We start from the raw sequence: 56,812 nt of genomic DNA, 5'->3' as shown, positions 1-56,812 counted from the left end.
ATCGGCCGCCTATTACAACGTCATCTTCAGCATGGCCGATGCGGTGAAGGCGCGGCACTATCCGATGCCGCTGCCGGTGCTTGTCACTTCGGCGGAAGAGCGGGAGCTGCTGCATGGCCAGCAGCTGGTGCGCTCGACGCTCGACATGAGCGCGCAGGCCGATGTCACCTTCGTCGGCATCGGCGAGCTCGGCATCGACGGGCCGCTCTGCGTCGACGGTTTCCTCGAGAAGGACGAGATGATGGAGCTGATGCGCGGCGGCGCGGTTGGCGAGATCTGCGGCTGGATCTTCGATGTCGACGGCAGGTTGCTCGACAACCCGATCAATGAGCGCGTCGCCTCGGCGCCGATCCCGTCCCGCGAGGCGTCGATGGTCATCGGACTGGCCAAGGGCAAGCGCAAGTTCAAGGCGATCCGGGCCGCCGTTGTCGGCCAGCAAATCAATGGATTGATCACCGACGAAGAGACGGCCGAGTTTTTGCTCAAGAGCTGAGCAAAAAATTCTCCATTTTTATTCAATGGGATAAACATGTCCTTCGGCATCGCAGCAACGATTGCCGATTGACATTCTTTACTGCTTGGTGAGTAATTGCCCATGAGCGAAGCGAATGCTCACACCCATCTTCTGGGAGGAAGATATGACATTGAGAACTTTTCTGCTGGGCGCCTGCTCAGCGCTGGCGTTTGCCGGCATGGCTTCGGCCGAAACGCTGACAATCGCAACCGTGAACAACGGCGACATGATCCGGATGCAGAAGCTGACGGATGATTTCAAGGCGAAGAATCCCGGCATCGACCTTGAATGGGTCACCCTCGAAGAGAACGTGCTGCGCCAGAAGGTCACGACCGACATCGCGACCAAGGGCGGCCAGTACGACGTTCTGACGATCGGCACCTACGAGGTTCCGATCTGGGCAAAGCAGGGCTGGCTATTGCCGCTCGACAATCTCGGCGCCAATTATGACGTCGACGACCTGCTGCCGGCGATCCGCAGCGGCCTGACCGTGGACGGCAAGCTCTATGCGGCGCCGTTCTACGGCGAAAGCTCGATGGTCATGTATCGCAAGGACCTGTTCGACGCCGCCGGCCTGAAGATGCCCGACGCGCCGACCTGGGATTTCGTTGCCGACGCTGCCCGCAAGATCACCAACAAGGACAAGGAAATCTACGGCATCTGCCTGCGTGGCAAGGCCGGCTGGGGCGAGAACATGGCCTTCCTGACGGCCATGTCCAACTCCTTCGGCGCGCGCTGGTTCGACGAAAAATGGAAGCCGCAGTTCGATCAGCCCGAGTGGAAGGAGACGCTCGACTTCTACGTCAAGCTGATGAAGGATGCCGGCCCTCCGGGCGCTTCCTCCAACGGCTTCAACGAGAACCTGGCGCTGTTCCAGACCGGCAAGTGCGGCATGTGGATCGACGCAACGGTTGCGGCTTCCTTCGTCGCTGATCCGAAGCAGTCGCAGGTCGCCGACAAGGTCGGCTTTGCGCTCGCCCCGGACAAGGGCCTCGGCAAGCGCGGCAACTGGCTCTGGGCCTGGAGCCTCGCCGTCCCGGCAGGTACACAGAAGGCGGAAGCTGCCGAGAAGTTTGTCGCCTGGGCGACGAGCAAGGACTACAGCAATCTCGTCGCTGAGAAGGAAGGCTGGCTAAACGCACCTCCGGGCACCCGCAAGTCGCTCTATGCGAACGCGGACTACCAGAAGGCGGCGTCCTTTGCCAAGATGACGCTCGACTCGATCGAGGCGGCCGATCCGACCAAGCCGACCGTCAAGCCGGTCCCCTATGTCGGCGTCCAGTTCGTGGCGATCCCGGAATTCCAGGGTATCGGCACGGCTGTTGGCCAGCAGTTCTCGGCAGCGCTTGCCGGCCAGATTTCGGTCGACCAGGCTCTGCAGAGCGCACAGCAACTGGCAACCCGCGAAATGACCAAGGCCGGCTACATTAAATAACACCTCCTGAGCAAGAGGCGGATCCTTGACAATCCGCCCCTCTGGGCCGCCGATGCCCGAACTGCATCGGCGGCCGCTTTTTCAGACAAAGCTTTCCTGCGGACGCTCCCCGCTTCAGATCAGATCGGTGATTGCCATGGCAACCTTGCATACTCGCTCCGCAGCGCGCCTGATGATTGCGCCCTCCGTGCTGCTCCTCTTTGCATGGATGATCGTCCCGCTCGCGATGACGATCTACTTCTCGACGCTGAACTACAATCTGCTCAATCCCGGCATGGAAAGCTTCGTCGGCTTTCTGAATTACGAATATTTCCTCACGGATCCGGCCTTCTTCGCCGCGCTGATCAATACGCTGCTGCTCGTCGCCGGCGTGCTCTTGATTACCGTCATTGGCGGCATCGCTTTCGCGCTGCTGCTCGACCAGCCGATGTACGGCCAGGGCATTGTGCGCATCCTGGTGATTGCGCCATTTTTCGTCATGCCGACGGTGGCCGCGCTGGTGTGGAAGAACATGTTCATGAACCCGGTCAACGGCCTCTTTGCGCATCTTGCCAAGGCGCTCGGCCTGCAGCCGATCGACTGGCTGGCGAATGCGCCGCTGTTCTCCGTCATTCTCATCGTCGCCTGGCAGTGGCTACCCTTTGCCACCCTCATCCTGTTGACCGCGCTGCAGTCTCTCGACGAGGAGCAGAAGGAGGCCTCCGAAATGGACGGCGCCGGGCCGATCTCGAAATTCATCTATATCATTCTGCCGCATATGGCGCGCGCCATCACCGTGGTGATCCTGATCCAGACGATCTTCCTGCTTTCGGTCTTTGCCGAAATCCTCGTCACCACCAATGGCGGGCCGGGCACCGACAGCACCAACCTCACCTATCTCGTCTATGCCCAGGCGCTCTTGCAGTTCGATATCGGCGGCGCATCGGCCGGCGGCATCGTCGCGGTCGTGCTTGCCAATATCGTCGCGATCTTCCTCGTCCGCCTCGTCGGCAAGAATCTGGAGGCTTGAGATGGCCAGAAAAGTCACAACCCGACGCAAGGTCATCGTCACTGCGATCGCCTGGACGCTCGGCATCCTGATCTTCTTCCCGATCCTCTGGACGTTCCTCACCAGCTTCAAGTCGGAAGCCGATGCCATCGCCTCGCCGCCGCAGTTCCTGTTCTTCCACTGGACGACGGAAAACTATGCGGAGGTGCAGAGCCGGTCGAACTATCTCAGCCACTTCATGAACTCGGTGATCATTTCCTTCGGCTCGACGCTGATCGGCCTGATCATCGCGATCCCGGCCGCCTGGGCGATGGCGTTTTCGCCGACCAAGCGGACCAAGGACGTGCTGATGTGGATGCTGTCGACCAAGATGATGCCGCCTGTGGGCGCGCTGATCCCGATCTATCTGCTGTTCCGCAATTCCGGCCTGCTCGACAGCCGCACCGGACTGGTGATCGTGCTGACGCTGATCAACCTGCCGATCATCGTCTGGATGCTCTACACCTACTTCAAGGAAATCCCCGGCGAGATCCTTGAGGCGGCCCGCATGGACGGCGCATCGCTGATGAAAGAGATCGTCTATGTGCTGACGCCGATGGCCGTGCCCGGCATTGCCTCGACGCTGCTTCTGAACATCATCCTCGCCTGGAACGAGGCTTTCTGGACGCTCAACCTCACCGCCTCGAAGGCGGCGCCGCTGACGGCCTTCATCGCCTCCTATTCCAGCCCGGAGGGCCTGTTCTACGCCAAGCTGTCGGCGGCCTCGACCATGGCAATCGCGCCGATCCTGATCCTCGGCTGGTTCAGTCAGAAACAACTCGTCCGCGGCCTGACCTTCGGCGCTGTGAAATAAGATAAAGGGAGACAAACATGGGCAGCATTACCCTTCAGAAGGTTTCCAAGGTCTTCGGCGAAGCCAAGGTCATCCCTTCGATCGATCTCGACATCAGGGACGGCGAGTTCGTCGTCTTCGTCGGCCCGTCGGGCTGCGGCAAGTCCACGCTGCTCAGGCTGATAGCCGGGCTCGAGGATGTCTCCGGCGGCAAGATCGTCATCGACGGCCGGGACGCCACCGAAAAGGCGCCGTCGGAACGCGGCCTTGCCATGGTGTTCCAGTCCTACGCGCTCTATCCGCATATGAGCGTGCGCAACAACATCGCCTTTCCACTGAAGATGGCGGGCGTCGACAAAGCGGAGATCGACCGCAAGGTGACGGATGCGGCGCGGGTGCTGAACCTCACCGACTATCTGGAGCGCAAGCCGCGCCAGCTTTCCGGCGGCCAGCGCCAGCGCGTCGCGATCGGCCGCGCCATTGTCCGTCAGCCTTCGGCCTTCCTGTTCGATGAACCGCTGTCGAACCTCGATGCGGCGTTGCGCGTCAACATGCGCCTCGAAATCAGCGAGTTGCATCAGCAGCTGAAGACGACGATGGTCTACGTCACCCACGACCAGGTCGAGGCGATGACCATGGCCGACAAGATCGTCGTCTTGAACAGGGGCAATATCGAGCAGGTCGGCTCGCCGCTCGAACTTTACAGCCGCCCGCGCAACCTTTTCGTCGCCGGTTTCATCGGCTCGCCGAAGATGAATTTCATCAAGGGCCAGAACGCTGCCCAGCTCGGCGCCCATACGATCGGCATCCGCCCCGAACATATGCTGTTGTCGATGGAGAGCGGCGACTGGAAGGGCAGGGTGGTGGTCGCCGAGCATCTCGGCTCCGACACCTTCCTGCATATCGATGCCGAGGGCATCGGCATGGTGACGGCGCGCGGCAGCGGCGACTTCGCCGCCAAGGCCGGCGATACGGTCTACCTGACGCCGGACCGTTCGCGTATTCACAAATTCAACGAGGGCGGTCTTGCCATTTGAGGCGGGCGGCCGGCTGGGGGCAGGCATGCGAGCCGGGCGATGGCGCCCGGACGTCTCGGCAAGACCTTCAAGAGGACTGAAACATGACGTGCAAATTATCGCTTGCAACGCTTTCGGACGCGGCGCGCACTGCCGCCATCCCTGGATATGACAGGGCGTCGCTGAAAGCCGGCATCGTGCACTTCGGCGTCGGCAATTTCCATCGCGCCCACCAGGCGATCTATCTCGACGATCTCTTCAACACTGGCGCGGATCACGACTGGGCGATCGTCGGCGCCGGTGTGCTGCCGTCGGATGCCGCCATGCGCGAAAAGCTTGTGGCGCAGGATTTCCTGACGACGGTGGTCGAACAGGACAACAACAAGACGGCGGCGCGCGTCACCGCGCCGATGATCGACATCCTGCCGGTCGGCGATCCCGCTGCAATCATCGCCAGGCTTGTCGACCCTGAGATCCGCATCGTCTCGCTGACGATCACCGAGGGCGGTTATTTCATCGATGCATCGGGCACCTTCAATCCGGCTCATCCTGATATCGCTGCCGACGGGCACAGCCCCGACGCGCCGAAGACGGTCTTCGGCCTGATCGTCGCCGGCCTGAAGGCACGCAAGGCGAAGGGCATCGGTCCCTTCACCGTCATGTCCTGCGACAACATTCCCCATAACGGCACCGTCACCGCCAATGCCGTGGTCGGCACGGCGGCCCTTTCGGACCCTGGCTTTGCCGAGTGGATCCGGGAAAATGTCGCCTTCCCGAATGCGATGGTCGACCGCATCACGCCGGCGACCGGTCAGCGGGAGATCGATTTCCTCCGGGACAATTTCGAGATCGAGGACAATTGGCCGGTCTATTGCGAGGAATTCAAGCAATGGGTGCTCGAGGACAAGTTCACCGCCGGCCGGCCGGCGCTGGAAAAGGTCGGCGTCACCTTCGTGCCCGATGTCACGCCCTACGAGCATATGAAGATCCGAATCCTCAATGGCGGTCATGCGGCAATCGCCTATCCGGCGGCATTGATGGACATTCATTTCGTGCATGATTCCATGGAAGATCCGCTGATTCGCGCCTTCCTCGCCAAGCTCGAGAAAGACGAGATCATCCCGATCGTGCCGCCGGTGCCGAACACGTCGCTGACGGATTATTTCGCGCTGATCGAACATCGCCTGCTCAATCCGAAGATTGCCGACACTATTCCGCGGCTGGCGCAGGACGGATCGAACCGCCAGCCGAAATTCATCCTGCCGTCGACGCTCGACAATCTCAGCCAGGGCCGGGATATCGTCGGCCTGGCGCTGGTTTCGGCGCTCTGGTGCCGTTATTTCGCCGGCAAGACCGACAGCGGCAAGGATATCGTCTTCAACGACGCCAGCGCCGATCGCCTGCATGCGGCGGCTGTGAAGGCCAAGGACGATCCGTCGGCCTTCCTCGTCTTCGACGATATCTTCGGCGAGGTGGCGAAATCCGATCTTTTCCGCAAGCGTTTCGCCCATGCTCTCAAAACCCTGTGGGAAAAGGGCACGCGGGAGACGCTGCAGCTCTATCTCGACGGCAAGCTCGCAGTGTAGGAAATCCGGATGGCGGCATTCGTTGCCGCCATCCGTCCCGTCTTGCGGGTAAAGCGGGACGGTCGCGCGTGCGAAATTGAACTCAGGTTGGGTTTTCCATGGCTGATGCTGAACCACGGCTGATCATCTTCGATTGCGACGGCGTGCTCGTCGACAGCGAGCCGATTTCGATCAGCGTGCTGGTCGCGGCGATGAACGATCTCGGCGTCTCGATCACCGAGGACCAGGCCTATGAGCGCTTTCTCGGCCGCAGCCTGGCGACGCTCGTCGACAGGCTGGAAACCGAATTCAACGTCCATGCCGGCGAGGCATTCCTCGAACGCATCCGCACCGATCTCTACGCCCGTTTCCGCACCGAGCTGAAGCCGATCGACGGGATCGCCGCGACGATCGACGGGCTCGGCGTTCGCTGCTGCGTCGCCTCCTCAAGCCAGATGGAGCGAATCCGGCTGTCGCTGTCCGTCACCGGACTTCTCGACCGGCTGCCCGACATCTTCAGTGCGACGATGGTCAAGCGCGGCAAACCGGCGCCCGATCTTTTCCTGCATGCGGCGCGCGAAATGCAGGTGGAGCCTGCTCATTGCATTGTCGTCGAGGACAGCCCGGCCGGCATTGCCGCTGCCAAGGCGGCAGGTATGACGGTGTTCGCCTTCACCGGCGGATCGCATGCCAACTTCGCCGGTTATCGCGCCGAACTCGACCGGCTTTCGCCGGAAGTGGTGTTTGACGCCATGCCTGAATTGATACACCTTGTCCGCAACCATAGACTGGACGGGATCAAGATTTGATGCGGGATCATGTGGTTGCGGTGGATGTCGGCACCGGCAGTGCGCGCGCCGGCGTCTTCGATGCCCGCGGCCACCTGCTCGCAAAGGCCGAACATCCGATCGTGATGAACCGGCCGCGCGAAAACCATGCCGAACACGATTCCGAGGACATCTGGTCCGCCGCCTGCACGGCGGTGCGTCGTGCCATGGAGCAATCCGGCATCGCTGCGGCGTCGGTCGGCGCGATCGGCTTCGACGCCACCTGCTCGCTTGTCGTGCGCGACGTCGAGGGCCGGCAGCTCAGCGTTTCCACCGGCGGCGAGAGGCGTTTCGACACGATCGTCTGGCTCGATCACCGGGCGCTGAAGGAAGCCGATTTCTGCACGGCGACGGAGCACGCCGTGCTCGAACATTCCGGGCACGTCATGTCGCCCGAGATGGAGATGCCGAAGCTGATGTGGCTGAAGAAGAAGCTGCCCTCCACATGGGAAAAGGCCGGCTACTTCTTCGATCTCGCCGATTTCATGACATGGAAATCGACCGGGTCGGCTGCCCGATCGCGCTGCACGCTGACGGCGAAATGGAATTATCTCGCCCATCTCGAAAGGGGCTGGCAGCAGGACTTCCTGGAGCGGATCGGTCTCGAGGATCTTCAGGCGCGTGGCCAGCTGCCGGATGAGACGGTGCCGGTCGGCGGCAGCGTCGGCCGGCTGACGGCTGGTGCGGCAGAGGCGCTGGGGCTGACCACGGACTGCCATGTCTCGGCCGGGATGATCGACGCCTATGCCGGCGCGCTCGGCGCACTCGGCGGTTATGCCGCCGATCCGGTGAAACGCGAGCACCAGCTGGCGCTGATCGCCGGCACGTCGAGCTGTATCGTCACCTTCTCCAGACAACGCAAGCCGAGCCATGGCATGTGGGGTCCCTATTACGAAGCGGTCTTCCCGCAATCTTGGCTGGTGGAGGCTGGGCAATCGGCGACCGGTGCACTGCTCGACCACATCGTCCGCATGCATGCTGCCGGCGGCGAGCCGACGACGGCGCTGCATCAGAGGATCGTCGCACGCATTGCCGAATTGCGGGCCGAGGAGGGCGATGCCTTCGGGGCACGCATTTTCGTGCTGCCGGATTTTCATGGCAATCGTTCGCCGCTCGCCGATCCGCACGCCGTCGGCGTCGTCAGCGGGCTGAGCCTCGATACGTCCTTCGATGGTCTCTGCACGCTTTACTGGCGCACCGCCGTGGCGATTGCGCTCGGCATCCGCCATATCCTTGAGATGATGAAAGAATACGGCTACGTGCCCGATACGCTGCATATTGCCGGCGGGCATGTGAAGAACCCGGTGCTGATGGAACTCTACAGCGATGCCACCGGCTGCAAAGTCGTGGTGCCGAAGATGTACGAGGCGGTGCTGCTCGGCACGGCGATCGCCGCCTCCGTCGCCTGCGGCTTGCACGGAGATCTGGCAGCGGCCGGTGAGGCGATGTATCCGGGCGGCGACGAACGGCTTCCCGACAAGACGAAGCAGGCGCTCTACGACCGCGACTACCGTCGTCTTCTCGCCATGTACCGGCACAGGGCCGAACTGGAAACAATGCAGTAGCAGTTCAGTGGTTTGCCGCCTCGCCGAGCACGGTCGCGAATTCCATCATGCGGCGGCGACGCAGACCGGCCTCTTCTCCGACTTCCAGGATGACCGATTCCGACAGGCAATCGAGCAGCGCGATCAGCGGCGGAAGATTGTCGAGATCCGGCGCGCGGGCGGGCGGCAAGGGCAGCATGACATTCGACTGGTCCGCCATCCAGTCCGCCTGCTGCGGTGAAATGAGCACGACCTTATAGCCGTAACGCCGCGCAGTTCGGGCGAGCAGCCGGGCCTTGGCGAAACGGCGACAATCGATGATGACGAGCAGCGCGTCGTCGACCGCCAGCCGGGCGAAGAGTTCGGCAAAACGGTTGTCGGCGCCATCGAGCGTGCGTACGCCGTCACGGGCCTGCGTCAGCCGCTGACAGAAATGATGGGCAAGGCTCGCGAGCCGGGCATGCGTGGCGATCGACACTTCGCGGGCGGTGCTGATCAGGCTGACGGCTTCGGACCAGTGCGGCTGCGCGGTCAGATGATAGATATGGTGGAGCGCCTGGATCTGTTCGGCAACCAGCACGGCGAGCGGTTTTCCCTCGGCGGCGTCCTGATGCAGCTCGCTCATGGCGCTTTGCAATTGCGCCGGCGATGTCGTCACGGTCTCGCGAATCTCCACTTTGACACTGTCCAATCCCTGATAGCCGAGCGCGCGCAGGAAGCGCCCGACTGTCATCGGCGAGAGATCCAGCCTGTCGGCGACTGAGGCAGCCGTCTCGAACGGCAGGTCGTTCAGGTGTTCGGTGAAATATTTCGCGATACGGCGTTCGGCCGGTGTGCCGGTTTTTGCGTATTGCCTGAGTTTTTGGACAAAGTCTTCCACATCAGCCTCCCCCGTTTTACCTTAGAGGCGTTCCGCGGATGCGCTGTTGCGACCCCTTGTCTTTGCAACTATTTCGGAAGCTGCTTCTCAGGCCCATGCATATTGATACGCGACAATACTATATTAGCATTTAATTTTCGACAAGTTTTCTATTACCGCCTGCAATTTTATTCTCTCTTGTCGGTGGCATCAATCTTTCCTACATCTTCCGCGCAACCGGAGACGCCTGAGACATGATCCTTGACGCCGCTCGACTATCGCTGGCCAATTTGTTCGCGCCGGAAACCCGCTCGGTCTTCTGGAAAGTGCTCGGCCTGACGATTCTCGTGCTGGCCGGCCTCTGGTTCGCGCTGCGCGGGGCCTTCATGGCTTTCCTCTTTCCCTGGCTCACCAGCTTCTTTCCCGATGTGCCGGATTGGGCGGGATGGCTTGCCCTGGTTTTCGCAATCCTTGCCGGTATCGGCCTTGCGCTGATGCTGGCGTTGCTGCTTTCGCCGGTCACGGCGCTGATCGCCGGCCTGTTCCTCGACGATGTCGCCGACGTCATTGAAAAACGCGACTACCCCAAGGACGCGGCGGGCACGGCCATGCCGCTCGGCCCGGCGATGGCAAGCTCGATCAAGTTCCTCGGCGTGGTGATCCTCGGCAATATCGTCGCGCTGCTGCTGCTGTTCATCCCCGGCGTCAATCTGGTCGCCTTCTTTCTGGTGAACGGCTATCTGCTCGGACGGGAGTTTTTCGAATTCGCCGCCATGCGCTTCCGTTCGCCTGGAGAGGCGCGGCTCTTCCGCGCCAAGCACGCCTCCACCGTCTTTCTTGGCGGGCTGGTGATCGCGCTGTTTCTGGCGATCCCCTTCGTCAATCTTCTGACGCCGCTCTTTGCCGCCGGCATGATGGTGCATCTGCACAAGATGGTTTCCGCACGCGACGCCGGTTTTCGGGTGTGAGGTTCAGCCGGGCAGGGCCGCGGCGTCATACATCGCCGCGAATTCGGCGCTCGGCGCAATCGGCGTGATGATATCGATCAGCACGCCGTTCGGATCGGCGGTGATGAAGTGCCGCTGGCCAAAATCCTCATCGCGGATCTCGCGGAGAATTGGCAGGCCGGCGCTCCGGCAGGTTTCGTAGATACGATCGACATCCTCGACCTCGAAATTGAGCAGCAGGCCGCGAACGCCGGCGCGAGCGACGGCAGGAATGGTCTCGTGGCTGCTGTCGAGGATGGCGAGCGCGACATGCTCCGTCTCGGTCGATTGCAGGTGGATGTACCAGCCGTTTTCGAACAGCGCCCGAAAGCCGAAGTGGCTGCTGTAGAAGGCGGCGGTGCCCGCAACATCGTCCGTCATGATCACCGGGTAGTAGCTGGTCGATTTCATGTCTCGCTCCTTTCCATTTTTACATACAGTCTGTATGTTTTTAGCTATTAACATACACGCAGTTTGTATGTAAATAGATGCCATGAGCCGGAGCAATCGCGAGAGAACGGAACAGACAAGGCAGGCGCTGATCGACGCCGGACGGCGCATCTTTGTCGAGAAAGGTTATGCCGAAACGGCGACACCGGAGATCGTGACTGCGGCAGGGGTGACGCGTGGGGCGCTTTACCATCATTTCGAAGACAAGAAGGCGCTCTTCCGCGCGGTGATCGCGTGCGAAATGCAGGAGGTGGCCAGGACAATCGAGGCGTCTTCAGCGCCGGAGTATGGGCCACGCGATGCGCTGATTGCCGGCGCTTCGGCCTATTTCACCGCAATGGCGCAGCCCGGGCGAACACGGCTGCTGCTGATGGAGGCGCCCGCCGTTCTCGGCTTGCCGGCGACTGCGGCGCTGGAGGCCGAGAATGCGGAGGCGAGTTTGCGTGGAGGACTTGCAGCGCTGATGCCCGCGGCAGGAAGCCTGCTCGACCCGCTGACATCGCTGCTGTCGGCCGCCTTCGACCGTGCGGCGATCGCGATCGAAGCGGGCGGGGAGAGGCGGGATTACGAGCAGGCGATTGCAGCCCTACTCGACGGCCTCGCCGATCACCTGCGGCGGTAGCTCGACGAGCGGGGCCGGCACATCCCAACTCTTTTCCGGCGACTTGCAGAGATCGGCGATGACGCAGCGCTCGCATTCGGGACGGCGTGCCTTGCAGGTGTAGCGGCCGTGCAGGATCAGCCAGTGATGGGCGTGATAGAGGTAATGTTGCGGGATCACCTTCATCAGCCGCGCTTCGACCTCGTCAGGTGTCTTGCCGGGGGCAAGCCGGATGCGATTGGCGATGCGGAAGATGTGGGTATCGACGGCCATCGTCGCCTGGCCGAAGGCCATTGAGAGTACGACATTGGCGGTCTTGCAGCCGACGCCCGGCAATTTCACCAGTTCGTCGCGCGTTTCCGGCACCTTGCCGGCGAAATCATCGACCAGCATCTGCGAGAGGGCGATGACGTTTTTCGCCTTGTTGCGATAGAGGCCGATCGTCCTGATGTAATCGCGCAGCCGCTCCTCGCCGAGATCGAGCATCTTTTCCGGCGTATCGGCAACCTTGAAGAGGGCGCGGGTCGCCTTGTTGACGCCGACATCGGTCGCCTGCGCCGACAGCGCGACTGCGACGACGAGCGTAAAGGGGTTGGTGTGCTCGAGCTCGCCCCTCGGTTCCGGCCGCTGCACCGAGAAGCGGCGGAAGATCTCCTCGCGCTCGGCCGGCGAATAGGCGGTCTTCACCGCCGCAGCCGCCGGCTTGCGGCGGGCGATCACACTCGAATTTTGCGACGGTCCGGTCACGGATTTAAGTTTCGGATTTGCCATGGAAACTCTATACTCAGCAGCCATGATGGAAAGCAACGCCGACAGCTCCAACGAGCAGCCTGTTTTCGCCGCCGAGCTCTTTCCCCACCGGTCGCTCGGCCGCCGGGGCTTCAAGGTGCTGCTGATCCTGTCCGGCTCCGTCTGCTTCTTCTACGGCATGTTCTTCATCGCCACCGGTGCCTGGCCGATCGGCTTCTTCTTCGGGCTGGATTTCCTGCTTCTCTACGGCGCCTTCTGGCTGAGTTACCGCTCCGGAAGGGCGCGTGAGGAGGTGACGGTGTCGCGCACCGACGTTTCGGTGCGCAAGTTCGCGCCATCGGGACGGATGGTGGAGCATCACTTCAATCCGTTCTGGGCGCGCTTTCTTATTCGCCGGCATCACGAGATCGGCATCCTTTCCATGCAGATCTTCGGAGAGGGCCGGCGCACCGATATCGGCTCCTTCCTCAATCCTGACGATCGTGAAAGCTTCGCCAAAGCCTTCAAGGGCGCGCTCGCCACGGTCAAGCAGCGTATCTGAGCTTATCTGGCGGGTGCGCAAGAAACGGGTGGTTTGCGAACACCCTATTGATTATCTCCTTGTGACAAGGAGAAAGACGATGAATATGATTGCGAACCTGCAAACAGACATCACGCCTGACGGCCCTGATTATGACATTGTCCGCCGGGTGATCGAACTCATCACCGAGGATTATCGCGACCAGCCTTCGCTGGAGGTGATCGCGGCACGGCTCAACCAGTCGCCGACCCAGTTGCAGAAGACCTTCACCCGCTGGGCCGGCCTGTCGCCCAAGGGTTTCCTGCAGGCGGTGACGCTCGATCACGCCAAGCGGCTGCTGCGCCAGGAAGACATGCCGCTGCTCGAGACCTCGATCGAGGTCGGCCTTTCCGGGCCGAGCCGGCTGCACGATCTCTTCGTCACCCATGAGGCGATGTCACCAGGCGAATGGAAGGCGAAGGGCGGTGGTCTCACGATCCGTTACGGCTTCCACATCTGCCCCTTCGGCATCGCGCTGATCATGGTGACCGACCGCGGCCTTGCCGGCCTTGCCTTCAGCGATTCCGGCGACGAGAAGGCCTGCCTCGAGGATATGACCTGCCGCTGGCCGAACGCCCAATATGTCGAAGACCTGCAGGCGACGGTTCCCTACGCCGCCCGCATCTTCGAGCCCGGCAAATGGTCTTCGGAACAGCCTTTGCGGGTCGTGCTGATCGGCACGGATTTCCAGGTGAGCGTCTGGCAAAGCCTGATGAAAATCCCGTTCGGCAAGGCCGTCACCTATTCCGATATCGCCAAGGATATCGGCCGGCCGACGGCGCAGCGCGCCGTGGGTGCGGCGGTCGGGGCCAACCCGATCTCCTTCGTGGTGCCATGCCACCGGGCGGTCGGCAAGAACGGCGCGCTGACCGGCTACCATTGGGGGCTCACCCGCAAGCGGGCGATGCTCGGCTGGGAATCGGCGCACGCCTGAGGGACCTGCGGCGTTAGTCGAAATCGAAATTGTTGATTCGGGCGATGATATCGTCGTCCAGATTCAATAAGGCCTCGGCGATATCAATATGCCCTTTGGCGACTGCCTGGGCGGCGCTTGCCGACAGGAATGTCGATCGGTTCCATGCTTCGTGACGATGTAAGCTGACGCATTCGGTCAGGGATGCAATCGCTTGCTGGTAGGCTTCGTGCAGATCAGGTGGTATTTCTGGTCCCTGCCCGCCCTTTCGAGACACTTCGATGCACGCCGGCAATTGATAAAATGAGAAGTCGATCGGGGTGGCCGTGGTAAGCGCGATCCTGACGATATGAGGAACAGCGGCATATGAAGCCGTATAGATATCGCCCTGAGGCTTGACCATAGACTAACCCAGGGTTCCGCATCACGCGCCGCCCTTGGCCCTGCAGATCGTTCCAGGGCCTTAAGAAGCTCAGGCGTATTTGCTGCTGGACCATAGCAATGTCGTAACTCGCTCCAACGCCGGCTATCGAGTGAAAGCATAATTTCATTCCGCCAGTCGCAAGAGTTCTCGGGCCGCGCCCTCGTCGGTGATCAGCGTGTTGCAGCCGATGCGCTTGATCGTGGCGCGGATGGCGACGGCGCGGTGGGCGCCGCCGGAGGAGAGCACGATGTGCTTGGCCTCCTTCAGCGTGTCGAGATCGACGGACATGACGCGCTGATTGATCGAGTGGTCGACCGAATTGCCATCCTTGTCGAGGAAGTTGAACATGGTGTCGCAGACGCAGCCGGCATCGATCAGTTCCTGCAGCTCCGCCTTCGAGATCCAGCCCTCCGACAGCGAGGTCGAATGCGGGCCGATATCGCCGCAGCTGACGATCGCCAGATCGAGGCTCTCGGCCAGACGGTAGATCGTGTCCAGCCCGCATTTCTCGATCAGATTGCGCTTGGTCTCGATGGAATCGACGAGAAGCGGCGCCAGGAACATATAACATTCGGCGCCGAGCTGATTGGCCAGCCGCCAGGTGTAATCGATCGGGTTCGTCTGATGCACGGCGACGATGCCGCCGAGCAGCGAGACGACCTTGCAATTGGCGCGGCGCGGCGGCCGGAAGCTCGACAGCGAGGCGGTCATGGTCCGGCCCCAGCCGACTCCGATCGTATAGTCGTCGGGGATGGCTTCGGACAGGAACTGGCCGAGCGCCAAGCCGACATTCTTTGCCAGCGCATTGACGTCGCCATTGACCGGCGCGGGGACGACGATCGCTTCGTCGAGGCCATAGGCGCGCTCCAGCCTCACCGAAAGCTCGACGCAGTCGCCGATCGAATCGTTGATCCAGATCTGCACTTCGCTGCGCTTCATCGCTTCGTCGAGCAGGCGGATGACGGTGGTGCGGCTGATGCCGAGCTGTTCGGCGACGTCCTTCTGGGTCAAGCCCTCATTGTAATAGAGCCATGCTGCCCTCAGCCGCAGCGAGGATGCTTCGGAATAGGCGGTATGCGTGCCGCGTTTGAGTTTGACCACATCTCCTCCAGCCGAAGTTCCGCCCTAAATCCCGCTGGGGATGAACGGCTGTCACGGCGCGTTTGTTGGGGGATAATGACGGGTGTGACACTTATGTCAATTGAAATGCACAAATGTCCTTGACTTTCCCTCAGGCGAACGGCGATAGTCCTGGCGACACGAAATCGTTCTGTCCGTCCGAGGAGGACATAGTGCGGGCATGCCGAAAGTCACGACCGGCCTTCCAGCCGCAGGCGGCATCGCCGGTGTTCGGCGTGCGGTTTGCCCGCGGGAACACGGCCACTGTCCTTCACGTTTATGAATCATCCGTGACGGGTGCGCGCCTTTTCGCCTGCAGCATGCAGATAGCCTGTCGGTAGATCACCTTTTGCCGGGCGGAACTCGCGCCGGTCGCAGCCCAAGTTCAACAAGGATTATTGACCATGACATCCAAGCTTGACCAACTCCGCGAGATTACCACCGTCGTCGCCGACACCGGCGACATCGAGGCCGTCGCCCGCCTGAAGCCTGTGGATTGCACGACGAACCCGAGCATCGTGCTGAAGGCGCTCGGCACGCCGATGTTCGCCGACGCTATCAAGGAAGCCGTCGCCTGGGGCAAGAAGCAGGGCGGCAATTCCGAAGCCGTGTCTTCGGCCGTCGCCGACCGCCTCGCCATCTCCGTCGGCGCCGCGCTGGTGAAGCTCGTTCCGGGCCGCGTCTCGACCGAGGTCGACGCCGATCTGTCCTTCGATACCGAGGCTTCGCTTGCCAAGGCGCGGGCGATCATCGCCGCCTACAAGGATCGCGGCATCGATCAGGACCGCATCCTCATCAAGCTCGCTTCTACCTGGGAAGGCATCCGCGCCGCCGAAGTGCTGCAGAAGGAAGGCATCGACTGCAACCTGACGCTTCTCTTCAGCAAGGCGCAGGCGATCGCCTGCGCCGACGCCAAGGTGTTTCTGATTTCGCCCTTCGTCGGCCGTATCCTCGACTGGTACAAGAAATCGACAGGCAAGGACTACACAGCCGAGGAAGATCCGGGCGTTATCTCCGTCCGTGAAATCTACAACTACTACAAGGCGAACGATATCAAGACGATCGTCATGGGCGCCTCCTTCCGCAGCGCCGGCGAAATCGAAGCCCTTGCCGGCTGCGACCGCCTGACCATCAGCCCGAACCTGCTCGACGAGCTCGCCAAGGATGAAGGCAAGCTGGAGCGCAAGCTCTCGCCGGAAAGCCGCAAGCCGGATCCGAAGGTTTCTGTCGACGAGAAGACCTTCCGCTGGATGATGAACGAAGACGCGATGGCGACGGAAAAACTCGCCGAAGGCATTCGCGCTTTCGCCAAGGATCTGGGAACGTTGCGTACCATGGTGCAGAAGGAACTGCAGCTCGCCGCCGCCTGATAGAGCACGGCATGCAATCGGAGGCGCGGCTGCCGCTGGCAGGCGCGCCTTTTTCGTGCTGTTATCAACGACATATGCTGTCGGAGACTGGTATGGCGGATGAGGAACGGGCAAATTCGCTTGCGGCATTTGCCTATAAGCATGCGAGCTTCGTCATATCAGTCCTTGCCGGGCTGGTGGTCTTCTTGGCTGTGACCTCGCGCGACGTCAGCGCCGGCAACATACTGTTCGGCTGGAATGTCAGCGCCGGCGTTTTTGTCGCGCTCAGCTGGCGCAAGATGCTGCGGGCGACGGTTGAAAGCATCCGGAAACGCTCCGCGGATCTCGATTTCTCCGACACCGTCCTTTTGGCTCTTTCGATCGGTACAGCACTTGCCAGCATCGCCGGCATCGGCCTCGAGCTTCATTCGATCAAGGAAGCAACACCTGACGTCGCGCTGGCGCGCGCAGGGGCCGCTGTGCTGACGATCCTGATTTCCTGGGTCTTTCTGCACACGCTCTTCACCATCCACTACGCCCATTATTTTTATGGCGGTGCGGACGAGGAGGGTGGCCTCAAGTTTCCTGACGGAATCGAAGAGCCCGGCTACTGGGATTTCCTCTATTTCTCCTTCACCATCGGCGTTGCCGCGCAGACGGCGGATGTCGCGGTCAGCTCGACCAGCATGCGCAAGCTGACGCTGTTGCATGCCGTGCTGTCGTTCCTGTTCAATACGACGATCCTGGCGCTGGCGATCAATGTCGGGGCGAGCCTGCTATAATGCGCCCTATCGCCGCAGCCGTGAGGATCCGAGCCAGAGAGCCATCACATGCGAAGGCGGCAAGGTCGAATAGCTGAGAGCAGGAGGGTATGATGGAAAGCGCCTCAAGCCGGCCCGGGCCGGCCGATGTCATTCTTCTCCTGGGCAGGCTTCTGCTGTCGCTGATCTTCCTGCATGAGGGTTGGTCGCTTGCGATGAATATCACCGCGACCATCGACACTTTCGCAGAACTGGGGCTTTCGGCGCCGGTTGCCTTTGCCACCATTGCCCTTCAGATTGGCGCCGGCCTTTCCATTGCGGCAGGCTTTCTCTGTCGGCTTGGTGCCGTGGCGCTGGCCTTCTTCTGTCTGGCGACCGCCTTGCTCTTTCACACAAATCTTGCGAGCCAGAACGAGCTGCTGCATTTCGAGAAGGACCTGGCGATTGCCGGCGGCATGTTCGTGCTGGCGGCGTCCGGCGCCGGATCGATGTCGATCGACAAGCTGCTGCGAGAGCGAACAAACAGATTGCATCCCTGGCTTCGGGCGGTGCTCTCCTGAAAAAGCGAGGATGTCCGGCCGATTGCGGAACCATCGCGGCTAGCGCTCCCCGCCGATCTCACCCTCTGGCAGAAGCAACTGCTCACAAGATCGCTTGTCCTGCCATCAGCGCAAGGACGAGGAAGATCAGGAAGATCACCAGCGCAATGCCGAAGAGAACGCGGGCGATGGTCGCAGTGGCTGCAGAGACGCCGGAAAAGCCGAAGAAGCCGGCGATGATTGCAATCACGAAAAATATCAGAGCCCATTTCAGCATGGCATCATCCTTTGCGTTTGCTGGAAGACGCGGCAGCCGCGAAATTGTTCCCGATCGCATGCGATGAGATCGCCACCGCCGCCGCCCAAGCGAATATGAAGGCGCTGAAACTTGGCCTGAACCGCTCCGGATTCGATCTTTCTCGCCGCTCAGCCGTGATTGATCATCACGTGGCGCACGGCGGTGTAATCTTCGAGCGCATAGACCGACATGTCCTTGCCGTAGCCCGATTGTTTGACACCGCCATGCGGCATTTCGTTGGCCAGCATGAAATGCGTGTTGATCCAGGTGCAGCCATATTGCAGCTGGGCGGCCGTCTTCATGCCGCGGCCGATATCCTTGGTCCAGACCGAAGAGGCCAGGCCGTAATCGCTGTCATTTGCCCAGGCAATGGCATCGTCAGCTTGGGAAAAGCGGGTGACCGAGACGACCGGGCCGAAGACCTCGCGGCGGACGATCTCGTCGTCCTGCAGGGCGCCAGCAATCACGGTCGGCGTGAAGAAGAAGCCCTTTTCGCCGGCGACCTTGCCGCCGGTGGTGATTTCCATGTGCTTGTGTTCGGAAGCGCGGGCGACGAAGCTTTCGACGCGGTCGCGCTGGCGCCTGGAGATCAGCGGGCCGATCTCGTTTTCTGTGTCGTCGGCCTGGTTGAAGCGGATGCTTGCCACGGCCGAGGAGAGATCGGCGACGAAATTGTCGTAGACCCTGGCGTCTGCATAGATGCGGCAGGCGGCGGTGCAGTCCTGGCCGGCATTGTAATAGCCGAAAGTGCGGATGCCCGACACGACGGCATCGATATCGGCGTCGTCGAAGACGATGACCGGGGCCTTGCCGCCGAGTTCCAGGTGGGTGCGCTTGACCGTCTTGGCGGCGGCCTGCAGCACCTTCTTGCCGGTGGCGATATCGCCGGTGATCGAGACCATACCGATCTTGGCATGGTTGATCAACGCGTTGCCGACGCTTTCGCCGCGGCCGAGAATGACGTTGACGACGCCTTCGGGCAGGATTTCGGAGAGCAGCCTCGCCATCTTCAACGACGTCAGCGGCGTCTGCTCCGAGGGCTTGAAGACGACGGTATTGCCGCCGGCGATCGCCGGCGCCAGCTTCCAGGCCATCATCATCAGCGGATAGTTCCACGGCGCAATCGAGCCGACGATGCCGATCGGATCGCGGCGGATCATCGAGGTGTGGCCGGGCAGATATTCGCCGGCGGCCGGTGCGTGCAGGTTGCGCACGGCGCCAGCGAAGAAGCGATAACAATCGACAATCGCCGGGATTTCGTCGTTCAGCACTGCATTGATCGGCTTGCCGCAATTCAAAGCCTCGAGCGTGGCGAAGCCGGCGGCATCCTTCTCGATGGCGTCAGCGATCTTCAGCAGGTAACCGGAGCGCTCGCCCGGCGTCGTCTGCGACCAGTTCTTGAAAGCTTTTTCGGCGGCATCCACGGCGGCGTCGACCTGGGACAGCGAGGCTTCGGGAAGGTCTATCACCGTCTCGCCGGTCTTCGGGTTCAGGATGTGCTCTTCCGTCTCCGTGCCCTTTTCGAAGCGCGAACCGATCAGCATCTGGGTATCCATGATGTTCTCCCTGTTATTTGCCGGCGCCGGCAATCTGGTCGCCGTCGCGGGTGAGGTAGTAGGCTGCCAGGATCGGCAGGAAAGTGACGAGCACCACCACCATGGCGACCACATTGGTGACCGGGCGCTGGCGCGGGCGGATGAGTTCTTCGAGCATCCAGATCGGCAAGGTTGATTGCTGACCGCCGGTGAAGGTGGTGACGATGACCTCGTCAAAGGAAAGCGCGAAAGCCAGCATGCCGCCGGCGAGAAGGGCGGTGCCGATGTTCGGCAGGATGATATGGCGGAAGGTCTGGAAGCCATCGGCGCCGAGGTCCATCGACGCCTCGATCAGCGAGCCGGAGGTGCGGCGGAAGCGGGCGACCGCATTGTTGTAGACGACGACTACGCAGAAGGTGGCGTGGCCGAGCACGATGGTCCAGACTGAGAACGGGACGTCGAACAGACTGAAGGCGGAGCGCAGCGCAATGCCGGTGATGATGCCGGGAAGCGCGATCGGCAGGATGACCAGCAGCGAGATCGCCTCGCGGCCGAAGAACTTCGTCTGGCTGACGGCCGCCGCGCAGAGTGTGCCGAGGACGAGCGCGATCGCCGTGGCAATGACGGCGACCTGGACGGAAAGACCGAGCGCCGACCAGACATCCGGCCGGTTCCAGGCGACGGTGAACCATTGCAGCGTCAGGCCCGGCGGCGGCCATTGATAGCTCTTTTCCTCCGTCGTGAAGGCATAGACGAAGATCAGCAGGATCGGCAGGTGCAGGAAGAGCAACCCGCCGGCGGCGGCGATCTTCAAGGGCAGCGGCGATCTCTTGAGGTCAGAGCGCATCGAAGGCCCCCAGCTTTTTGGCGAGCGACAGATAAAGCGCCATGATGACGATCGGCACGACGGAGAAGGCGGCGGCGAGCGGCACGTTGCCGGCGGTTCCCTGCTGGGCATAGACGGCCTGGCCGATGAAGAGCCTCGACGAACCGATGATCTGCGGGATGATGTAATCGCCCAAGGTCAGCGAGAAGGTGAAGATCGAACCGGCGACGATGCCGGGCAGCGCCAAAGGCAACAGCACGCTGCGGAAGGTCTGGCGCGGCGTCGCGCCGAGATCGGCCGAGGCCTCGATCAAATTGCCGGGCACCCGCTCGAGGGCCGCCTGGGTCGGCAGGATCATATAGGGCAGCCAGATATAGACGAAGACGATGAAGGTGCCGAGATAGCTCACCGACAGCGAATTGCCGCCGACGACGGGCAGATTGAGGATGCCGTCGAGCAGCCAGGCGAGATGGAGCTTTGCGAAAATCCAGGTGAGAATGCCTTCCTTGGCGAGGATCAGCTTCCAGGCGTAGATCTTGACGAGATAGCTCGACCAGAGCGGCAGCATGACGCCGAGGTAGAAGAGCGCCTTCCATTTGCCCTGCGCATAACGCGCCGCGTAATAGGCGATCGGAAAGGCGATCAGCGCGGAAGCCACCGTGACCAGCGCGGCCATGACGACGGTGCGGATGATGATGTCGAAATTCGTCGGGCTCAGCAGCTGGGCGTAGGTCGCAAGGGTGAATTCGTAATTCACCAGGCCGGAAAAATCGTCGATCGAGAAGAAGCTCTGCAGCAAGAGGGCGATCAGCGAGCCGATATAGATGATGCCGAGCCAGAGCAGCGGCGGCGTCAGCATCAGAAAGAGCAAGAGCTTCGGGTGCCGCCAGAACGTATCCGACAGCCGGCCGAAGAACCCGCCGCGCCCCGGACGGATCGATGTCTTGCCGCTGGACAGGGTGAGCGTCGTCATGCCGCATCGTCCATGTAGTGGATATCAGCCGGCTGCCAGGCGAGGCGGATACCGGCACCGAGGTCAGGCACCGGCGCGCCCGCCGGCAGCATGACATGCAGCCGGCTGCCCCGGAGATCGACGCTGAGACGGGTGGCAGCACCGAGGAAGCTTGCATTTTCGATTGTTGCTTCGACGCCGTCGCCTGCCAGGCGGATCGCTTCGGGGCGCAGGCTCGCCCAGCGTTTCTCGCCGCCGAGCGCGGCCATCAGTTCAGGCGCGATCACATTCGAGGAGCCGACGAAATCGGCGACGAAACGGGTCTTCGGGCGGCGGTAAATATCCTGCGGCGTGCCCTCCTGGACGATGTTGCCATTGTTGAAGACGGCAACACGATCGGCCATCGACAACGCCTCGCCCTGATCGTGGGTGACGAAGACGAAGGTGATGCCGAGCGCGCGCTGCAGGCTCTTCAATTCCTCCTGCATCTGCTCGCGCAGCTTCAGGTCGAGGGCGCCGAGCGGCTCGTCGAGCAGCAATACCTTCGGCTTGTTGACGAGGGCGCGGGCGAGCGCCACGCGCTGCCGCTGGCCGCCGGACAACTGACCGGGACGGCGGGCGCCGTAACCCGGCAGCTTGACGAGTTCGAGCGCATCGCCCGCAGCCTTCATCCGCTCCGCCTTGCCGACGCCCTTGACCATCAGCCCGTAGGCGACATTGTCGAGGATGTTCAAATGCGGGAAGAGCGCGTAGTCCTGGAACACGGTGTTGACGTTGCGCCGATAAGGCGGAACGCCGTCTGCCGTCTCGCCGAAGATCTGGATATGGCCGGCGCTCGGCTGCTCGAAGCCGGCGATCAGCCTCAGGCACGTCGTCTTGCCGGAGCCGGACGGACCGAGCATGGCGAAGAATTCGCCAGGCGCGATCTCGAGGTCGACGCCGTCGACGGCGCGAACCTGGCCGAAATGGCGCGATACCTGCTGGAAACGGACGGCTGACGTCATTGGAGCTCCGGGTCTTTCATGTTCTGAGAGGGCTTCAGTGCGGTCTTAAAAAAGACCCCGCCCCAAACCCCTCTCCACAAGGGGGAGGGGCTTACCCTGCCGCACCCTCGCGAAGAATTCGGCGTTCAGTGAGGAGTGAGGCGGTGCCACCTATAGCCCCTCCCCCTTGTGGGGAGGGGTTGGGGAGGGGATTTTTACCCTACGAAGCGAGTCGGCTCACCGCCCGCCGATCACGCCGATATAATCCGACACCCAGCGATGATAGGGCACGCATTCGCTCTGCGTCGTGCATTTGGCGACTGGGGTCTTCCAGAACTTGATCTTGTCGAAGTGATCGAAGCCGTTGGTGGCGCAGCCGGCATCGCCCATCAGTTCGTTGCCCTTGCAGGCGGCGGGAACGGAGGGCACGGCGCCGAACCAGGCGGCGGCGTCGCCCTGGACCTTGGCCTGCAGCGAATGTTCCATCCACATATAGGCGCAGCTCGGATGTTCGCTGTCGGCGTGCAGCATGGTGGTGTCGGCCCAGCCGGTGACGCCTTCCTCCGGGAAGGTGGAGGCGATCTTCTGCTTGTCGGCCTGCAGCAGGTTGACCTGGAACGGCCAGGAGCCGGAGGCCACGACGCCTTCGTTCTTGAAGTCGTCGATCTGGATCATCGCGTCGTGCCAGTAGCGGGAGACGAGCTTGCGCTGGCCGCGCAACAGGTCGAGGGCGGCCTTGTACTGGTCCTCGGTCAGTTCGTAGGGGTCCTTGATGCCGAGATCCGGCTTGTGGGCCATTAGATACAGGGCGGCGTCGGCGATATAGATCGCGCCGTCATAGGCCTGGACGCGGCCCTTGTTCGACTTGCCGTCCGGCAGGGTCTCCTCCTCGAAGACGACCCTCCAGCTGGTCGGCGCCTTGTCCTTGAAGGCGTCGGTATTGTACATCAGCACATTCGGGCCCCAGAGATAGGGCACGCCGTAGTGCACGTCGCCGACCGTATACCATGGGCCTTTCTGCAGGCGTTCGTCGACGGTCTTGAAGCTCGGGATCAGATCGGTGTTGATCGGCTGGACACGCTTGCCGGCGATGAGTCGGAGCGAGGCGTCGCCCGACGCCGTGACGAGATCGAAGCCGCCCTCGTTCATCAGCGAGACCATTTCATCCGAGGTGGCGGCGGTCTTGACGGAAACCTTGCAGCCGGTCTCCTTTTCGAAATCGGTGACCCAGTCGTAGTTCTTGTCGGTTTCGCCGCGTTCGATATAGCCGGCCCAGGCGACGATGCTGACCGCTCCTTCGCCCTTGCCGAGCGCCTTCAGCGGTTCGGCGGCAATCACCTGCGTCGCGAAGCTCAGGCAGGCGAGCGCTGCCGTGCAGGATTTCAAGAGATGCGTCATCATCCGTCTCCCGGTCTGATGCCACTTTCCGTGGCGGTTTGTTCCCGAAGGAAAAGGTGATCCGAAAAGGTCGCTTTCGCAAATTCATTTATCAGAAAGGCGTTATCGGAAATTCCGATATCATCTGACGCGGCCGGAGCGCAGGCTTTCGGCGATACCGACGAAATCGCGGGCCGCCTGCGGCAGGCTGGAGCCCTTGCGCCAGACCATGCCGACCTGGACGACCGGCAACGATCCGGAGACGTCGCGGCTTTCGATCCGGTCGCCTTCGAGCGACCACGGGCGGTAGACGAGATCGGGCAGCAGCGCCACGCCGGCGCCTGTGGCCACCAGGCTGCGCACCGCTTCCACCGAGCGGGTGCGGAAGGCGACATGCGGGCGGGCGCCGAGGGCCGAGAGCAGTTTGCCGGTATTCTCCTCGATTTCGTCGACCGTCAGCATGATCAGCGGTTCGCGGGCGATGTCGGCGACCGAGATGATGTCGGCCGACACCAGCGGATGGCCCATCGGCAGCCAGAGGCGATAGGGTGAGGTTTCGAGGATCTCGGCTTGCAGCGCCATGCGGTCGCGCAGGTTCGAGATCACCATGACGGCGACGTCGAGTTCGCCGCCGACCAGGAGATGTTCGAGATAACCGCCATTGTCCTCAATGGCGCTGACCTCGATGCCCGGGCAGGCGCGCCGGTATCGCGCCAGGAGGTCGGAGAGCACGTAGCCGGCGACGAGCGAGGTGACGCCGATGTTCAGCGTGCCGGAAAGCGCGCTTTGCTGGCCGGAGAAGCTGGTGCGCGCATCGGAGACGGAGGCCAGGATCTTCGTCGCGTGACGCAGGAACTGGTGGCCGTTATGGGTGATGGTCAGGCCGCGCGGATGGCGCTCGAAGAGCGCAACGCCGAGGTCGGTTTCAAGCTCTTTCAGCGCCTCCGTCACCGAGGATTGGGAGATCGACAGGTTCTGTGCGGCGCGCGTTACCGACCCCTGTTCGGCGACGGCGACAAAATATTGAACCTGGCGAAGCGTGAAGGCCATCAGCGTTTAGAGCATGGCGCAACAGGCCATGGCAAGCGGCTGGAAAATGCGGACCTTTTTTGGTCTTTTCTCAAAATGGCGCGGGCTTCGCGCGCCCACTTAAACTTTCGGAAACGTCATTTCCCTAACATTATCAGCACTTGTCCTGCGTTGGAGTTTCAGATGGCGGAGCAGTTGGCGTGAAGGCCTTACTGCGCATGTTCCGGCCTTCCCGGAAATTGGCAATCATCATCGGTGGAGTCGCTCTTCTGGCGGGCGTTTCCGGCGGCGCGGCCGTTTATGTCGGCAAGGACAGGCTGATGAGTGCCGCTGGTGGTGGCTCCGGGCTCGAATGCAGCGACGTCAATCTGGTGACGATCCGCAAGCAGAACCACATCTGGGTGCGCAAATACATCAAGACCGAACCGACCGACGGGATGACGCGCGTCAGGACCGCGCTTCGTGTCGCCCAGGCCGTTTATGCGGCGCAGAAGCCGGATCTGGTCCAGGTGGTGGTGCTCGACGAGAACGGCCCGACATTGCGCGCCGACATTCGCGGCCGGGCGATCGGCGCCGATGTCGTCTATATCCCGCATCCCGACAAAACCGTTCCCGGCCTCGACGACAAGTCCTATACGGCGCGCTACTATGACGGCAGGGCCAGCGAAAACGGGCTGTTCTTCGGCGAGCGGATCGATCTGCCGGTGGATGAGATCGCCATGATCAGCGCCGGTTTCAAGGATCCCGAGGATTGCGTCGATCCGGTCGCGGTCGGCTCGACGACCAACGCGGCAAAGGGCAAGGAAAAGAAGTCCGCAGGCGGCACCCATGGCGCAGCGCCGGCTGCCGAGCCCGAAAGCGAAGCGGCGCCTGCCGCCGAGGGCGCCGGCGCCGATGCGGTGGCCGAGGCACCGGCCGAAGAGCCGCCGGCGGAAGCGCCAAAGACCCACTGAACAAACGGCATACAAAACGGAGCGCCGGCCGGCCCAGCCCCTAACCGAAATGTGGCATCCAAGCAGATACTGGTGCCCAATCCCCTTGTCGCATAGGTGTTTGGGGCGGTTTACTTGCTGAAGAATTTTGCGCACTCACCTGCCGCAAAACTGTCGCTTCAATTGAGCTTTTTGCGACAAGAGGGGGACCGCAATATGGAATCGATTATTGAGATTGCGACCATAAAAGATGTTGAGCCATGGGCGCAGCTTCGCGTTGAGCTGTGGCCGCATCGCTCGCTTGAATATCATCGCGCTGAGTTGGGCCGGGCGTTTCTTTCACAAAGTGGAGAAGCCATCGCGTTCATCGCCCGAAATGCTGCGAATGAAGCTGTCGGGTTTGCTGAGGCCACTTTGCGACATGATTATGTGAATGGATGCAGCAGCTCGCCCGTTCTATTCCTCGAAGGTATTTATGTTCGGCCCGCTGACAGGCGAAAGGGTATCGCACGATTGCTTTGCAATGCCGTTGCCGATTGGGGGAAGTCGCTTGGCTGTGTTGAGTTTGGCTCTGACGCGCGGCTTGAGAATTCAGCCAGCCATGCGCTCCATGCCGCTTTAGGATTTGAGGAGACACAGCGCGTCGTCTTCTTCCGAAAGCCACTGTAGGCCGGTGCCACCGTCCCCCGAGGATGGCTTGTCGCGAAACTCAGTTGGAGTCTCGCGACAGCTATTTGCTGCAGAAAGTATTCCACATCTGGGGCAGGACCGGCCGGCATTCCGCTTATGTTGGTGACGTTTTATTCCCGTCAATCGGCCTTGTTGCGGCGGGCCGGGAAGAGGATGACGTCGCGGATCGACGGGGCGTTGGTCAGCAGCATGATGAGGCGGTCGACGCCGATGCCGAGGCCGCCGGCGGGCGGCATGCCCTGGTCGATCGCGTCGAGGAATTCCTCGTCCAGCTGCTTTTCCTTTTCGCCGCGGGCATGCGCCTGTTCGAGCTGCTCGACCATGCGGCGACGCTGCTCTTCGGGATCGTTGAGCTCCGAGAAGGCGTTGCCGAGTTCCCAGGCGTTGCAATAGGTCTCGAAACGCTCGACGAGCCGCGGTTCGCCCGGCACTTCCTTGGCGAAGGGCGAGATGTCCTTCGGAAAATGCGTGACGTGAGATGGCTGGATCAGCGTCGATTCGACCTTCTCCTCGAAGATGAAGGCAAGGCATTCGCCCCAGGTCCAGTCCTTCTCGACCGCGAAGCCGGCAGCCTTGGCAGCAGTGCGTGCTTCCTCGTCGGTCTTGATGGCGAGGAAGTCGATGCCGGTCACTTCCTTGACGGCATCGGGCATCGGCACGCGCTTGAACGGCCCCTTGAAGGACAGGCGCTTGTCGCCGAAATCGAATTCGGTGGTGCCATGAATGGAGAGCGCCAGGGTCTCGAACAGCCGCTCGACGAGATCCATCATGTCCTCGTAATCGGCATAGGCCCAATAACACTCCATCATCGTAAATTCGGGATTGTGCCGGGTGGAGACGCCTTCGTTGCGGAAGTTCCGGTTGATCTCGAAGACCTTGTCGGTGAGGCCGGAGACCAGCGTGCGCTTCAGGAACAGTTCCGGCGCGATGCGCAGATACATGTCGAGCTTCAGCGTATTGTGATGCGTCTTGAACGGCTCGGCGGTGGCGCCGCCATAGATCGATTGCAGCATCGGCGTCTCGACTTCCATGAAGCCGTCATTTTCCATGAAGCGGCGGATGCCGGAAACGATCTTCGAGCGCTGCTGGAAACGAAGCTTCGAATCCTCATTGGTCAAGATGTCGAGATGGCGCTTGCGATAGCGCAGCTCGATGTCGGAGAGGCCGTGCCACTTCTCGGGCATCGGCAGCAGTGACTTGGTCAGCATCTCGATCTTCTGCGCGTTGATCGTCAGCTCGCCGCGCTTGGTGCGGCGCACGATGCCGGTGATGCCGATGATGTCGCCGATGTCGATCATCGGCAGCAGGGCGCGGGCCTCTTCCGGCGTCGTATCCTTATGGCTGAAGATCTGGATCTTGCCGCCGGCGTCGTGGATGTCCATGAACATGCCGGAGTTGCGCGAGGAATAAACGCGGCCGGCGACGGTGACGATGTCCTGCGTCTCGACGTCCGGTTCCAGAGATTCGTACCTGGCGCTAAGTTCGGTATTGGTCATCGTCCGGTGGAAATGCGCCGGGTAGACGTCGCCGATCTGCTCGCGCAGCAGCTTCAGCTTCTGGGCGCGCACCTCAGTCGCGTCGGAGGAAAGTGTGTTTTCGGTCTTGTTGTCAGCCACTGTCGAAATCCTCTGACTGTTCTTACTTCGAGCCGACGAGGGCGGCGACGGCTTGGGCTGCGAGCTTCAGGCGCTGGCGCACGACGGAGCGGCCGAGGATCGCCATGGAATCGAAGAGCGGCAGCGAACGCGACGAGCCTGATACGGCGACGAAGAGCGGCGAGACCACGACCTTCAGCTTCTTGCCCATGCGGTCGGCGATCGCGCGCAGCTCCGCCTCGATCGTCTCGACATTCCATTCCAGGATCTTTTCCAGATCCGGCTGCACCGTGTTGAGGATCTCGAGGATCTCCTCCGGCGGCGACTTGATCTTGGCGAAGTCGGAAGGCTGCAGGCCGAGATCGGACTTCAGCAGGAAGCCGGCGAGATCGGGCAGTTCGCCGAGCTTTGAAATGCGCGTCTGCGACAGGCGCAGACCGGCCTTCAGGCGGTCGTTTTCCATGGCCCAGCTCAGCACCCGCGCCTGGAACTCCTCTTCCGACAGTTTCTCGCGGATCCAGCGGCCGTTCAGCCAGTCGAGCTTCTGGATATCGAAGATCGCGCCGGCCTTGGAGAGGTTCTCGGGGTCGAACTTCTCGGAGAGCGCGTCGATATCGAGCAGCTCTTCACCCTCGGCGATCTGGATGAAGAACAGGCCGAGGAAGTTCATCAGCGCTTCCGGGATATAGCCGAGCGCGGAATAATAGGAGATCGAGGTCGGGTTCTTGCGCTTCGACAGCTTCGACTTATCGGCATTGCGCATCAGCGACAGATGCATGAAGACCGGCTGGTCCCAGCCGAAATAGCGATAGAGCAGGATGTGCTTCGGCACCGAAGCCAGCCATTCCTCGCCGCGCGCCACATGGGTGATCTTCATCAGATGGTCGTCGATGACGTTGGCCATGTGATAGGTCGGCATGCCGTCGGCCTTGATCAGCACCTGCATGTCGACGGAATCCCAGGGGATGGAGACGTCGCCGTAGACGCCGTCGGTGAAGTCGCAGGAGCCCTCAGCCGGGATCTTCATGCGGATGACGGTCGTCTCGCCGGCTGCCATACGCGAGGTTACTTCCTCGGCCGTCAGGCTGAGGCAGAGGCCGTCATATTTCGGCGGCTTGCCGGCGGCGCGCTGCGCCTCGCGCATCTGTTCGAGGCGCGCGGGCGTGCAGAAACAGCGGAAGGCATGGCCCTTGTCCAGCAACTCCTCAGCGTAAGGCTGGTACATCGGCTTGCGGTCGGACTGGCGATAGGGGCCGTAAGGACCGCCGATATCGGGGCCTTCCTTCCATTCCAGCCCGCACCATTTCAGGGCGTCCAACACCTTGGTCTCGAATTCCGGGGTCGAGCGCGTCGCGTCGGTATCCTCGATGCGCAGGATGAACTCGCCGCCGTGCTTCTTGGCGAAAAGGTAGTTGAAGAGAGCGATGTAAGCGGTGCCGACATGCGGCTCGCCGGTCGGCGAGGGAGCGATGCGGACGCGGACGCCGGAAGTTGTCATTGGTATGGCCCGTCAATGAACGCCGGACGGCTTTCCAGGGAAAGCGACGTTCGGCCGGAGGATGCAGATATCTTCATCGGCAAACCGGCCGAAAAAGGGCATGCGCCCGCACTATCCGCCGATCGTCCGTTCGGCTGGCCTTAGGCCATATTCAACCGGGCGCGTCAAGAAAAACCACGTCTGCAAAGGCCCGAGGGCGGTGAGCGGGACGGCGCGCCGGTTGCGACGCGCTGTCCCGCTTCAGTCTCAGTGGGCGCCGTCGCGTTTCCGGTTGCGGGCGTTGCGCGCGATCATGTTCAGCACTTCGACCGCTGCCGAGAAGGCCATGGCGGCGTAGATGTAGCCCTTCGGCACATGGAAGCCCATGCCTTCGGCGATCAGCGTCGTGCCGATCATCAGCAGGAAGGCGAGCGCCAGCATGACGATCGTCGGGTTCTTCTCGATGAAGTTGGCAAGCGGGTTGGCGGCAACCAGCATGACGGTGACGGCGGCGATGACGGCAATCACCATGATCGGCAGATGCGGCGTCATGCCGACGGCGGTGATGATGCTGTCGACCGAGAAGACGAGGTCGAGCAGCAGGATCTGGCCGATCGCCGATGCAAAACCCGTCGTGACGGATGTCGCGATGAAATCCTCCTGATGGTCTACAGGATCGACGGTGTGGTGAATTTCCTTGGTGGCTTTCCAGACGAGGAACAAGCCGCCGGCGATCAGGATCAGGTCCTTCCAGGAAAAGCCGTGGCCGAAGGCCTCAAACAGCGGCTCGGTCAACTGCACGATCCAGGCGACGGTGCCGAGAAGAGCCAGGCGCATGACCAGCGCCAGACCGATACCGATCTTGCGGGCCTTCTCCCGGTGCTCGGGCGGCAATTTGTTGGTGAGAATGGAAATGAAGATCAGGTTGTCGATCCCGAGAACGACTTCCATCACCACCAGCGTGATGAGCGCCACCCAGGCGGCCGGATCCTGAATGAGCGTCATGATTTCCTGCATCAGCGTATATCCCTCTTGCGTCACATGATTGGATGACGCGCGCAATGTAGTGTCGGCGGCCTGCCACGCAAGCGCCGCAAGGGGGTATACGAAATTGGTGTGACTTTTATTCCTTGATCGGCAACCAGATTTCGGTGACGCCCATGCCGGTATGGGGATCGAAGCGTTCGTCGTAACGCTCGAACATGTCGGGCAAGGCGCCGTGTTCCAGGCCGGAGGTCGGCCACCATGTGCCGAAAATCCGGTTCATGGTCACGGAAATGCCGGAGACATGGCCGCGATGGGTGAAGACGACGTAGCGCTGCCCTGGAAGCTTGAGCGTTGCAAAATCCGCCGGCAGATCACCGGCGTCGGAGATCTCGACCGCGGCCATATAGCGGAATTTCTCCGCTTCGCCGTCGATATGCGTGCAGATGCCGTAGGCGACGTTGCCTTTCTGGCCTGATATATGGCCGAAATGGGCATTGAACTTCTGCCAGAGAGAGGGAATGGCGGCATTGCCGCCATAGGGATAGATCTCCTGCAGGCCGGCTAAGAGCATCGGCGGCAGGGTTTCGAAGCGGGGCGGTTCGAGGTCGTTGAGGTGGGCGGGGTCCATTCTGATCGGCTCCAGCAAGGCAAGGTTACGGGCGTGCCCCTGTTTGCGCACAGCATCCGGCGTCATGCCGAACTGGTCGCGGAAGGCACGGGTGAAGGCTTCGTGTGAGCCGTAGCCCGCACAAAGCGCAACCTCGAGAATGGTGGATGAACCGCCGACAAGCGCGGGCACGGCGCGGCTGAGGCGCCGCCCTCTGATATAGCCGCTGATCGAGTGGCCGGTGACCAGCCCGAAGACGCGCGACAGATGGTAGCGCGACAATCCGGCTGCTTCCGATATCTCTTCCAGCGACAGATCGCTTTCGAAATGGCTCTCTATGAACCATATCGCCCGTGCGATGGCGCTCATTCCTACTCCCCTGGTTGCGGCTTCTTCCTTAGAAAAAAGTCGGCAGCCGGGTTTGATCGTTGTTGCGGAGTTTCGGCCGAAGGGAAGCGACCGTCAAGGATGCAGTCAGCCGGCGCCGTGCCGGCGCGCGCCGTAGGCGGCCATGAAGACGTGGATCGCGCCGCGGATGACGCGGTCGATTTCCTCGCGGGACGGGGGCTCTTCCATGCTTCCGAACAGGCGGAGCTTGAAGAAGCTGCCGCTGGCGAGATCGAGGAACTGGCCGGCGGCCAGATCGATCTCGTCGATCTTGAGCGTGCCTTCGGCGACGTGCCGTTCGAGGAAGTCGCGCATGATGGTGCGCAGGTTTACCGGGCCCTTGAAGAAGCGTTGACAGAGCACCGGCATGCGGTCGCGCACGCCGAGAACGGTGCGCATCGCATTGATGACCTTTTCGTCGGTCATGTGGGTGACGAAGCTTATCCCGAATTCGTACAGGCCGGCTTCAGGATCGTCATGTTCGGCTAGGGCGGTGCGCACGGCGGCCACGAAGGCGGCGCGCTCGTCCTCGATCATCGCCGAAAACAATTCTTCCTTATTGGTGAAATAGACGTAGAGCGTGCCCTTGGAAACGCCGGCCTCGCGCGTCACGTCGTTCATGCTGGCGGCGTCGAAGCCCAACTTCATGAAGACGCGCTTGGCGCCGGCGAGAATCTGCTGGCGCTTGGCCGGATCTTCGCCCGCGGCAAATCGGCCTCCTCCGACGGGGGGACTGAAGACGGCGGCGTGGTCGGGTTTCAGCGTCATGTCTCTTTAACCGTGTTCACGGTTTCGTATTTTCTTTAAAGAAATCGAACCGATTGGTTCTATACATCTTGATATGACGGTAAAACAGGTTTAAGTCAACTGAACCGAACCGTTCAGTTCGATTATTTACTCCAAGATCGGTAAAGTGGTCATGTCGAGCAACCAGAAAAGCAACGTCGCGCGGATCGTCAGCGAAAATGCCGGAGCCGAAGAGGTAAAGGCCGAAGTCGCAAGCGTTGCCGAGGCGCCGACGGCGGAAGCCCGCGAGAAGCCGTCTGCGCCTGCGCAGTCAGCGCCGGCTTCAGCTCCGGTCGCTGCACCTGCAGCTCCGAAGAAGCGCCGCAGCCCGGTGCTGCCGATCGTCGTGCTCGCCATTCTCGCGGGCGGCGGCTGGTATGGTTACGAATGGTGGACGAACGGCCGCTTCATGGTGTCGACCGACGACGCCTATATCGAGGGCGATATCGCAACGATTTCGCCGAAGGTCACGGGCTACGTCGCTAGGGTGAATGTGGTCGCCAATCAGGAAATCAAAGCCGGCGACGTGCTCGCCACGCTTGATAACGGCGACTATCAGAACGCCCTCGATCAGGCGCAGGCCCAGATCGCCACCGAACTGCTTTCGCTGCAGCGCATCGACGCGCAGATCGAAGGCGCCGATGCCAGCCTTGCGCAGGCGCAGGCGCAGAAGGTGGCACTCGAAGCGGCCGTTCGCGGTGCCGAGATTACCCAGAAGCGCCAGAGCGAGTTGCAGGCGAAGTCGGTCGGCACCGCCGCCGATCTCGACAATGCCAATATCGCGCTCGACCAGGCCAAGGCCAATCTTGCCGGCGGCGACGCCAACATCACCGCCGCGCAGGCCAACATCACCATTCTCCAGGCCCAGCGCAAGGAGGCCGAAGGCTCGGTCCGGTCGCTGGAAATCTCGCGCGACAAGGCCGCCCGCGACCTCTCTTTCACCGTGCTCAAGGCGCCTTATGACGGCATCGTCGGCAATCGCTCGGTCCAGGAAGGCGATCTCGTTTCGCCCGGCCAGCGGCTGATGGCGCTCGTTCCGGTGCATGAGCTCTATATCGACGCCAACTTCAAGGAAACGCAGATCCAGCATCTGGTTCCCGGCTCGAAGGTCAACGTCCATGTCGACGCCTATAGCGACCATCCTGTCGTCGGCACCGTCGAATCGATCTCGCCGGCATCCGGCTCGGTCTTCTCGCTGCTGCCGCCGGAAAATGCCACGGGCAACTTCACCAAGGTGATCCAGCGCGTGCCGGTGCGCATCGCGCTGCCGCAGGACGCGCTCGACAGCGGGCGCCTGCGGGCGGGCCTCAGCGTCGTCGTCGACGTCGATACCCGCACGGCGCCGAGCAAGTAAGCCTTTAGACAAGACCGAGGTTCTCCGATGGCCGGAAGCGCGACAGCAACAGCGGGGACGATTCCGGCAGCGCCCGCCCACGCCGACGAGCGCATGGATCCGAGGAAGCTCATCGCCTTCTTTGCGATGGTGCTCGGCATGTTCATGTCGATCCTCGACATCCAGATCGTCTCGGCCTCGCTTGCCGAAATCCAGGCCGGCCTTTCGGCGGGCAGCGACGAAGTCGGCTGGGTCCAGACGGCCTATCTGATCGCCGAAGTGATCATGATCCCGCTTTCGGGCACGCTGGCGCGCATCATCTCGACGCGGTATCTCTTTGCGATCTCGGCCGCCGGTTTCACCATGGCGAGCGCGCTCGCCGCCACGGCGACGAATATCGACCAGATGATCGTCTACCGCGCCATTCAGGGTTTTATCGGCGGCGGCATGATCCCGTCGGTGTTCGCGGCCGCCTTCACCATCTTCCCGGCGTCGAAGCGCAGCATCGTTTCGCCGATCATCGGCCTGATCGCGACGCTCGCGCCGACCATTGGCCCGACCGTCGGCGGCTATCTCAGCCACGCCTTCTCCTGGCACTGGCTGTTCCTCGTCAATATCGTTCCCGGCATCGTCGTTACGATCGTCACCTGGAACTTCATCGATTTCGACAAGCCGGAACTGTCGCTCTTCAAGAAGTTCGACTGGTGGGGACTGATTTCGATGGGCATCTTCCTCGGTACGATGGAATATGTGCTCGAAGAGGGCAATTCGAACGACTGGTTCAACGACAGTTCCATCGCGATTGCCGCCGTAGCCTCCTGCGTTGGAGCAATCGTCTTCTTCTATCGCGCCTTCACGGTGGAGTTCCCCGTCGTCGATCTCAAGGCCTTTGCGAACCGGAATTTCTCCTTCGGCTCGATCTTCTCCTTTGTCATGGGCATCGGCCTCTACGGCCTCACCTACATCTACCCCGTCTATCTCGGTCGCATCCGCGGCTATGATTCGCTGATGATCGGCGAGACGATGTTCGTCTCCGGGCTTGCGATGTTCTTCACCGCGCCGATCGCCGGCAAGCTGTCGACCAAGATGGACCTGCGCCTGATGATGGTGATCGGTTTCGCCAGCTTCGCCGCCGGCACATACATCATGATCCACCTGACGGCGGATTGGGATTTCTACGAGCTCTTCATTCCGCAGATCCTGCGCGGTTTCGGGCTGATGATGTGCATGGTGCCGATCAACAATATCGCGCTCGGCACGATGCCGCCCTCGCGCATCCGCGGCGCGTCCGGCCTGTTCAACCTGACCAGAAACCTCGGCGGCGCCGTCGGCCTCGCCGTCATCAACACCGTGCTCACCAACCGCCAGGACGTGCATTACGAGCGGCTGCGGGAGAATATGGACTGGGGCAATCCGGCGGCCATCGATCAGATGAACAACATGGCCGCCAATTTCAACAGATACGGCATGGATGGCGCCTCGGTCGCGATCAAGCAGATGGTCGGCCTTGCCACCAAGCAGGCGGTGATCCTCTCCTTCAGCGATATCTTCCTGATCCTGACCGCGCTTTTCGTTGCGATGATCTTCGGTGTCGCCATGATCAAGAAACCCGCGCCGCAAGGCGGGGGAGGCGGTGGCGGCCACTGACCTCCGGCCTGCCGCCCCTTGAAAAGGCCCTCTCCGGAGGGCCTTTTTGCTTGCCGCTTTCCGGCCGCTATGTCATCAGCATCTAATCCTCTGTGGGACGGTCCGAAGCGGACCGGTGTCAGAAAAACAGTGCGCCAATCGGCCCGTTCGATTTTTTGATTTACGTACATCAAATTTGGCGCTAATGGTCTCGTCAGGAGGAATGATGAGGCCAACAGTTCACGATATCGCCGCCGCTGCCGGGGTCAGTCTTGCGACAGTAGACCGGGTTCTCAACCAGCGCCCAGGCGTACGCCATGTCACGCGGGCGAAGGTCGAGACCGCTATCCGCGAGCTCGGTTATATCAGAGACGTGGCTGCCGCCAATCTTGCCAAGGGGCGCACCTATCCGCTGGTCTTCATCCTGCCGGCGAGCGACAATTCCTTCATGCATGGGCTGAATGCCGAGATCCGGCAGGCGGTCCTGCGCTCGCCGGCCGAGCGCACCGATATCCGCATTATCGAGGTGCCGGCCTTCGATCCGGCCGCCCTCGTCGCCGTGCTCGAGGGGCTTTCCCGGGAAAGACCTTGCGGCATTGCGATGGTGGCGACCGATGCGCCTGAAGTGCGCGCCGTCGTCGACAAGCTGGTGCGCGAGCGCTTTCCCATCGTCACCCTAGTTTCCGATCTCACCGGGTCGCTGCGTCATCATTATGCCGGTGTCGACAATATCGCGGCCGGCCGCACGGCGGCGCGTCTGCTCGGCCGCTTTCTCGGGCCGCGAAAGGGCGAGATCGCCGTGCTCGCTGGTTCCATGCTGGTGCGCGACCATCGCGAGCGGCTGGAAGGCTTTGCCTCCGTCATGGCCGCGGAATTTCCCGATCTTGCCGTCCTGCCGGTTCTCGAAGGCCGCGACGATCCCGAAGTCGCCCATAGGCTCGTTGCCGATGCGCTCGGGAATGCCGGCATCGTCGGCGTCTACAGCCTCGGCGCCGGCAATCGCGGCCTCATCCGGGCACTGAAGGAGAAGGCCGTCGACCGGACATTGACCGTGATTGCCCACGAACTGACCGCCTACACCCGCGCGGCGCTCATCGACAACACGATCGATGCGATCCTCAATCAGGACGCTGGCCATGAGGTGCGCAGCGCCATCCGCATATTGAAAGCCAAGGCGGACGGGCTTGCCGTCATCGACGCGCAGGAGCGCATCCGCCTCGACATATTCGTGAAAGACAATCTGCCGTAACGGCAAAGGAGAAGACCTCATGTATCTCGGTCTCGATCTCGGAACCTCCGGTGTCAAGGCGATGCTGATCGACGGCGATCAGAAGATCGTCGGCTCGGCCAATGGTTCGCTCGACGTCTCGCGTCCGCATTCCGGCTGGTCGGAGCAGGAGCCGTCCCATTGGGTGCGTGCCACCGAAGAGGCCGTCGCCGGACTAAAGGCGAAACACCCGAAGGAGCTTGCCGCGGTCAAGGGCATCGGCCTTTCCGGCCAGATGCATGGCGCGACGCTCATCGATGCCGCCGACAAGGTGCTGCGCCCCTGCATCCTCTGGAACGACACGCGCAGCCATGTCGAGGCTGCGGCCCTCGATGCGGATCCGCGCTTTCGCGCCCTCACCGGCAATATCGTCTTCCCCGGCTTTACGGCGCCGAAGCTCGCTTGGGTCGAGAAGCATGAGCCCGACATTTTCTCCAGGATCGCCAAGGTGCTCCTGCCGAAGGACTATCTGCGTCTTTGGCTGACCGGCGATTATATTTCCGAAATGTCGGATTCGGCCGGCACCTCCTGGCTCGACACCGGCAAACGCGCCTGGTCGGCCGATCTGCTCGCCGCCACCCATCTTTCCAAGGAGCAGATGCCGGCGCTTGTCGAAGGCACCGAGCAGGCCGGTACGCTGCGGCCCGAACTGGCGGCGCAATGGGGCATATCAGGTGATGTCGTCGTTGCGGGCGGCGCCGGCGACAATGCCGCATCGGCCTGCGGCATGGGGACCGTCAGCGATGGCGCCGCCTTCGTCTCGCTCGGCACGTCGGGCGTGCTTTTTGCCGCCAACGGCACCTATCTGCCGAAGCCGGAAAGCGCTGTGCATGCTTTCTGCCACGCACTGCCGAACACCTGGCACCAGATGGGCGTCATCCTGTCGGCCACCGATGCGCTCAACTGGCATTCCGGGGTCACCGGCAAGTCGGCTGCCGATCTCACCGGTGAGCTCGGCGAGACGCTGAAGGCGCCGACCGGCGTCACCTTCCTGCCTTATCTGTCCGGCGAGCGTACGCCGCACAATGATGCCGTCATCCGCGGCGCCTTCATCGGCCTCGAACATGAAAGCAGCCGTGTCGTTCTCACCCAGGCGGTGCTCGAAGGTGTGGCCTTTGCCATCCGCGACAATCTCGAAGCGCTGCGCTCGGCCGGCACCGGCATCTCCCGTGTCACCGCAATCGGCGGCGGCTCGCGCTCGCATTACTGGCTGGCGTCGATCGCCACGGCGCTCGGCGTTCCGGTCGACCTGCCGGCCGATGGCGATTTCGGCGCGGCCTTCGGTGCCGCCCGCCTCGGCCTGATCGCGGCAACGGGGGGCGATCCGATCGCCGTCTGCACGCCGCCGGTCACCTCAGGCACGATCGAGCCGGTGTCGGCGCTGAGCGGCGCTTACGAGGATGCCTATACGCGTTACCGCGCGCTTTATCCGGCGATCAAGTCGCTGGCGCATTGAAAGTTTCAGCCAGCGGCCCCCTCATCCGACCCTTCGGGCCACCTTCTCCCCGAGGGGAGAAGGGAAAAGAGGCGCCGCGGCGAACCTCTTCTCCCCTCGGGGAGAAGGTGCCGGCAGGCGGATGAGGGGCCTCTGGCGTAGACCATCAATTCAGAACTTCGAAAAGACACGAACCCAAGGAGACCCAATATGAGCACCGGATTTTTCGGCGATATCCAAAAAGTGAAATATGAAGGCCCCGACAGCACCAATCCGCTGGCCTTCCGCCACTACCAGCCTGATGAAATCGTCATGGGCAAGCGCATGGAAGACCATCTGCGCTTTGCGGTGGCCTATTGGCACACCTTCACCTGGCCGGGCGGCGATCCCTTCGGCGGCCAGACCTTCCTGCGTCCCTGGTTCGAAGACACGATGAAGGCTGCCAAGCTCAAGGCCGACGTCGCCTTCGAATTCTTCTCGCTGCTCGGCGCGCCCTATTACTGCTTCCACGACGCCGACGTGCGTCCTGAAGGCAAAAACTTTGCCGAGAACACCAAAAACCTCAACGAGATCGTCGACTATTTCGCCGAGAAGCAGGCCGCAACCGGCACCAAGCTGCTCTGGGGCACGGCCAACCTCTTCTCTAACCGGCGCTATATGTCGGGTGCTGCGACCAACCCCGATCCTGATGTCTTCGCTTTCGCTGCCGCGACGGTAAAGACCTGCATCGACGCGACGCAGAAGCTCGGCGGCGAGAACTATGTGCTCTGGGGCGGCCGCGAAGGCTACGAAACGCTGCTCAACACCGATCTCAAGCGTGAGCTCGACCAGCTCGGCTGCTTCCTCAACCTCGTCGTCGAATACAAGCATAAGATCGGCTACAAGGGCACGATCCTGATCGAGCCGAAGCCGCAGGAGCCGACCAAGCACCAGTATGATTATGACGTCGCAACCGTCTACGGTTTCCTCAAGAAGCACGGACTTGAAAACGAGGTGAAGCTCAATATCGAGCAGGGCCACGCGATCCTTGCCGGTCACTCCTTCGAGCATGAGCTGGCGCTTGCCAATGCGCTTGGCATCTTCGGCTCGATCGACATGAACCGCAACGACTACCAGTCCGGCTGGGATACCGACCAGTTCCCCAACAACGTTCCCGAAATGGCGCTCGCCTATTATCACGTTCTGGCAGGCGGCGGCTTCAAGACCGGCGGCACCAATTTCGACTCGAAGCTGCGCCGCCAGTCGCTCGATCCGGCGGATCTGCTGATCGGTCATATCGGTGGCATGGATTGCTGCGCCCGCGGCCTGAAGGCCGCTGCCAGGATGATCGAGGACAAGGCTCTGTCGCAGCCGCTCGCCGATCGATATGCAGGCTGGGAATCCGCCGAGGCGCAGAAGCTGTTCCGCGGCGAATATTCGCTGGATGAGATCACCAGCTGGGTCGAGACCAAGGACGTCAACCCGCAGCCGAGATCCGGCAAGCAGGAACTGCTCGAGAACGTCGTCAACCGTTACGTCTGATAAAGCGCGCCGGCGGCCAGCGGTCGCCGGCGCAATTTTTGTAGCCGGCTATGTCTCTGTTCAGCGCTTCAACCAGTTGCGCGACGGTGCGGAGACGGAGTTTCGGACCACCAGGTCCGGCCTCAGCAGGATTTCCGTTTCGGTCGGCCGGCCATCCGATAGGAGCTCCAGCAGCAGCGCCATCGCCTGTTTGCCGATCGCCGTTCGCGGCTGGCGGATTGTCGTCAGCGGCGGGGATATGAAGACGGCCTGCGGCACGTCGTCGAAACCGGTCACCGAAAAATCCCTTGGAATGTCATAACCTCGGGCGCCGAGGCCGACCATGACGCCGATCGCCGTCTGATCGTTGACGCACATGAAGGCTGTGGGAAGCGTGTCGCGCATGAAAAGCTGTTCGACCGCATGCCGGCCGCTTTCGATCGTGCCGTCGCCTTCGAGCACGATCCTCATGTCGGGCGGGACGCCGGCGGCGTCGAGGCCAGCATCGTAACCCATGCGGCGTCTGCTATAGGCAAGCCGGGTGCGCGAATCGCCGATGAAGGCGATCTTGCGATGGCCTTCGGCCAGCAGCAGATCCACTGCCTTCCGGGCGCCCTCGGTATCGTCGACGCCGACATAGGGAATGCCGCCGTTGAAGACGGGCTCGAAAACGCCGACACTCGGCGGCAGCCGCGCCGTCATCGTCTGGTGCCCGAAGGGTAGAATGCCGGTGAACAGGATCAGCCCGGCAGCCTGGTTGGAATTCAGGAATTTCAAATATTCGAGCCCGCGCTGGGCGTCGTTCTGGGTATGGCCGATGAGGATGCCGTAGCCATGCGCGCGCGCCTCGTTTTCCAGCCCGACGAGAATGTTGGAAAAATTGGGGTCGCCGATGTCGGGCGCCACGACGAGGATCATATTGGAGCGGCCGAGCCTCAGGCTGCGGGCCATGGCATTGGTGGTGTAGCCGGTGACGGCGATTGCCTGGTTGACCTTGAGACGGGTGGAGTTGGCGACCTTCTCCGGCATGTGGATCGCCCGGGACACCGTCGCGATGGAGACCTCGGCGATCCGGGCGACGTCTTCGATTGTTGCGGGCGTGGAATTCGACACTGAGCTCTGCCTTGGGCTGTCTTCGCCGCGACACTACACAGACTTGTCGACAGGTCAAAGGCAGGCTTCAACGGATCTGCGTAAATCCACCATGTAAACCTTTACATGCCTGATGTAAAGGTTTACATAAACTCCAAAGCGGACGGGAGCCGCAGCGCACAGCACCCGAAAACAGCAAGCGGTTTTCAGAATGGGAATGTGCGCTAGTTCAAGGTGATGGAGCGGCTCCGGCAGGTTCTGCCGGATGCAAGGCGCTCTTGGGGGAGGGCATGATGACCGTGGAGATCGCCGACACCGCACCCGTGGTGCTGTCCGCCAGGCGTATATGCAAATCCTTCAGCGGCGTTCAGGTGCTTTTCAGCGTCAATTTCGATCTCCGCGCCGGCGAAATCCATGCGTTGATGGGTGAAAACGGCGCCGGCAAATCCACGCTCGTCAAGGTATTGTCTGGTTTCGAACAGCCGAGTTCCGGCGAGATCCTGCTTGACGGCAAGCCTGTCGTCCTGCCGCCCAACGGCGCTGCCGAGGCGCTCGGCATCGTCATCATTCACCAGGAATTCAATCTCGCCGAGCATCTGACCGTGACGGAGAGCCTCTTCCTCGGGCGCGAAGTCACCCGCTTCGGCGTGCTCGACCGCAAATATATGCGCTCGGAGACACGCAAGATTCTCGATGTGCTCGGTTCGCATGTCGATGAGAATGCGCTGATCAGCACGCTGTCCATCGCCGACAAGCAGATGGTCGAGATCGCCAAGGCAATCAGCCGCGATGCGCGGGTTGTCTTCATGGATGAGCCGACCGCCGTCTTGTCGCGGGAAGAGACCAACATGCTGTTCAGGCAGGTCCGCAAACTGCGCGATCAGGGCACCAGCTTCGTCTTCGTTTCGCATAAGCTCGACGAAGTGATGGAATTGACCGATCGCGTCACGGTGCTGCGCGACGGCCAATGGATCAAGACGTCGCCGACATCCATTCTGGATGGAGAATCGATCGCGCAGCTGATGGTCGGCCGCGAACTTTCCAGTCTCTATCCGGCCAAGGTCGAGCCCGATGTCGACGAGGAGGTCGTCTTGAGCGTCGCCTCGGTGTCGACGGGCTATGTCAGGGATGCCAGCTTCGAGGTGCGCAAGGGCGAGATCATCGGTTTTTCCGGCATGATCGGCTCCGGCCGCACCGAGCTGATGGAAGCGATCGCCGGATTGCGGACCCGCCTCGAGGGTGAGGTGATCATCAAGGGCGAAACGGTTCCTTCCGGCGACGTGCACGCCGCCAATCGCTGCGGGCTGGCCTATATGACCAAGGACCGCAAGTCGAAGGGCCTGCTGCTGCGCTCCGGCATGGTCACCAATCTGACGCTGCAATCGCTCGGAAGGCATTCCCGCCGAGGTTATCTCAGCCCCGGCAGTGAAGCGGCCGCGATGGCAAAGGCGAAGCGCCGTTTCGACATCAGGGTTCGCGACGGCAATATCGTCGTCGGCCGGATGTCGGGCGGAAACCAGCAGAAGCTGCTGCTCGCCAAGGTGATGGAGACCGAGCCCGACATCATCATCATCGACGAGCCGACGCGCGGCATCGATGTCGGCACCAAGCAGCAGATCTATCATTTCATCTCGGCGCTCGCCCGGGACGGCCGCTCGATCATCATCGTCTCGTCGGAGATGCCGGAGGTTATCGGCCTCTGCACGCGGGTGGTGGTGATGCGCGAAGGGCACATCGTCGGCGTGCTCGAAGGAGATGAGATCTCCGAGCAGGAGATCATGCGTTACGCCGCCGGGCTGAAGAAGAAGGCGGCGGCCTGAGGGCCGAAGCGGACAGACAAGATGCCCAAAAAAGATGGGACGGGAGGTTGGTTTTGGAAATGAGTGTCAACGAGGAGACCAGGGAGATCCGGCGCCGATCCTGGCGGGATGTCGATCTGCGTGCGGTCGCACCTTTCGTCGCTCTGGCGCTGCTTCTGATCGTCGGAGCCTTGGTCAATCCCAATTTCATCGGCATCACCAACCTTGCCAATGTCGCGACGCGCAGCGCCTTTATCGCCATCATCGCCGTCGGCGCGACCTTCGTGATCTCGGCCGGTGACCTCGATCTGTCGGTGGGCTCTATGGTGGCCTTCGTCGCCAGCCTGATGATCCTGCTGATGAATTCGGGCGCCATTGAAAACCCGGCGCTGATGCTGACGGTCGCTGTGGTTTTCACCATGGTTGCCGGCTCGCTTTGCGGCCTGGCGAATGGCCTGATCACCACGGTGGGCAAGATCGAGCCGTTCATCGCCACGCTCGGCACGATGGGCATCTACCGCGGCCTGACGACATGGCTGTCGCAGGGCGGTGCGATCACCCTGCGTTCCGCCGATATCCAGACGCTCTATCGTCCGGCTTATTTCGGTACGATCGCCGGCGTGCCGGTGCCGATTGCGGTGATTCTGGCGGTGACGGCGGTTGCGGCCTTCATTCTCTACCGCACCCGCTACGGGCGCCATGTCGTCGCAGTCGGGTCGAACAGCGATGTCGCCCGCTATTCCGGTATCGCGGTCAACCGAGTCAGGACGATCGCCTTCGTCATCCAGGGCCTGTGCGTCGCCATTGCCGTGCTGCTCTATGTTCCGCGTCTCGGCTCGACATCGGCGACGACAGGCATCCTGTGGGAGTTGCAGGCGATCACGGCGGTCGTTGTCGGCGGCACGGCGCTGAAAGGCGGTGCCGGCAGGGTCTGGGGCACGATCTGCGGCGCCTTCATTCTCGAACTCGTCGGCAACATCATGCTGCTTTCGAATTTCATCAGCGAGTATCTGATCGGCGCCATCCAGGGTGCGATCATCATCATCGCTATGTTCGTCCAGCGCTCGCTGGTGCGCAAATCATGAATTGACCGGCCGCTTTTGGCCGGGAAATTGATCGGGCTTACAGGGCGTCCGGTCCCGATATGGAAAAGTCCCTGATTATTGGGAGGAAACAGCATGCGTAAATTGATGTTGGGCCTGGCGGTTGCGGCGGTGACATTCGCCGGCGCCGCTCACGCCCAGGATAAAAAATTCACCATCGGCGTCTCCATTCCGGCTGCCGATCACGGCTGGACCTCTGGCGTCGTGTTCCATGCCGAGCGTATTGCCAAGAAGTTGATGGCCGAACATCCTGGTCTCAACGTCATCGTCAAGACCTCGCCGGATGCCGCCAGCCAGGCAAACGCCGTGCAGGATCTCGACACGCAGGGCATCGATGCGCTGGTCATCCTGCCGTCGGATCCCGATCCGCTCGTCAACGCCATCAAGGAAGTCAAGGGCAAGGGCAAGTTCGTCGCGCTCGTCGACCGTGCGCCGTCGAGCAACGACAATTCCGTGCGCGACCTCTATGTCGCCGGCAACAACCCGGCTCTCGGCGAAGTCGCCGGCAAGTACATCAAGGACACCACGCCGGATGCCGAAGTTGTCATCATCCGGGGTCTGCCGATCCCGATCGACCAACAGCGCCAGGACGGTTTCGACAAGGGCATTGCCGGCTCGAACGTCAAGGTTCTCGACCGCCAATACGGCAACTGGAACCGCGACGATGCCTTCAAGGTCATGCAGGATTATCTGACCAAGTACCAGAAGATCGACGTCGTCTGGTGCCAGGACGACGACATGGCCGTCGGCGTTCTGCAGGCGATCGAGCAGGCCAAGCGCACCGACATCAAATATGTCGTCGCCGGCGCCGGTTCCAAGGACATGGTCAAGAAGGTCATGGACGGCGACAAGCTGATCCCGGTCGATGTTCTCTATCCGCCGGCAATGGTCGGCACGGCGATGGAACTGACGGCTGCGGCACTTTACGATCAGGTTCCGGTCCACGGCAATTACATCCTCGACGCGACGCTCGTCACCAAGGACAATGCCAAGGACTTCTACTTCCCGGATTCGCCGTTCTGATCCACCGATTGCAGAGCGCGCCCATTCGAGAGGATGGGCGCGTTTTCATGTTTCCATTCGGCGCGCAGCCGAAAATGCTGCACGTACCTCTTGCCCGCCAAAGTCCGCCATGATTAGCTCGCAGCCATTCGCATCTGGCCTCGCGCCAAATCGGCAGATAAAGGGCGAGGAGGCGCCTTGCGCCCGCCAGATTGCGTGCTACAACATTTCAGAAACGTTTACGGTCGATATTCAGGGAGGAATCTGACATGAAGACGATCAAGGGCCCCGGCCTTTTCCTTGGCCAGTTCGCGGGCGATGCCGCGCCTTTCAATTCCTGGGACGCGATCACCAAATGGGCGGCCGATATCGGCTACAAGGGCGTCCAGGTGCCGACCTGGGCGAGCCAGCTGATCGATCTGAAGAAGGCCGCGACCTCCAAGGATTATTGCGACGAGTTCGCCGGCAAGGCCCGCGAAAACGGCATCGAGATCACGGAACTCTCCACCCATCTGCAGGGTCAGCTCGTCGCCGTTCACCCGGCCTATGACGAAGCCTTCGACGGGTTCGCAGCCCCCGAAGTGCGCGGCAATCCCAAGGCTCGTCAGGAATGGGCGGTCGAGCAGGTCAAGATGGCGCTGACGGCATCGAAGAACCTCGGGCTGAAGGCGCATGCGACCTTCTCCGGCGCGCTCGCCTGGCCCTTCATCTATCCCTGGCCGCAGCGCCCCGCCGGCCTGGTCGAAACAGCCTTCGACGAGCTTGCCCGCCGCTGGACGCCGATCCTCAACCATGCGGATGAGAACGGGATCGACGTCTGCTACGAGATCCACCCGGGTGAGGACCTGCATGACGGCATCACGTTCGAGATGTTCCTGGAGCGGGTGAAGAACCATCCGCGCGCCAACATGCTCTACGATCCCTCACACTATGTCCTGCAGTGCCTCGACTATCTCGACAATATCGACATCTACAAGGACCGCATCAAGATGTTCCACGTCAAGGATGCGGAGTTCAATCCGACCGGGCGCCAGGGCGTCTATGGCGGCTATCAGGGCTGGGTGGAACGGGCCGGCCGCTTCCGCTCGCTCGGCGACGGCCAGGTCGATTTCGGTGCGGTGTTCTCGAAGATGACGGCGAATAATTTCGACGGCTGGGCCGTGGTCGAATGGGAATGCGCGCTGAAGCATCCTGAGGACGGCGCCCGCGAAGGGGCCGAATTCGTCGCCGCCCATATCATCCGCGTCGCTGAGAAAGCCTTCGACGATTTCGCCGGCAGCGGCACGGACCAGGCGGCGAACCGGCGGATGCTGGGGCTTTCCTAAACAGGGCATCTGGTGGGTGCCCCTCACCCTAACCCTCTCCCCGTAAACGGGGAGAGGGGACTTGCCCGACCAAACGTTGAGAGCGGAAAAGACGCTGCGGCATATCCCCTTCGCCCCGCTTGCGGGGAGAAGGTGGCGGCAGCCGGATGAGGGGCGCGCATCCGCACCAGGCTAAATTTCAGGAGGAATCAATGGCAATAGAAGCATCAACGGAACAGACCCGCGAACCGCGCATCCGGCTCGGCATGGTGGGCGGCGGCGCCGGCGCGTTCATCGGGGCGGTGCACCGGATCGCGGCGCGCATCGACGATCAGTACGATCTCATCGCCGGCGCGCTGTCGTCGACGCCTGAGAAGGCCGTTCAGTCCGGCCGCGACCTCGGCCTCGATCCATCGCGGACCTATTCCAGCTACCGCGAAATGGCGATCCGCGAGGCGAAGCTGAAGAACGGCATCGAGGCGGTGGCGATCGTCACGCCGAACCATGTGCATTACGACGCGGCCAAAGAATTCCTGAAGCGCGGCATCCATGTCATCTGCGACAAGCCGCTGACATCCAACCTTGCCGATGCGAAAAAGCTGAAGAAAATTGCCGACGAAAGCGGCGCGCTCTTCGTGCTGACGCATAATTACACCGGTTATCCGATGGTCCGCCATGCGCGCGAGATGATCGCCAACGGCGAACTCGGCGATATAAGAGTCGTCCAGGCCGAATATCCGCAGGATTGGCTGACCGAGGCGGTCGAGCAGACCGGCCAGAAACAGGCCGCCTGGCGCACCGATCCGGCGCAATCCGGCGTCGGCGGCTCCACAGGCGATATCGGCACCCATGCCTATAATCTCGCCGCCTTCATATCGGGCCTGGAACTCGACAGCCTGGCGGCCGATCTCGACAGCTTCGTCCCCGGCCGGCGGCTGGATGACAATGCCCATGTCATGCTGCGCTTCAAGGCGAAGGGTTCGGAGAAGCCGGCTAAGGGCATGCTCTGGTGCAGCCAGGTGGCGCCCGGTCATGAAAACGGCCTGATGGTGCGCGTCTACGGCAGCAAGGGCGGGCTGGAATGGACCCAGAAGGACCCGAACTATCTGTGGTACACGCCGTTCGGCGAGCCGAAGCGGCTGATCACCCGGGGCGGCGCCGGTTCGGGCGCGGCTGCCGGCCGTGTCACCCGCGTGCCGTCAGGACATCCGGAGGGTTATCTCGAGGCCTTTGCGACGATTTACACGGAAGCTGCACATGCGATCAATGCCCGCAAGCAGGGCAAGGCCGTCGACAAGGCGGTGGTCTACCCCACCGTCGATGACGGCGTGAAGGGTGTGGCCTTCGTCGAGGCTTGCGTCGCGTCGTCGAAAAAGAACGGCGCCTGGGTCAAGGTCTGACTTTACCGATCTGCGTCGCCCAATGAAAAACGCCGAGGCGGCTCAAAGCCGCCTCGGCGTTTTCACGTATGCTGATCAGGCCGCAGCAGTGCGGCCACGCTTCAGCAGATTATCGACGCTGAGCGGTCCCGCACCCGCCGCCACCAGATACAGAAACACGAAGCAGAACAGGATCGCCGCGACGCCGCCATTCTGCGCGGGGTAGATGCCCTTCGAGGCATGCCCGATGAAATAGGCGAAAGCCATCAGGCCGGAGAGCACGAAGGCTGCGATCCGGGTCTGGAAACCGACCAGAACCAGGAAACCGAGGGTGAGTTCGATAAGTCCGGCGATCCAGGAAAGCGAGCCCATAGGCGGCACGCTGGCGGCGGCCGGGAAATGCAAGATCTTCTGTGTTCCGTAGCTGAACAGCACAAGTGACGAGACGATGCGCAGCAGGCTCAGCAGATGCGGCTGCAGCAGATGGATCGAAGACAGCATCGGATTCCTTTCATGTTTGCGATATCCTGGCTGTGTCCGCGATCACAGGCGCGACGGCAAGTCACGACTGCTGACATTCGCGTTATGAGGGCAGTCAGAGCGAAAAGCGCCACGGGCCGGGGTGAGGCAGCGCTGCAGTCAGTGCCGATCAATGCTCCGACTGTAACGTTACAGTTTTTCTCCTTCCGGGCCTGTACTTTGCTTTCCGGCTTGGCTAAATCCGAGCGTAAACGGTCCATTCACACGCTGAGACGGGATTTACAGATGATCGATGCGAAGACGCTTGCAGGCCGCCTTCCCGGCGATTTCACCTTCGGCGTCGCCACCGCCGCCTTCCAGATCGAAGGCGCCGGCAAGGCAGACGGGCGCAAGCCCTCCATCTGGGATGCCTTCTGCAATATGCCCGGCCGCGTCTATAATCGCGACAATGGCGACGTCGCCTGCGATCACTACAACCGGCTGGAGCAGGATCTCGATCTCATCAAGGATATGGGTGTCGAAGCCTACCGCTTCTCCATCGCCTGGCCGCGCATCATCCCCGACGGCACGGGTCCGGTGAACGAGGCCGGCCTCGATTTCTACGACCGGCTGGTCGACGGCTGCAAGGCGCGCGGGATCAAGACCTTCGCGACACTCTATCATTGGGACCTGCCGCTGCTGCTTGCCGGCGACGGCGGCTGGACGGCGCGCTCGACCGCCTACGCCTATCAGCGTTATGCCAAGACGGTGATGAACCGTCTCGGCGATCGTCTCGACGCTGTCGCCACCTTCAACGAGCCGTGGTGTATCGTCTGGCTCAGCCATCTCTACGGCATCCACGCCCCGGGCGAGCGCAATATGCAGGCCGCCCTTCACGCCATGCATTATATGAACCTTGCCCACGGTCTCGGCGTCGAGGCGATCCGCTCGGAAGCCCCTGCTGTGCCCGTCGGGCTGGTGCTCAACGCCGCCTCGATCATCCCCGGTTCCGGCAGCCCGGCCGATCTTTCTGCCGCCGAACGTGCGCATCAGTTCCACAACGGCGCCTTCTTCGATCCCGTCTTCAAAGGCGAATATCCGAAGGAATTCGTCGACGCATTCGGTGACCGCATGCCTGTCATCGAAGACGGCGACATGAAGCTCATCAGCCAGAAGCTCGACTGGTGGGGTCTGAATTACTACACGCCCGAGCGGGTTACCGACGATGCCGAGCGTAAGGGCGATTTCCCCTGGACGGTGAAAGCGCTGCCGGCAAGCGACGTCAAGACCGACATCGGCTGGGAAATCTATGCGCCGGGATTGAAGCTCCTGGTCGAGGGCCTTTACCGCCGCTACGAACTGCCGGAATGCTATATCACCGAGAACGGCGCCTGCGACAACACCGGTATCGTCGATGGCGAGGTCGACGATACGATGCGTCTCGACTATCTCGGCGACCATCTCGATGTCGTGGCCGGCCTCATCAAGGACGGCTATCCGATGCGCGGCTATTTCGCCTGGAGCCTAATGGACAATTTCGAATGGGCGGAAGGCTACCGCATGCGCTTCGGTCTCGTCCATGTCGACTATCAGACCCAGCTGCGCACGGTGAAGAAGAGCGGCAAGTGGTATCGCGACGTCGCTACGCAATTCCCGAAGGGCAATCACAAGGCGGGTTAGCTGGGGCTCCCTGAATTTTCCACAAAGAAATAGGCCTTCGCAAATCTTCAACAGGTGGTTGCTTAAACGTTTTTGAACCCTTGACTGGCAAAGTCGGACGGTCAGGGAGTTGTAATGCAGACAGTCGGAAAGTCGCAGAGCAAGGGATTGGGAATAGGCCGCCACATCGCCGTGACCGGCGTGCTTTTTTCCTTTGCCGTTATCGTCGCAGTCGCTACCATCATGGTGCTGACAGCGCTCGAACGCGTGGCCGAAAATTCCAATCTCCTCGATGACGAGCGCTCGCGCGAAACGACGATCGGGGCGTTGAAGACTTTCGAGGACCAACTCGGCGCGACGCTCGACGATTACGCCGCCTGGGACGATGCCGCTGCCAACGTCTATGCGCCCGATGGCATGGCCTGGACGGTGAGCAATTACGGCGAGATGTCGGTCAACAGCGCGCTTTTCGACATGGCGATCGTCATCGATGACGAGAAGAAGCCGATCATGGCTTATCGCGACGGCAAGCCGATGGAGGAACCGCTCGCGGATTTCTTCGCGCCGTCGATCTGGACGCTGTTCGAGACGGCGAAGGCGGCAGGCCCGGCCGCATCGCCCCAAGCGGTCGGTTTCGTCACCACCAAACGCGGTGTTGCCGCTGTCGGTGTCGCCCTGGTGCGGAAAAAATCCGGCGCGCTGGATATGCCCGCCGGGAAGCATCGTTATCTCGTTTTTGCCCGCCATCTCGACAATGACCGGGTGGCCGCGCTTGGCCAGACCTATGTCATCGGCGGGCTGCGGCTGGCGCCGGCAAGCTTCGAGGCCGATTACTTCGTGCCGATCGTCGATCCGGCGGGGACAACGCTCAAAAAACTCGTCTGGACCTCGCGTTCACCCGGTGATGTCGGCTACGCACAGGTGCGGCCGATGGTCATTCAGGCGCTCGGCCTGGTCGGGCTGTTCTTCGTGGTGCTGCTGGTCATCGGCTGGCTTGCCGGCCGCCGGTTGAAGGCCGAGGAAAACAGCGCCCGCGAGGAGGCGCTGCGTGACCGGCTGAGCGGACTTTCCAATCGCGACGGTCTCGGGCTTGCCGTCGACCGCTTCGTCGTCGAGGCGCGCCAGACCAAGCGCAACGTGCTGCTCCTCTATCTCGACCTCGACGGCTTCAAGGAAGTCAATGACAGTTATGGCCACGGCACCGGCGACCAGTTGATCCGCGCGGTTGCGGCCGGGCTCGACGTGCTCATTCCGCAGGGCGCGGTCCTCGCCCGCATCGGCGGCGACGAATTTGCGATCGCCTTTCTCTCGGATGGCGAGAATGCCGCGGCCTTGCAACTTTCCGAGCAGATCCTCGATTTTCTCGTCGAGCCGCTGGAGATCGGCCGTCGTGTCGTCGTCGTCGGGGCCAGCATCGGCATCGCCATGTCGCCTGCCGGCACGATAGGACGCGAGGAACTGGTGCGCCGCTCCGACCTTGCCATGTACAAGGCGAAGGAAGCCGGCCGCGCGCGCATGACACTCTACGATCCGTCGATGGATGCCGATCGGGAGCAGCGCAATGCGCTGGAACTCGATCTCAGGATGGCCATCGAAAGCGGAGACCTGACGCTCGCCTATCAGCCGCTGATCGATGCGGCCTCCTATGCGCCGACCGGCGTCGAGGCGCTGGTCCGCTGGAACCGTCCAGGTCACGGGCCTGTTTCACCCGAGGTGTTCATCCCGATCGCCGAGACCAGCGGCCTCATCGAATCGCTCGGCCTGTTTGTGCTGCGCAAGGCCTGCGAGACAGCCAAGCAATGGCCGGAACTCAACGTCTCGGTCAACGTCTCGCCCGGCCAGTTCCGCAATCCCGCCTTCGCCGATTATGTGCGCTACGTGCTGAAGCAGACGGAGATCGAGGCCGGCCGCATCACGCTCGAGATCACCGAAGGTTATATGATCCAGAATCCGCAGCGCACCCGCCAGTCGATCGAACGGCTGAAGGCGCTGGGGGTCAAGGTGGCGCTCGACGATTTCGGCTCCGGCTTCTCCTCGATCGGTTATCTCAGGCAGTTCGGCTTCGACCGGATCAAGATCGACCGTTCGCTGGTCATGGGGGTGAACGAGGACAAGCGCCAGCGCGAGATGCTGCAGGCGACCGTAGCGCTCGCCCGCTCACTCGACATTCCGGTGACGGCCGAGGGCATCGAGACCGAAGAGCAGGCAATTGCCATGCGCCTCTTCGGCTGCGATTGCCTGCAGGGTTATCTGTTCGGAAAACCGATGACGGCCGATCGGATCACCGAGATGCTGCATGCCGCCGAGCCGGCAGGCCACCGACGCCTCGGCGCAGCCTGACGGGCGCGGAATTCTGTAAAATGAGGTTGATCCGGAAAGGATTCCGACTCAACTGCCGATATGGCGCTGGCCGCGTTTCCGGGCGAGGGCGATCTGGTGCTGCCGCTGACGGTAGCGCAGCCGATCCTCTTCCGTGCGCGTGTGGTAACAATGGCTGCAAGAAACGCCTTCCTCGTAGAGCGGCGAGGTGATTTCCTCTGAGGTGATCGGGTTGCGGCAGGCATGGCACAGCCTGTGTTCGCCTTCCTTCAGCCCGTGCTCGACGGAGACGCGCTCGTCGAAAACGAAGCAGGCGCCGTCCCAGAGACTTTCCTGCTGCGGCACTTCCTCGAGATATTTCAGGATGCCGCCCTTCAGATGATAGACCTCGTCGAAGCCTTCGGCCTTCATGAAAGCCGTGGCCTTCTCGCAGCGTATGCCGCCGGTGCAGTACATGGCGATTTTCGGCTTGTTGTGCAGGCCGGAATTCTGGCGCACCCAATCGGGAAATTCGCGGAAGGTCTTCGTCTTCGGGTCGAGCGCTCCGCGAAAGGTGCCGATTGCCGTCTCGTAATCGTTGCGGGTGTCGATGACGATCGTATCGGGATCGGAGATCAGCGCGTTCCAGTCCTGAGGCGTCACATAGGTGCCGACCACCTTGTTGGGGTCGATATCCTCGACGCCCATGGTGACGATTTCCTTTTTCAGCTTCACCTTCATGCGCAGGAAGGGCATTTTCGAGGCGCGGCTTTCCTTATGCTCCAGCCCCGCAAATTCCGTCTGGGCGCGTAGGAAGGAGAGTACGGCACCAATGCCGGCGTCCGGGCCGGCGATCGTGCCGTTGATGCCCTCATGCGCCAGAAGCAGCGTTCCCTTGACGCCGTTCTCCTCGCAAAGCGCCTGCAGCGGGCTTTGCAGGCTGGCAAAGCGCGGCACGGAAACGAAATGGTAGAGTGCGGCCACGAGGAACGGGCTGGTGTGTGTCAGGCTGTCGGTCATGGGGCCGGAAATACAGAAAATCGGCGGCTCGCGCAATTGCCTTCGCCGATACCCGCCTTGGCTTGAGCGATTACGCTTTCGCCTGCCATTCGGAAAACGGTCGCACGCCAAAGCTTCGGTCGGGAGTGTCGTCGAGGATGCTGATGAATTCGATCGAGTGTCCGTCGGGATCCTTAAAGTAGATAGACAACGCCGGCATCCAGCCGAGAACTACCGGCTCCGTTGCCGGCTCACCAGTAAAGCCGAGAGGCTCGACCCCTTTTGCCTTGAGGAGGGCGGGCGCCTGCAGCACGCCGTCGGCGGTCATGCGGAAGGCGATGTGCAGCCGCATCTTCAGGGGCCCAGTTCCGGTTTCCCAAAGGCCGAGCATGCCGGTCTTCCTGTCATCCACCCAGAGGAAAGCGACTTTGCGCTCCTCGAACAAGGCCGCCGGTTCGAGCCCGACGACATCGCGGTAGAAGTCCGTGGAGGTCTGGAGATCGGCAACGGTCAGATGGGTCTCGTAGAGTCCGAGCAGCTTTGGCGTCGCGGTATTTTCGGCGGTCATTTCTTCCTCGCGGATCAGGTCTCTGCTTTTCGACCGTCGGAGGCTAGGACCTCAAGATTGGTTGAGGTCAATAGGTTTCCTGCGATATTTCAGAGGTGCTGGCGCAATTGAAATTATAACGCCGCCTCTCAACTGCCGGCCGTCAGCCAGAGAAGCTCGATGCGCTGCGCTTCCTCGTCGGGATCATCGGCAAAGACGGCTTCGGCTTTGACAAGCGCTTGGCGCCGGTCTTCCTGCTGGCGAAAGATGATGGCGTCGAGCAGGTGGGCGAGGTCGTCGTTGCGGGTGAAGAGCTGCGGCTCGGCCTCGACCAGTTCGGAAAGGACGGCAAGATCGTGAATGTGGCCGAGATCCTCGACGAGTTCTTTGGCGGCATCTCGCTTGGCCTTCATCGCGCCCGGCCAGATATCGCGCAAAAGGGTGTGATAAAGCCGATAATCATAGGTGCGTTTGCGCAGATTGTGGAAGTCGTCGGCCGATGCCTCGCCGTGGCAGGCTGCAAGCGCTGCCTGCGCCTTCCGGGCGGTGCGGCGCCAGCTCTTTGCCAGCTTGCGGGCATTCTTGCGGTGGCCACCGTTAAATGAGACCGCATCCAGGGCGGTGATCGCCGCCTTCAGAACGTCCGAGGTTTCCGCCAGCCGCTGTTCAAGGCCGCTTTCGGCTTTCGCCATCCAGTCACGGCGGCCTTCAAGAATGGCGACGATACGGCCGAGCGCCTCGCTCTCCTCCGGGTCGCGGGCCGACTGCTGCAGATATTGCGCGGTGCCGATCAGGGCGTTGGCGTCGCGGATCGCCGAAAGCGAACGTGCGACATCGCGCAGCCTGGCATTTTCGCGATCTTGGAAATCCGGCGCCTCGCGAGCCACCAGCCGGTAGAGCGAGCGTAATCGTTTCAGATTCTTGCGGAAGGAATGGATCGCCTCATGCGCGCCGTCCGGCTGTTCTTCGATCAGTGCGATCGCACCGTCCAGCTGTTCCCTCGCGGCGCTGCGGAACTCGCTGGTGAAATCGGCCTTAGGCCGAATGCGATAGGCCATGCCTGTCGTGCCCGTATTCGGTGGCAAGGGCCTGGTTGGAATAGCGGAAATCGCCGGTTACTTCGCGGCCGAGCCAGGCGGGCAGGGCCGGATCGTCGGTTTCCGCCGTCATTTCCACCTCGGCAATCACCAGCCCGCGATGCTCGCCTGTGAAAACGTCGACCTCCCAGACGAAACCTTCATGCGGAACGCGGTAGCGCGTCTTCTCGATGACGATGCCGATCGCGTTCTGCAACAGTTCCTCGGCATCGGCGACAGGGATGTCGTATTCGAATTCGTCACGGGTGATGGCGCTGCGGCCGATCTTGATCGTCAGTCTCGCCTTCCTGCCGTCGAGGGTGCGCACCCGGACGGAACGATCGTCCATCGAGGCGATGTAGCCCTGCTTCAGAACAGACTTCGTCTCGACGGCGGAACGCCATCCATCGCTGCGTACGAGAAATTTCCGCTCGATCTCTTTCGCCATTCCGGTGAACCTTTTGTGACGATCGGGGCACGGTAGCCCAATTTCCAGGGATTTCCTACCCATCTTGTCATGTGAATTGGTTTTACCTCGACAAGGTTCCGCCGGGGCGGTATTCGGGACCAATTCAATCGTTTCAAGCCATCGTTTCAAGGAGGTCGCGCGACCAATGGGTGAGAAAACAGAGAAGCTCCTTTCCATCCTGAAACTCCAGCCGGTCGTTCCGGTCCTGATCGTCGACGATGCCAAGTCGGCCGTGCTGCTCGCCCGCGCGCTTGTGGCGGGCGGCCTGAAGGCGATCGAGATCACGATGCGCACGCCGGCGGCACTCGATGCCGTGCGCGCCGTCGCCGCCGAGGTCGAGGGCGCCGAAGTCGGCGCCGGCACGATCCTGAATGCCGCCCATTGGGAAGCCGCCGTCGAAGCCGGTTCGAAGTTCATCGTCAGCCCGGGCACGACGCAGGAATTGCTCGATGCCGCCGCCGATTCCGATGTGCCGCTGCTTCCCGGCGCTGCGACCGCCAGCGAAGTCATGGCTTTGCGCGAGGAAGGCTACCAGGTGCTGAAGTTCTTCCCGGCAGAGCAGGCCGGTGGCGCCGCTCTTCTCAAGGCGCTCTCCTCACCGCTTGCCGGTACGCTGTTCTGCCCGACGGGCGGCATTTCGCTGAAGAACGCCAGAGATTATCTGTCGCTGCCGAACGTCATCTGCGTGGGCGGCTCCTGGGTGGCGCCGAAGGAAATGGTCGCAGCCGGCGACTGGGCGGGGATTACCCGGCTTGCGGCAGAAGCGGCGGCGCTGAAGGCCTGAGTTTCGGCAGGGAGAGGGGTGAGCCTCACGGCACAATTCCCTCTCCTCTGTTTGTATTCCAACCGTCGCAAACCTATCTACTCCTCCAGATTTAAACAGGGAGATGACAAGGAATGTTCGACGCGAAGAAGCTTCTCGACCAGTTCTTGGGTTCGCAGGTGCCGGGTCTCGGCGGTTCTGTCCGTGACAGGGCGGGCGAGGCCATGCAGACGGCAAAGAACAATCCGATGAAGACCGGTGCGATCGCAGCCGCGCTTCTCGGCACCAAGACCGGCCGGAGTATTGCCGGCAATGCCCTGGCGATCGGCGGTCTGGCCGCCATCGCAGGCCTCGGCTACCAAGCCTACAAGAATTACCAGGCGGGGCAAGCGCCTGCAGCTCCCTCAGATGCGCCCTCGGCAAACAATCCGGTTCTCCTGCCGCCGCCGGTCGAATCCGGTTTTGGGCCGGCGTCGCCTGCCGGCAGCAATGAATTCGTGCTGGTGCTGATCCGCGCGATGATCGCCGCCGCCAAGGCCGACGGCCATATCGATGATGCCGAACGCGCGCTGATCATGGACAAGGTCAAGGCCGCCGATGTCAGCGGCGAGGCTGCGGCCTTCATCGAGCGCGAACTCGCTTCGCCGACGGATATCGATGCGCTCGTCGCTGCGGCGGTGACGGAAGAACAGCGCGTCGAACTCTATACCGCTTCGCGGCTTACCATCGAGCCGGATTCGCGCGCAGAGCGCGGCTATCTCGATCTGCTCGCCGGCAGACTCGGCCTTGCCGACCAGCTGGTCGACCATATCGAGGCGACGGTGTCCTCAGCCAAAGTTACCTTGTCACAGTAACATCTCGGCCGGTTGCCTTTGTCGGGCGGCTGGCCTATCCACTCCTCAGAAAAGAGGTGTGACCATGCGCGATCTTGCAAATTTCAAGGGCTGCCCGGCGCCGAAACCGGTGACGCTGAAGGGCCGTTTCGTCACCGTCGAACCCTATCGGCGCGCCGAACATCTCGAAGCGCTGTGGGACGGGCTCGGCGGCATGGCCATCAACCCACTGCTGCTCTATTTCGCGCAGGACGATTTTTCCGGGATCGAGGATTTCGCCAACTGGCTTGAGGCCGTCTACACCAAGTCCGGCTGGCTCACCCATATCTTCCGCGACAACACCACCGGCAAGATTGTCGGCATGGCGAACTATATGC

General features: G+C 61.8%; 55 protein-coding genes (2 of these 55 cut by a window edge). 32 read left to right on the top strand and 23 right to left on the bottom strand.

Annotation, left to right across the window (positions count from 1 at the left end; translation table 11 throughout):
* The 8 genes from AF337_RS28610 to AF337_RS28575 all read left to right on the top strand — a co-directional run.
* Nucleotides 1-493, top strand: the 3' portion of a protein-coding gene (locus AF337_RS28610; protein ID WP_049734813.1) for a sugar-binding transcriptional regulator. Its footprint begins 458 nt before the window's first position; only the last 493 of its 951 coding nucleotides appear in the window; its start codon lies beyond the left edge, outside the window; the stop codon is at nt 491-493.
* A 145-nt stretch (nt 494-638) separates the two neighbouring features.
* The gene (locus tag AF337_RS28605) at nt 639-1,949 is read left to right on the top strand and encodes an ABC transporter substrate-binding protein (protein ID WP_049734812.1); all 1,311 of its coding nucleotides are present in this window, start codon (nt 639-641) and stop codon (nt 1,947-1,949) included.
* 136 nt (nt 1,950-2,085) lie between these two features.
* Nucleotides 2,086-2,958, top strand: coding sequence for a carbohydrate ABC transporter permease (locus AF337_RS28600; protein ID WP_049734863.1), 873 nt, complete (start codon nt 2,086-2,088; stop codon nt 2,956-2,958).
* A gap of 1 nt (nt 2,959) precedes the next feature.
* The gene (locus AF337_RS28595; RefSeq protein ID WP_049734811.1) at nt 2,960-3,790 is read left to right on the top strand and encodes a carbohydrate ABC transporter permease; all 831 of its coding nucleotides are present in this window, start codon (nt 2,960-2,962) and stop codon (nt 3,788-3,790) included.
* Nucleotides 3,791-3,807: 17 nt separating this feature from the next.
* On the top strand, nt 3,808-4,806 hold the full coding sequence (locus tag AF337_RS28590) for an ABC transporter ATP-binding protein (RefSeq protein WP_049734810.1): 999 nt from the start codon (nt 3,808-3,810) through the stop codon (nt 4,804-4,806).
* Between the two features lie 83 nt (nt 4,807-4,889).
* Nucleotides 4,890-6,371, top strand: a complete 1,482-nt coding sequence (locus AF337_RS28585) for a mannitol dehydrogenase family protein (RefSeq protein ID WP_049734809.1) — start codon at nt 4,890-4,892, stop codon at nt 6,369-6,371.
* 98 nt (nt 6,372-6,469) lie between these two features.
* Entirely contained in the window at nt 6,470-7,159 is a 690-nt protein-coding gene (locus tag AF337_RS28580; RefSeq protein WP_049734808.1) for an HAD family hydrolase, read from the top strand.
* On the top strand, nt 7,159-8,742 hold the full coding sequence (locus AF337_RS28575) for an FGGY-family carbohydrate kinase (protein ID WP_049734807.1): 1,584 nt from the start codon (nt 7,159-7,161) through the stop codon (nt 8,740-8,742). The genes AF337_RS28580 and AF337_RS28575 overlap by 1 nt, the downstream gene beginning before the upstream one ends.
* Before the next feature lie 4 nt (nt 8,743-8,746).
* Here the strand turns inward: AF337_RS28575 and AF337_RS28570 are convergent, their stop codons facing one another.
* Nucleotides 8,747-9,601 (bottom strand): MurR/RpiR family transcriptional regulator, encoded by an 855-nt coding sequence (locus AF337_RS28570; RefSeq protein ID WP_049734806.1) that lies wholly within the window; start codon nt 9,599-9,601, stop codon nt 8,747-8,749.
* A gap of 233 nt (nt 9,602-9,834) precedes the next feature.
* On the opposite strand from AF337_RS28570, the gene AF337_RS28565 reads away from it, so the two are divergent.
* Nucleotides 9,835-10,548, top strand: a complete 714-nt coding sequence (locus AF337_RS28565) for a sulfate transporter family protein (protein ID WP_049734805.1) — start codon at nt 9,835-9,837, stop codon at nt 10,546-10,548.
* Nucleotides 10,549-10,551: 3 nt separating this feature from the next.
* On the opposite strand, the gene AF337_RS28560 is transcribed toward AF337_RS28565, so the two are convergent.
* On the bottom strand, nt 10,552-10,977 hold the full coding sequence (locus AF337_RS28560) for a VOC family protein (protein ID WP_049734804.1): 426 nt from the start codon (nt 10,975-10,977) through the stop codon (nt 10,552-10,554).
* Between the two features lie 82 nt (nt 10,978-11,059).
* Here AF337_RS28560 and AF337_RS28555 point away from each other — a divergent pair, with 82 nt between their 5' ends.
* Entirely contained in the window at nt 11,060-11,638 is a 579-nt protein-coding gene (locus AF337_RS28555; RefSeq protein ID WP_049734803.1) for a TetR/AcrR family transcriptional regulator, read from the top strand.
* Here AF337_RS28555 and nth read toward each other — a convergent pair.
* A complete protein-coding gene (nth, locus tag AF337_RS28550; protein ID WP_193393666.1) occupies nt 11,603-12,412 on the bottom strand; it encodes an endonuclease III in 810 nt (269 codons plus the stop codon). The two genes, AF337_RS28555 and nth, sit on opposite strands and share 36 nt — an antisense overlap.
* On the opposite strand from nth, the gene AF337_RS28545 reads away from it, so the two are divergent.
* Both AF337_RS28545 and AF337_RS28540 read left to right on the top strand, forming a co-directional pair.
* Nucleotides 12,411-12,908, top strand: a complete 498-nt coding sequence (locus AF337_RS28545) for a DUF2244 domain-containing protein (RefSeq protein ID WP_049734801.1) — start codon at nt 12,411-12,413, stop codon at nt 12,906-12,908. The genes nth and AF337_RS28545 overlap by 2 nt on opposite strands.
* Nucleotides 12,909-12,987: 79 nt before the next feature.
* The gene (locus AF337_RS28540; protein WP_049734800.1) at nt 12,988-13,860 is read left to right on the top strand and encodes a methylated-DNA--[protein]-cysteine S-methyltransferase; all 873 of its coding nucleotides are present in this window, start codon (nt 12,988-12,990) and stop codon (nt 13,858-13,860) included.
* Between the two features lie 13 nt (nt 13,861-13,873).
* On the opposite strand, the gene AF337_RS28535 is transcribed toward AF337_RS28540, so the two are convergent.
* Both AF337_RS28535 and AF337_RS28530 read right to left on the bottom strand, forming a co-directional pair.
* A complete protein-coding gene (locus AF337_RS28535) occupies nt 13,874-14,242 on the bottom strand; it encodes a hypothetical protein (protein WP_244471330.1) in 369 nt (122 codons plus the stop codon).
* Between the two features lie 144 nt (nt 14,243-14,386).
* Entirely contained in the window at nt 14,387-15,364 is a 978-nt protein-coding gene (locus tag AF337_RS28530) for a sugar-binding transcriptional regulator (RefSeq protein ID WP_049734799.1), read from the bottom strand.
* Nucleotides 15,365-15,786: 422 nt separating this feature from the next.
* On the opposite strand from AF337_RS28530, the gene tal reads away from it, so the two are divergent.
* The 3 genes from tal to AF337_RS28515 all read left to right on the top strand — a co-directional run bounded on the left by tal (nt 15,787) and on the right by AF337_RS28515 (nt 18,052).
* On the top strand, nt 15,787-16,752 hold the full coding sequence (gene tal, locus AF337_RS28525; RefSeq protein WP_049734798.1) for a transaldolase: 966 nt from the start codon (nt 15,787-15,789) through the stop codon (nt 16,750-16,752).
* Between the two features lie 92 nt (nt 16,753-16,844).
* On the top strand, nt 16,845-17,513 hold the full coding sequence (locus tag AF337_RS28520) for a DUF1345 domain-containing protein (protein WP_049734797.1): 669 nt from the start codon (nt 16,845-16,847) through the stop codon (nt 17,511-17,513).
* Nucleotides 17,514-17,602: 89 nt separating this feature from the next.
* A complete protein-coding gene (locus tag AF337_RS28515; RefSeq protein WP_049734796.1) occupies nt 17,603-18,052 on the top strand; it encodes a DoxX family protein in 450 nt (149 codons plus the stop codon).
* 82 nt (nt 18,053-18,134) lie between these two features.
* Here AF337_RS28515 and AF337_RS40955 read toward each other — a convergent pair whose 3' ends face one another.
* The 7 genes from AF337_RS40955 to AF337_RS28485 all read right to left on the bottom strand — a co-directional run bounded on the left by AF337_RS40955 (nt 18,135) and on the right by AF337_RS28485 (nt 25,052).
* Nucleotides 18,135-18,308, bottom strand: coding sequence for a DUF1328 domain-containing protein (locus AF337_RS40955; protein WP_082336879.1), 174 nt, complete (start codon nt 18,306-18,308; stop codon nt 18,135-18,137).
* A 149-nt stretch (nt 18,309-18,457) separates the two neighbouring features.
* Nucleotides 18,458-19,885, bottom strand: a complete 1,428-nt coding sequence (locus AF337_RS28510) for a gamma-aminobutyraldehyde dehydrogenase (protein WP_049734795.1) — start codon at nt 19,883-19,885, stop codon at nt 18,458-18,460.
* A 13-nt stretch (nt 19,886-19,898) separates the two neighbouring features.
* Nucleotides 19,899-20,711 (bottom strand): ABC transporter permease, encoded by an 813-nt coding sequence (locus tag AF337_RS28505; RefSeq protein ID WP_049734794.1) that lies wholly within the window; start codon nt 20,709-20,711, stop codon nt 19,899-19,901.
* Nucleotides 20,701-21,663 (bottom strand): ABC transporter permease, encoded by a 963-nt coding sequence (locus AF337_RS28500; RefSeq protein WP_049734793.1) that lies wholly within the window; start codon nt 21,661-21,663, stop codon nt 20,701-20,703. Before AF337_RS28500 ends, AF337_RS28505 begins: the two co-directional genes overlap by 11 nt.
* Nucleotides 21,660-22,646, bottom strand: coding sequence for an ABC transporter ATP-binding protein (locus AF337_RS28495; RefSeq protein ID WP_049734792.1), 987 nt, complete (start codon nt 22,644-22,646; stop codon nt 21,660-21,662). The genes AF337_RS28500 and AF337_RS28495 overlap by 4 nt, the downstream gene beginning before the upstream one ends.
* Nucleotides 22,647-22,862: 216 nt before the next feature.
* Complete coding sequence (locus tag AF337_RS28490) at nt 22,863-24,023, bottom strand: ABC transporter substrate-binding protein (RefSeq protein WP_049734862.1); 1,161 nt, start codon at nt 24,021-24,023, stop codon at nt 22,863-22,865.
* A 120-nt stretch (nt 24,024-24,143) separates the two neighbouring features.
* Nucleotides 24,144-25,052 carry a LysR family transcriptional regulator gene (locus AF337_RS28485; protein ID WP_049734791.1) on the bottom strand — a complete coding sequence of 303 codons (909 nt, stop codon included), beginning with the start codon at nt 25,050-25,052 and terminating at the stop codon, nt 24,144-24,146.
* A gap of 179 nt (nt 25,053-25,231) precedes the next feature.
* Here AF337_RS28485 and AF337_RS28480 point away from each other — a divergent pair, with 179 nt between their 5' ends.
* Nucleotides 25,232-25,984 carry a hypothetical protein gene (locus tag AF337_RS28480; protein ID WP_049734790.1) on the top strand — a complete coding sequence of 251 codons (753 nt, stop codon included), beginning with the start codon at nt 25,232-25,234 and terminating at the stop codon, nt 25,982-25,984.
* 204 nt (nt 25,985-26,188) lie between these two features.
* Nucleotides 26,189-26,632: an aminoglycoside 6'-N-acetyltransferase gene (aac(6'), locus tag AF337_RS28475; RefSeq protein ID WP_425287903.1), complete on the top strand. Its 444-nt coding sequence runs from the start codon at nt 26,189-26,191 to the stop codon at nt 26,630-26,632.
* Nucleotides 26,633-26,772: 140 nt separating this feature from the next.
* On the opposite strand, the gene lysS is transcribed toward aac(6'), so the two are convergent.
* The 5 genes from lysS to AF337_RS28450 all read right to left on the bottom strand — a co-directional run bounded on the left by lysS (nt 26,773) and on the right by AF337_RS28450 (nt 32,474).
* On the bottom strand, nt 26,773-28,269 hold the full coding sequence (lysS, locus tag AF337_RS28470) for a lysine--tRNA ligase (RefSeq protein WP_049734789.1): 1,497 nt from the start codon (nt 28,267-28,269) through the stop codon (nt 26,773-26,775).
* Between the two features lie 22 nt (nt 28,270-28,291).
* A complete protein-coding gene (gene gltX, locus AF337_RS28465; RefSeq protein ID WP_049734788.1) occupies nt 28,292-29,746 on the bottom strand; it encodes a glutamate--tRNA ligase in 1,455 nt (484 codons plus the stop codon).
* A 246-nt stretch (nt 29,747-29,992) separates the two neighbouring features.
* A complete protein-coding gene (locus AF337_RS28460) occupies nt 29,993-30,742 on the bottom strand; it encodes a TerC family protein (RefSeq protein WP_049734787.1) in 750 nt (249 codons plus the stop codon).
* 106 nt (nt 30,743-30,848) lie between these two features.
* Entirely contained in the window at nt 30,849-31,688 is an 840-nt protein-coding gene (locus AF337_RS28455; protein ID WP_049734786.1) for an AraC family transcriptional regulator, read from the bottom strand.
* 105 nt (nt 31,689-31,793) lie between these two features.
* Nucleotides 31,794-32,474, bottom strand: coding sequence for a TetR/AcrR family transcriptional regulator (locus AF337_RS28450; protein ID WP_049734785.1), 681 nt, complete (start codon nt 32,472-32,474; stop codon nt 31,794-31,796).
* Nucleotides 32,475-32,625: 151 nt separating this feature from the next.
* Between AF337_RS28450 and AF337_RS28445 the strand changes: the two genes are divergently transcribed.
* The 5 genes from AF337_RS28445 to xylA all read left to right on the top strand — a co-directional run bounded on the left by AF337_RS28445 (nt 32,626) and on the right by xylA (nt 39,674).
* Nucleotides 32,626-33,846 (top strand): HlyD family secretion protein, encoded by a 1,221-nt coding sequence (locus AF337_RS28445; RefSeq protein ID WP_049734784.1) that lies wholly within the window; start codon nt 32,626-32,628, stop codon nt 33,844-33,846.
* 27 nt (nt 33,847-33,873) lie between these two features.
* The gene (locus tag AF337_RS28440; RefSeq protein ID WP_049734783.1) at nt 33,874-35,472 is read left to right on the top strand and encodes a DHA2 family efflux MFS transporter permease subunit; all 1,599 of its coding nucleotides are present in this window, start codon (nt 33,874-33,876) and stop codon (nt 35,470-35,472) included.
* A gap of 205 nt (nt 35,473-35,677) precedes the next feature.
* Nucleotides 35,678-36,700, top strand: a complete 1,023-nt coding sequence (locus AF337_RS28435) for a LacI family DNA-binding transcriptional regulator (protein ID WP_049734782.1) — start codon at nt 35,678-35,680, stop codon at nt 36,698-36,700.
* A gap of 19 nt (nt 36,701-36,719) precedes the next feature.
* Nucleotides 36,720-38,174 (top strand): xylulokinase, encoded by a 1,455-nt coding sequence (gene xylB / locus AF337_RS28430; RefSeq protein WP_049734781.1) that lies wholly within the window; start codon nt 36,720-36,722, stop codon nt 38,172-38,174.
* Between the two features lie 189 nt (nt 38,175-38,363).
* Nucleotides 38,364-39,674 carry a xylose isomerase gene (gene xylA, locus AF337_RS28425; RefSeq protein ID WP_049734780.1) on the top strand — a complete coding sequence of 437 codons (1,311 nt, stop codon included), beginning with the start codon at nt 38,364-38,366 and terminating at the stop codon, nt 39,672-39,674.
* Between the two features lie 60 nt (nt 39,675-39,734).
* Here the strand turns inward: xylA and AF337_RS28420 are convergent, their stop codons facing one another.
* Complete coding sequence (locus AF337_RS28420; protein ID WP_049734779.1) at nt 39,735-40,766, bottom strand: LacI family DNA-binding transcriptional regulator; 1,032 nt, start codon at nt 40,764-40,766, stop codon at nt 39,735-39,737.
* Nucleotides 40,767-41,038: 272 nt separating this feature from the next.
* Here AF337_RS28420 and AF337_RS28415 point away from each other — a divergent pair, with 272 nt between their 5' ends.
* From AF337_RS28415 to AF337_RS28395, 5 genes are all read left to right on the top strand, one after another.
* The gene (locus tag AF337_RS28415; RefSeq protein ID WP_049734778.1) at nt 41,039-42,565 is read left to right on the top strand and encodes a sugar ABC transporter ATP-binding protein; all 1,527 of its coding nucleotides are present in this window, start codon (nt 41,039-41,041) and stop codon (nt 42,563-42,565) included.
* 59 nt (nt 42,566-42,624) lie between these two features.
* Nucleotides 42,625-43,629: an ABC transporter permease gene (locus AF337_RS28410; protein ID WP_049734777.1), complete on the top strand. Its 1,005-nt coding sequence runs from the start codon at nt 42,625-42,627 to the stop codon at nt 43,627-43,629.
* A 93-nt stretch (nt 43,630-43,722) separates the two neighbouring features.
* The gene (locus AF337_RS28405) at nt 43,723-44,670 is read left to right on the top strand and encodes a substrate-binding domain-containing protein (RefSeq protein ID WP_049734776.1); all 948 of its coding nucleotides are present in this window, start codon (nt 43,723-43,725) and stop codon (nt 44,668-44,670) included.
* Between the two features lie 248 nt (nt 44,671-44,918).
* Nucleotides 44,919-45,974, top strand: a complete 1,056-nt coding sequence (locus tag AF337_RS28400; protein ID WP_049734775.1) for a sugar phosphate isomerase/epimerase family protein — start codon at nt 44,919-44,921, stop codon at nt 45,972-45,974.
* Between the two features lie 191 nt (nt 45,975-46,165).
* Nucleotides 46,166-47,353 carry a Gfo/Idh/MocA family protein gene (locus AF337_RS28395; protein ID WP_049734774.1) on the top strand — a complete coding sequence of 396 codons (1,188 nt, stop codon included), beginning with the start codon at nt 46,166-46,168 and terminating at the stop codon, nt 47,351-47,353.
* Nucleotides 47,354-47,428: 75 nt separating this feature from the next.
* On the opposite strand, the gene AF337_RS28390 is transcribed toward AF337_RS28395, so the two are convergent.
* Complete coding sequence (locus AF337_RS28390; RefSeq protein ID WP_049734773.1) at nt 47,429-47,833, bottom strand: DoxX family protein; 405 nt, start codon at nt 47,831-47,833, stop codon at nt 47,429-47,431.
* 264 nt (nt 47,834-48,097) lie between these two features.
* On the opposite strand from AF337_RS28390, the gene AF337_RS28385 reads away from it, so the two are divergent.
* Nucleotides 48,098-49,471, top strand: coding sequence for a GH1 family beta-glucosidase (locus tag AF337_RS28385; protein ID WP_049734772.1), 1,374 nt, complete (start codon nt 48,098-48,100; stop codon nt 49,469-49,471).
* 114 nt (nt 49,472-49,585) lie between these two features.
* Entirely contained in the window at nt 49,586-51,790 is a 2,205-nt protein-coding gene (locus AF337_RS28380) for a bifunctional diguanylate cyclase/phosphodiesterase (RefSeq protein ID WP_049734771.1), read from the top strand.
* Nucleotides 51,791-51,838: 48 nt separating this feature from the next.
* Here the strand turns inward: AF337_RS28380 and trhO are convergent, their stop codons facing one another.
* The 4 genes from trhO to AF337_RS28360 form a co-directional block, all read right to left on the bottom strand.
* On the bottom strand, nt 51,839-52,768 hold the full coding sequence (gene trhO, locus AF337_RS28375) for an oxygen-dependent tRNA uridine(34) hydroxylase TrhO (RefSeq protein WP_049734860.1): 930 nt from the start codon (nt 52,766-52,768) through the stop codon (nt 51,839-51,841).
* 70 nt (nt 52,769-52,838) lie between these two features.
* On the bottom strand, nt 52,839-53,315 hold the full coding sequence (locus tag AF337_RS28370; protein ID WP_049734770.1) for a VOC family protein: 477 nt from the start codon (nt 53,313-53,315) through the stop codon (nt 52,839-52,841).
* Between the two features lie 128 nt (nt 53,316-53,443).
* Nucleotides 53,444-54,352 (bottom strand): CHAD domain-containing protein, encoded by a 909-nt coding sequence (locus AF337_RS28365; protein WP_049734769.1) that lies wholly within the window; start codon nt 54,350-54,352, stop codon nt 53,444-53,446.
* Nucleotides 54,330-54,818, bottom strand: coding sequence for a CYTH domain-containing protein (locus AF337_RS28360; RefSeq protein WP_049734768.1), 489 nt, complete (start codon nt 54,816-54,818; stop codon nt 54,330-54,332). Before AF337_RS28360 ends, AF337_RS28365 begins: the two co-directional genes overlap by 23 nt.
* A 166-nt stretch (nt 54,819-54,984) precedes the next feature.
* Here AF337_RS28360 and AF337_RS28355 point away from each other — a divergent pair, with 166 nt between their 5' ends.
* The 3 genes from AF337_RS28355 to AF337_RS28345 all read left to right on the top strand — a co-directional run.
* Nucleotides 54,985-55,623, top strand: coding sequence for a 2-dehydro-3-deoxy-phosphogluconate aldolase (locus AF337_RS28355; RefSeq protein WP_049734767.1), 639 nt, complete (start codon nt 54,985-54,987; stop codon nt 55,621-55,623).
* Between the two features lie 113 nt (nt 55,624-55,736).
* Nucleotides 55,737-56,456, top strand: a complete 720-nt coding sequence (locus AF337_RS28350; RefSeq protein WP_049734766.1) for a tellurite resistance TerB family protein — start codon at nt 55,737-55,739, stop codon at nt 56,454-56,456.
* A gap of 64 nt (nt 56,457-56,520) precedes the next feature.
* A protein-coding gene (locus AF337_RS28345; protein ID WP_049734765.1) for a GNAT family N-acetyltransferase crosses the window boundary here: on the top strand, nt 56,521-56,812 show its 5' end (the start). The gene runs 404 nt beyond the window's last position; the window shows 292 of its 696 coding nt (coding positions 1-292); its start codon is at nt 56,521-56,523; its stop codon lies off the right edge, out of view.

This window comes from Rhizobium ecuadorense (assembly GCF_001187535.1).
Lineage (GTDB): Bacteria > Pseudomonadota > Alphaproteobacteria > Rhizobiales > Rhizobiaceae > Rhizobium > Rhizobium ecuadorense.
Note: the sequence above shows the minus strand (reverse complement) of the source record. Positions and strands in the feature narration are given on the sequence as shown.

Coding starts and splice junctions, on each gene's coding strand:
- AF337_RS28605 (WP_049734812.1), top strand. CDS start 639: ATGACATTGAGAACTTTTCTGCTGGGCGCCTGCTCAGCGCTGGCGTTT.
- AF337_RS28600 (WP_049734863.1), top strand. CDS start 2,086: ATGGCAACCTTGCATACTCGCTCCGCAGCGCGCCTGATGATTGCGCCC.
- AF337_RS28595 (WP_049734811.1), top strand. CDS start 2,960: ATGGCCAGAAAAGTCACAACCCGACGCAAGGTCATCGTCACTGCGATC.
- AF337_RS28590 (WP_049734810.1), top strand. CDS start 3,808: ATGGGCAGCATTACCCTTCAGAAGGTTTCCAAGGTCTTCGGCGAAGCC.
- AF337_RS28585 (WP_049734809.1), top strand. CDS start 4,890: ATGACGTGCAAATTATCGCTTGCAACGCTTTCGGACGCGGCGCGCACT.
- AF337_RS28580 (WP_049734808.1), top strand. CDS start 6,470: ATGGCTGATGCTGAACCACGGCTGATCATCTTCGATTGCGACGGCGTG.
- AF337_RS28575 (WP_049734807.1), top strand. CDS start 7,159: ATGCGGGATCATGTGGTTGCGGTGGATGTCGGCACCGGCAGTGCGCGC.
- AF337_RS28565 (WP_049734805.1), top strand. CDS start 9,835: ATGATCCTTGACGCCGCTCGACTATCGCTGGCCAATTTGTTCGCGCCG.
- AF337_RS28560 (WP_049734804.1), bottom strand. CDS start 10,977: ATGAAATCGACCAGCTACTACCCGGTGATCATGACGGACGATGTTGCG.
- AF337_RS28555 (WP_049734803.1), top strand. CDS start 11,060: ATGAGCCGGAGCAATCGCGAGAGAACGGAACAGACAAGGCAGGCGCTG.
- AF337_RS28545 (WP_049734801.1), top strand. CDS start 12,411: ATGATGGAAAGCAACGCCGACAGCTCCAACGAGCAGCCTGTTTTCGCC.
- nth (WP_193393666.1), bottom strand. CDS start 12,412: ATGGCTGCTGAGTATAGAGTTTCCATGGCAAATCCGAAACTTAAATCC.
- AF337_RS28540 (WP_049734800.1), top strand. CDS start 12,988: ATGAATATGATTGCGAACCTGCAAACAGACATCACGCCTGACGGCCCT.
- AF337_RS28535 (WP_244471330.1), bottom strand. CDS start 14,242: ATGGTCAAGCCTCAGGGCGATATCTATACGGCTTCATATGCCGCTGTT.
- tal (WP_049734798.1), top strand. CDS start 15,787: ATGACATCCAAGCTTGACCAACTCCGCGAGATTACCACCGTCGTCGCC.
- AF337_RS28520 (WP_049734797.1), top strand. CDS start 16,845: ATGGCGGATGAGGAACGGGCAAATTCGCTTGCGGCATTTGCCTATAAG.
- AF337_RS28515 (WP_049734796.1), top strand. CDS start 17,603: ATGATGGAAAGCGCCTCAAGCCGGCCCGGGCCGGCCGATGTCATTCTT.
- AF337_RS40955 (WP_082336879.1), bottom strand. CDS start 18,308: ATGCTGAAATGGGCTCTGATATTTTTCGTGATTGCAATCATCGCCGGC.
- AF337_RS28510 (WP_049734795.1), bottom strand. CDS start 19,885: ATGGATACCCAGATGCTGATCGGTTCGCGCTTCGAAAAGGGCACGGAG.
- AF337_RS28505 (WP_049734794.1), bottom strand. CDS start 20,711: ATGCGCTCTGACCTCAAGAGATCGCCGCTGCCCTTGAAGATCGCCGCC.
- AF337_RS28500 (WP_049734793.1), bottom strand. CDS start 21,663: ATGACGACGCTCACCCTGTCCAGCGGCAAGACATCGATCCGTCCGGGG.
- AF337_RS28495 (WP_049734792.1), bottom strand. CDS start 22,646: ATGACGTCAGCCGTCCGTTTCCAGCAGGTATCGCGCCATTTCGGCCAG.
- AF337_RS28490 (WP_049734862.1), bottom strand. CDS start 24,023: ATGACGCATCTCTTGAAATCCTGCACGGCAGCGCTCGCCTGCCTGAGC.
- AF337_RS28485 (WP_049734791.1), bottom strand. CDS start 25,052: ATGGCCTTCACGCTTCGCCAGGTTCAATATTTTGTCGCCGTCGCCGAA.
- gltX (WP_049734788.1), bottom strand. CDS start 29,746: ATGACAACTTCCGGCGTCCGCGTCCGCATCGCTCCCTCGCCGACCGGC.
- AF337_RS28460 (WP_049734787.1), bottom strand. CDS start 30,742: ATGCAGGAAATCATGACGCTCATTCAGGATCCGGCCGCCTGGGTGGCG.
- AF337_RS28455 (WP_049734786.1), bottom strand. CDS start 31,688: ATGAGCGCCATCGCACGGGCGATATGGTTCATAGAGAGCCATTTCGAA.
- AF337_RS28450 (WP_049734785.1), bottom strand. CDS start 32,474: ATGACGCTGAAACCCGACCACGCCGCCGTCTTCAGTCCCCCCGTCGGA.
- AF337_RS28445 (WP_049734784.1), top strand. CDS start 32,626: ATGTCGAGCAACCAGAAAAGCAACGTCGCGCGGATCGTCAGCGAAAAT.
- AF337_RS28440 (WP_049734783.1), top strand. CDS start 33,874: ATGGCCGGAAGCGCGACAGCAACAGCGGGGACGATTCCGGCAGCGCCC.
- AF337_RS28435 (WP_049734782.1), top strand. CDS start 35,678: ATGAGGCCAACAGTTCACGATATCGCCGCCGCTGCCGGGGTCAGTCTT.
- xylB (WP_049734781.1), top strand. CDS start 36,720: ATGTATCTCGGTCTCGATCTCGGAACCTCCGGTGTCAAGGCGATGCTG.
- xylA (WP_049734780.1), top strand. CDS start 38,364: ATGAGCACCGGATTTTTCGGCGATATCCAAAAAGTGAAATATGAAGGC.
- AF337_RS28415 (WP_049734778.1), top strand. CDS start 41,039: ATGACCGTGGAGATCGCCGACACCGCACCCGTGGTGCTGTCCGCCAGG.
- AF337_RS28410 (WP_049734777.1), top strand. CDS start 42,625: ATGAGTGTCAACGAGGAGACCAGGGAGATCCGGCGCCGATCCTGGCGG.
- AF337_RS28405 (WP_049734776.1), top strand. CDS start 43,723: ATGCGTAAATTGATGTTGGGCCTGGCGGTTGCGGCGGTGACATTCGCC.
- AF337_RS28400 (WP_049734775.1), top strand. CDS start 44,919: ATGAAGACGATCAAGGGCCCCGGCCTTTTCCTTGGCCAGTTCGCGGGC.
- AF337_RS28395 (WP_049734774.1), top strand. CDS start 46,166: ATGGCAATAGAAGCATCAACGGAACAGACCCGCGAACCGCGCATCCGG.
- AF337_RS28390 (WP_049734773.1), bottom strand. CDS start 47,833: ATGCTGTCTTCGATCCATCTGCTGCAGCCGCATCTGCTGAGCCTGCTG.
- AF337_RS28385 (WP_049734772.1), top strand. CDS start 48,098: ATGATCGATGCGAAGACGCTTGCAGGCCGCCTTCCCGGCGATTTCACC.
- AF337_RS28380 (WP_049734771.1), top strand. CDS start 49,586: ATGCAGACAGTCGGAAAGTCGCAGAGCAAGGGATTGGGAATAGGCCGC.
- trhO (WP_049734860.1), bottom strand. CDS start 52,768: ATGACCGACAGCCTGACACACACCAGCCCGTTCCTCGTGGCCGCACTC.
- AF337_RS28370 (WP_049734770.1), bottom strand. CDS start 53,315: ATGACCGCCGAAAATACCGCGACGCCAAAGCTGCTCGGACTCTACGAG.
- AF337_RS28365 (WP_049734769.1), bottom strand. CDS start 54,352: ATGGCCTATCGCATTCGGCCTAAGGCCGATTTCACCAGCGAGTTCCGC.
- AF337_RS28360 (WP_049734768.1), bottom strand. CDS start 54,818: ATGGCGAAAGAGATCGAGCGGAAATTTCTCGTACGCAGCGATGGATGG.
- AF337_RS28355 (WP_049734767.1), top strand. CDS start 54,985: ATGGGTGAGAAAACAGAGAAGCTCCTTTCCATCCTGAAACTCCAGCCG.
- AF337_RS28350 (WP_049734766.1), top strand. CDS start 55,737: ATGTTCGACGCGAAGAAGCTTCTCGACCAGTTCTTGGGTTCGCAGGTG.